Annotated in this window: 54 protein-coding genes, 2 tRNA genes and 1 pseudogene; 13 read left to right on the top strand and 44 right to left on the bottom strand. The window is 62.7% G+C overall.

Annotated features, from left to right (window positions below; all coding sequences use genetic code 11):
• From ASR47_RS04315 to ASR47_RS04325, 3 genes and pseudogenes are all read left to right on the top strand, one after another.
• Nucleotides 1-198, top strand: a pseudogene (locus tag ASR47_RS04315) (IS1595-like element ISJsp4 family transposase); the annotation flags it as partial.
• A gap of 104 nt (nucleotides 199-302) precedes the next feature.
• Nucleotides 303-378, top strand: a tRNA-Val gene (locus ASR47_RS04320).
• 54 nt (nucleotides 379-432) lie between these two features.
• A tRNA-Asp gene (locus ASR47_RS04325) sits at nucleotides 433-509 on the top strand.
• Nucleotides 510-671: 162 nt separating this feature from the next.
• On the opposite strand, the gene ahpF is transcribed toward ASR47_RS04325, so the two are convergent.
• The 16 genes from ahpF to ASR47_RS04405 form a co-directional block, all read right to left on the bottom strand.
• Nucleotides 672-2267: an alkyl hydroperoxide reductase subunit F gene (ahpF, locus tag ASR47_RS04330; protein ID WP_065306532.1), complete on the bottom strand. Its 1596-nt coding sequence runs from the start codon at nucleotides 2265-2267 to the stop codon at nucleotides 672-674.
• Between the two features lie 98 nt (nucleotides 2268-2365).
• Nucleotides 2366-2929 (bottom strand): alkyl hydroperoxide reductase subunit C, encoded by a 564-nt coding sequence (gene ahpC, locus ASR47_RS04335; RefSeq protein WP_065306533.1) that lies wholly within the window; start codon nucleotides 2927-2929, stop codon nucleotides 2366-2368.
• A gap of 156 nt (nucleotides 2930-3085) precedes the next feature.
• Entirely contained in the window at nucleotides 3086-3493 is a 408-nt protein-coding gene (locus tag ASR47_RS04340; RefSeq protein WP_065306534.1) for a DUF3597 domain-containing protein, read from the bottom strand.
• 193 nt (nucleotides 3494-3686) lie between these two features.
• Nucleotides 3687-4079: a D-ribose pyranase gene (gene rbsD, locus ASR47_RS04345; protein WP_065306535.1), complete on the bottom strand. Its 393-nt coding sequence runs from the start codon at nucleotides 4077-4079 to the stop codon at nucleotides 3687-3689.
• An 8-nt stretch (nucleotides 4080-4087) separates the two neighbouring features.
• On the bottom strand, nucleotides 4088-4999 hold the full coding sequence (gene rbsK / locus ASR47_RS04350) for a ribokinase (RefSeq protein ID WP_065306536.1): 912 nt from the start codon (nucleotides 4997-4999) through the stop codon (nucleotides 4088-4090).
• The gene (locus tag ASR47_RS04355; protein WP_065306537.1) at nucleotides 4996-6033 is read right to left on the bottom strand and encodes a LacI family DNA-binding transcriptional regulator; all 1038 of its coding nucleotides are present in this window, start codon (nucleotides 6031-6033) and stop codon (nucleotides 4996-4998) included. Before ASR47_RS04355 ends, rbsK begins: the two co-directional genes overlap by 4 nt.
• Before the next feature lie 20 nt (nucleotides 6034-6053).
• Nucleotides 6054-7025 carry an ABC transporter permease gene (locus tag ASR47_RS04360; RefSeq protein WP_065306538.1) on the bottom strand — a complete coding sequence of 324 codons (972 nt, stop codon included), beginning with the start codon at nucleotides 7023-7025 and terminating at the stop codon, nucleotides 6054-6056.
• Between the two features lie 19 nt (nucleotides 7026-7044).
• Entirely contained in the window at nucleotides 7045-8598 is a 1554-nt protein-coding gene (locus ASR47_RS04365) for a sugar ABC transporter ATP-binding protein (RefSeq protein WP_065306539.1), read from the bottom strand.
• A gap of 77 nt (nucleotides 8599-8675) precedes the next feature.
• Nucleotides 8676-9635 (bottom strand): sugar ABC transporter substrate-binding protein, encoded by a 960-nt coding sequence (locus tag ASR47_RS04370; protein WP_065306540.1) that lies wholly within the window; start codon nucleotides 9633-9635, stop codon nucleotides 8676-8678.
• Nucleotides 9636-9783: 148 nt separating this feature from the next.
• Nucleotides 9784-10656, bottom strand: a complete 873-nt coding sequence (locus ASR47_RS04375; protein WP_065306541.1) for an EamA family transporter — start codon at nucleotides 10654-10656, stop codon at nucleotides 9784-9786.
• A 389-nt stretch (nucleotides 10657-11045) separates the two neighbouring features.
• Nucleotides 11046-13307 (bottom strand): YgiQ family radical SAM protein, encoded by a 2262-nt coding sequence (locus ASR47_RS04380; RefSeq protein WP_065306542.1) that lies wholly within the window; start codon nucleotides 13305-13307, stop codon nucleotides 11046-11048.
• Between the two features lie 223 nt (nucleotides 13308-13530).
• Nucleotides 13531-13830 (bottom strand): DUF4404 family protein, encoded by a 300-nt coding sequence (locus ASR47_RS04385; protein WP_065306543.1) that lies wholly within the window; start codon nucleotides 13828-13830, stop codon nucleotides 13531-13533.
• A gap of 11 nt (nucleotides 13831-13841) precedes the next feature.
• Nucleotides 13842-14051, bottom strand: coding sequence for a VF530 family protein (locus ASR47_RS04390; protein ID WP_065306544.1), 210 nt, complete (start codon nucleotides 14049-14051; stop codon nucleotides 13842-13844).
• A 99-nt stretch (nucleotides 14052-14150) separates the two neighbouring features.
• Entirely contained in the window at nucleotides 14151-16313 is a 2163-nt protein-coding gene (locus tag ASR47_RS04395; RefSeq protein WP_065306545.1) for a M3 family metallopeptidase, read from the bottom strand.
• Between the two features lie 181 nt (nucleotides 16314-16494).
• A complete protein-coding gene (locus tag ASR47_RS04400; RefSeq protein WP_065306599.1) occupies nucleotides 16495-18657 on the bottom strand; it encodes a M3 family metallopeptidase in 2163 nt (720 codons plus the stop codon).
• 128 nt (nucleotides 18658-18785) lie between these two features.
• The gene (locus ASR47_RS04405; RefSeq protein WP_094442476.1) at nucleotides 18786-19001 is read right to left on the bottom strand and encodes a SlyX family protein; all 216 of its coding nucleotides are present in this window, start codon (nucleotides 18999-19001) and stop codon (nucleotides 18786-18788) included.
• 185 nt (nucleotides 19002-19186) lie between these two features.
• Between ASR47_RS04405 and ASR47_RS04410 the strand changes: the two genes are divergently transcribed.
• Genes ASR47_RS04410 through ASR47_RS04420 form a run of 3 tightly spaced genes read left to right on the top strand, consistent with a single transcriptional unit; the run spans nucleotide 19187 to nucleotide 19888 of the window.
• Nucleotides 19187-19381, top strand: coding sequence for a hypothetical protein (locus ASR47_RS04410; protein WP_065306547.1), 195 nt, complete (start codon nucleotides 19187-19189; stop codon nucleotides 19379-19381).
• A 16-nt stretch (nucleotides 19382-19397) separates the two neighbouring features.
• Nucleotides 19398-19550 carry a type II toxin-antitoxin system RelE/ParE family toxin gene (locus ASR47_RS27355; protein WP_171898890.1) on the top strand — a complete coding sequence of 51 codons (153 nt, stop codon included), beginning with the start codon at nucleotides 19398-19400 and terminating at the stop codon, nucleotides 19548-19550.
• The gene (locus ASR47_RS04420; protein WP_065306549.1) at nucleotides 19547-19888 is read left to right on the top strand and encodes an addiction module antidote protein; all 342 of its coding nucleotides are present in this window, start codon (nucleotides 19547-19549) and stop codon (nucleotides 19886-19888) included. Before ASR47_RS27355 ends, ASR47_RS04420 begins: the two co-directional genes overlap by 4 nt.
• 18 nt (nucleotides 19889-19906) lie before the next feature.
• On the opposite strand, the gene ASR47_RS04425 is transcribed toward ASR47_RS04420, so the two are convergent.
• Entirely contained in the window at nucleotides 19907-21967 is a 2061-nt protein-coding gene (locus ASR47_RS04425; RefSeq protein WP_065306550.1) for a UvrD-helicase domain-containing protein, read from the bottom strand.
• A 203-nt stretch (nucleotides 21968-22170) separates the two neighbouring features.
• Here ASR47_RS04425 and ASR47_RS04430 point away from each other — a divergent pair, with 203 nt between their 5' ends.
• Nucleotides 22171-22656: an SRPBCC family protein gene (locus ASR47_RS04430; RefSeq protein WP_065306551.1), complete on the top strand. Its 486-nt coding sequence runs from the start codon at nucleotides 22171-22173 to the stop codon at nucleotides 22654-22656.
• A gap of 1 nt (nucleotide 22657) precedes the next feature.
• Here the strand turns inward: ASR47_RS04430 and ASR47_RS04435 are convergent, their stop codons facing one another.
• Entirely contained in the window at nucleotides 22658-24118 is a 1461-nt protein-coding gene (locus ASR47_RS04435) for a dihydrolipoyl dehydrogenase (RefSeq protein ID WP_082988742.1), read from the bottom strand.
• Between the two features lie 125 nt (nucleotides 24119-24243).
• Between ASR47_RS04435 and ASR47_RS04440 the strand changes: the two genes are divergently transcribed.
• Nucleotides 24244-25125, top strand: a complete 882-nt coding sequence (locus tag ASR47_RS04440; protein WP_065306552.1) for an ArgP/LysG family DNA-binding transcriptional regulator — start codon at nucleotides 24244-24246, stop codon at nucleotides 25123-25125.
• On the opposite strand, the gene ASR47_RS04445 is transcribed toward ASR47_RS04440, so the two are convergent.
• Nucleotides 25126-27147 carry a primosomal protein N' gene (locus tag ASR47_RS04445; protein ID WP_065306553.1) on the bottom strand — a complete coding sequence of 674 codons (2022 nt, stop codon included), beginning with the start codon at nucleotides 27145-27147 and terminating at the stop codon, nucleotides 25126-25128.
• A 790-nt stretch (nucleotides 27148-27937) separates the two neighbouring features.
• The gene (gene hemE / locus ASR47_RS04450) at nucleotides 27938-29023 is read right to left on the bottom strand and encodes a uroporphyrinogen decarboxylase (protein ID WP_065306554.1); all 1086 of its coding nucleotides are present in this window, start codon (nucleotides 29021-29023) and stop codon (nucleotides 27938-27940) included.
• A 160-nt stretch (nucleotides 29024-29183) separates the two neighbouring features.
• Between hemE and ASR47_RS04455 the strand changes: the two genes are divergently transcribed.
• From ASR47_RS04455 to ASR47_RS04475, 5 genes are all read left to right on the top strand, one after another.
• On the top strand, nucleotides 29184-31133 hold the full coding sequence (locus tag ASR47_RS04455; RefSeq protein ID WP_065306555.1) for a dipeptidyl-peptidase 5: 1950 nt from the start codon (nucleotides 29184-29186) through the stop codon (nucleotides 31131-31133).
• 30 nt (nucleotides 31134-31163) lie between these two features.
• On the top strand, nucleotides 31164-35342 hold the full coding sequence (locus ASR47_RS04460) for a DEAD/DEAH box helicase (protein WP_065306556.1): 4179 nt from the start codon (nucleotides 31164-31166) through the stop codon (nucleotides 35340-35342).
• Nucleotides 35343-35408: 66 nt separating this feature from the next.
• On the top strand, nucleotides 35409-35903 hold the full coding sequence (locus tag ASR47_RS04465) for a hypothetical protein (protein WP_065306557.1): 495 nt from the start codon (nucleotides 35409-35411) through the stop codon (nucleotides 35901-35903).
• Nucleotides 35904-36070: 167 nt separating this feature from the next.
• Nucleotides 36071-37912 carry a DUF885 domain-containing protein gene (locus ASR47_RS04470; protein ID WP_065306601.1) on the top strand — a complete coding sequence of 614 codons (1842 nt, stop codon included), beginning with the start codon at nucleotides 36071-36073 and terminating at the stop codon, nucleotides 37910-37912.
• A 441-nt stretch (nucleotides 37913-38353) separates the two neighbouring features.
• Nucleotides 38354-38857: a hypothetical protein gene (locus ASR47_RS04475; RefSeq protein ID WP_065306558.1), complete on the top strand. Its 504-nt coding sequence runs from the start codon at nucleotides 38354-38356 to the stop codon at nucleotides 38855-38857.
• Nucleotides 38858-38933: 76 nt separating this feature from the next.
• Here ASR47_RS04475 and tatC read toward each other — a convergent pair whose 3' ends face one another.
• From tatC to ASR47_RS04595, 24 genes are all read right to left on the bottom strand, one after another.
• Nucleotides 38934-39689, bottom strand: coding sequence for a twin-arginine translocase subunit TatC (gene tatC, locus ASR47_RS04480; RefSeq protein ID WP_065306559.1), 756 nt, complete (start codon nucleotides 39687-39689; stop codon nucleotides 38934-38936).
• Nucleotides 39686-40237, bottom strand: coding sequence for a Sec-independent protein translocase protein TatB (gene tatB, locus ASR47_RS04485; protein WP_065306560.1), 552 nt, complete (start codon nucleotides 40235-40237; stop codon nucleotides 39686-39688). Before tatB ends, tatC begins: the two co-directional genes overlap by 4 nt.
• Nucleotides 40238-40285: 48 nt before the next feature.
• Nucleotides 40286-40522, bottom strand: coding sequence for a Sec-independent protein translocase subunit TatA (gene tatA / locus ASR47_RS04490; protein WP_065306561.1), 237 nt, complete (start codon nucleotides 40520-40522; stop codon nucleotides 40286-40288).
• An 82-nt stretch (nucleotides 40523-40604) separates the two neighbouring features.
• Nucleotides 40605-40976: a histidine triad nucleotide-binding protein gene (locus tag ASR47_RS04495; RefSeq protein WP_065306562.1), complete on the bottom strand. Its 372-nt coding sequence runs from the start codon at nucleotides 40974-40976 to the stop codon at nucleotides 40605-40607.
• Nucleotides 40977-40993: 17 nt separating this feature from the next.
• A complete protein-coding gene (locus ASR47_RS04500) occupies nucleotides 40994-41365 on the bottom strand; it encodes a phosphoribosyl-ATP diphosphatase (RefSeq protein WP_065306563.1) in 372 nt (123 codons plus the stop codon).
• Entirely contained in the window at nucleotides 41362-41784 is a 423-nt protein-coding gene (hisI, locus tag ASR47_RS04505) for a phosphoribosyl-AMP cyclohydrolase (protein WP_065306564.1), read from the bottom strand. Before hisI ends, ASR47_RS04500 begins: the two co-directional genes overlap by 4 nt.
• Before the next feature lie 30 nt (nucleotides 41785-41814).
• The gene (gene hisF / locus ASR47_RS04510; protein WP_065306565.1) at nucleotides 41815-42576 is read right to left on the bottom strand and encodes an imidazole glycerol phosphate synthase subunit HisF; all 762 of its coding nucleotides are present in this window, start codon (nucleotides 42574-42576) and stop codon (nucleotides 41815-41817) included.
• Nucleotides 42577-42635: 59 nt separating this feature from the next.
• Nucleotides 42636-43436 carry a 1-(5-phosphoribosyl)-5-[(5-phosphoribosylamino)methylideneamino]imidazole-4-carboxamide isomerase gene (gene hisA, locus ASR47_RS04515; RefSeq protein ID WP_065306566.1) on the bottom strand — a complete coding sequence of 267 codons (801 nt, stop codon included), beginning with the start codon at nucleotides 43434-43436 and terminating at the stop codon, nucleotides 42636-42638.
• A gap of 59 nt (nucleotides 43437-43495) precedes the next feature.
• Complete coding sequence (gene hisH / locus ASR47_RS04520; protein ID WP_082988743.1) at nucleotides 43496-44134, bottom strand: imidazole glycerol phosphate synthase subunit HisH; 639 nt, start codon at nucleotides 44132-44134, stop codon at nucleotides 43496-43498.
• Between the two features lie 44 nt (nucleotides 44135-44178).
• Nucleotides 44179-44769, bottom strand: coding sequence for an imidazoleglycerol-phosphate dehydratase HisB (gene hisB / locus ASR47_RS04525; RefSeq protein WP_065306567.1), 591 nt, complete (start codon nucleotides 44767-44769; stop codon nucleotides 44179-44181).
• 20 nt (nucleotides 44770-44789) lie between these two features.
• Nucleotides 44790-45884: a histidinol-phosphate transaminase gene (gene hisC / locus ASR47_RS04530; RefSeq protein WP_065306568.1), complete on the bottom strand. Its 1095-nt coding sequence runs from the start codon at nucleotides 45882-45884 to the stop codon at nucleotides 44790-44792.
• A gap of 28 nt (nucleotides 45885-45912) precedes the next feature.
• A complete protein-coding gene (locus ASR47_RS04535; RefSeq protein ID WP_065306569.1) occupies nucleotides 45913-46812 on the bottom strand; it encodes a DNA methyltransferase in 900 nt (299 codons plus the stop codon).
• Nucleotides 46809-48131, bottom strand: coding sequence for a histidinol dehydrogenase (gene hisD, locus ASR47_RS04540; RefSeq protein WP_065306570.1), 1323 nt, complete (start codon nucleotides 48129-48131; stop codon nucleotides 46809-46811). Before hisD ends, ASR47_RS04535 begins: the two co-directional genes overlap by 4 nt.
• 17 nt (nucleotides 48132-48148) lie before the next feature.
• Nucleotides 48149-48814: an ATP phosphoribosyltransferase gene (gene hisG, locus ASR47_RS04545; RefSeq protein WP_065306571.1), complete on the bottom strand. Its 666-nt coding sequence runs from the start codon at nucleotides 48812-48814 to the stop codon at nucleotides 48149-48151.
• 13 nt (nucleotides 48815-48827) lie between these two features.
• Complete coding sequence (murA, locus tag ASR47_RS04550; RefSeq protein WP_065306572.1) at nucleotides 48828-50078, bottom strand: UDP-N-acetylglucosamine 1-carboxyvinyltransferase; 1251 nt, start codon at nucleotides 50076-50078, stop codon at nucleotides 48828-48830.
• A gap of 3 nt (nucleotides 50079-50081) precedes the next feature.
• On the bottom strand, nucleotides 50082-50318 hold the full coding sequence (locus tag ASR47_RS04555) for a BolA family protein (RefSeq protein ID WP_065306603.1): 237 nt from the start codon (nucleotides 50316-50318) through the stop codon (nucleotides 50082-50084).
• A 56-nt stretch (nucleotides 50319-50374) separates the two neighbouring features.
• Nucleotides 50375-51136, bottom strand: coding sequence for an ABC transporter permease (locus tag ASR47_RS04560; protein WP_065306573.1), 762 nt, complete (start codon nucleotides 51134-51136; stop codon nucleotides 50375-50377).
• A complete protein-coding gene (locus tag ASR47_RS04565) occupies nucleotides 51133-52050 on the bottom strand; it encodes an ABC transporter ATP-binding protein (protein WP_065306574.1) in 918 nt (305 codons plus the stop codon). The genes ASR47_RS04560 and ASR47_RS04565 overlap by 4 nt, the downstream gene beginning before the upstream one ends.
• Nucleotides 52051-52242: 192 nt before the next feature.
• Complete coding sequence (locus ASR47_RS04570; RefSeq protein ID WP_065306575.1) at nucleotides 52243-52590, bottom strand: STAS domain-containing protein; 348 nt, start codon at nucleotides 52588-52590, stop codon at nucleotides 52243-52245.
• 47 nt (nucleotides 52591-52637) lie between these two features.
• Nucleotides 52638-53276 carry an MlaC/ttg2D family ABC transporter substrate-binding protein gene (locus tag ASR47_RS04575; protein WP_065306576.1) on the bottom strand — a complete coding sequence of 213 codons (639 nt, stop codon included), beginning with the start codon at nucleotides 53274-53276 and terminating at the stop codon, nucleotides 52638-52640.
• Nucleotides 53277-53376: 100 nt separating this feature from the next.
• Nucleotides 53377-54219: an MlaA family lipoprotein gene (locus ASR47_RS04580; RefSeq protein ID WP_245714255.1), complete on the bottom strand. Its 843-nt coding sequence runs from the start codon at nucleotides 54217-54219 to the stop codon at nucleotides 53377-53379.
• An 11-nt stretch (nucleotides 54220-54230) separates the two neighbouring features.
• The gene (gene mlaD, locus ASR47_RS04585; protein ID WP_065306578.1) at nucleotides 54231-54701 is read right to left on the bottom strand and encodes an outer membrane lipid asymmetry maintenance protein MlaD; all 471 of its coding nucleotides are present in this window, start codon (nucleotides 54699-54701) and stop codon (nucleotides 54231-54233) included.
• A gap of 79 nt (nucleotides 54702-54780) precedes the next feature.
• The gene (gene mlaE, locus ASR47_RS04590) at nucleotides 54781-55566 is read right to left on the bottom strand and encodes a lipid asymmetry maintenance ABC transporter permease subunit MlaE (protein WP_065306579.1); all 786 of its coding nucleotides are present in this window, start codon (nucleotides 55564-55566) and stop codon (nucleotides 54781-54783) included.
• Nucleotides 55563-56372 (bottom strand): ABC transporter ATP-binding protein, encoded by an 810-nt coding sequence (locus ASR47_RS04595; RefSeq protein ID WP_065306604.1) that lies wholly within the window; start codon nucleotides 56370-56372, stop codon nucleotides 55563-55565. The genes mlaE and ASR47_RS04595 overlap by 4 nt, the downstream gene beginning before the upstream one ends.
• Between the last annotated feature and the right edge of the window lies 1 nt (nucleotide 56373).

Genomic DNA, 56373 nt, shown 5'->3' on the forward strand with positions numbered 1-56373 from the left:
GGCACGGTGCATGTGCAGAACGTCAACGCCTATCACAGCCGGCTGCGTGGCTGGCTGCGCGCGTTTCATGGCGTGGCCACGCGCTACCTGCCCAACTACCTGGGCTGGCGCTGGATACTCGACGCCAAAAGAATATTGTCGCCCGAAAGCTTGCTCAGGGCCACTTTGGGGACGTTCCCACATTTGATGGTGACATAGCCAAAAAATTTTGCATTTTTAGTTGCACAAGCGGGAAACTGCCCTCTATAATAGTGCCTCTTCCAGACGTGGTGACAAACGTCGGGATAGTTTTCTGGGTATGCGGGTGCTTAGCTCAGTTGGTAGAGCGGCGCCCTTACAAGGCGTAGGTCGGGAGTTCGAGCCTCTCAGCACCCACCAAATCGGAAAACTGTCCAGTGCTTCATGGATCAGCAACACAGATCATACGAGCTTGGAGTGGTAGTTCAGTTGGTTAGAATACCGGCCTGTCACGTCGGGGGTCGCGGGTTCGAGTCCCGTCCGCTCCGCCAATAAAAGAAAAGCCCTTTGGTTCTCTGAACCGAAGGGCTTTTCCCATTTCAGATCGGCAAATGCACTGCTCCAGCGCTGGCCCTGATTCCCTCGCCGCGAGCGGACATGAAAAAACCGGAACCGCCTGGCGGCGGTTCCGGTTTTTTTGATGCCGCGAACGCTTATGCGGTCATCGCTTCTTTCGAGGCAGACTCTTCCACCACTTCCTCGTCGCCCGAACGGATCAGGTGGTCAAAGGCGGACAGTGCTGCCTTGGCGCCTTCGCCGGTGGCGATGATGATCTGCTTGTACGGCACGGTGGTGACGTCGCCGGCTGCGAACACACCCGGAATCGAGGTCTGGCCACGGGCGTCGACTTCGATCTCGCCGTGGCGCGACAAGGCCAGGGTACCTTTCAGCCATTCGGTGTTCGGCACCAGGCCGATCTGCACGAACACGCCTTCCAGGTCGATTTTTTTCGCTACACCTGACACGCGGTCGTTGTACGACAGACCGTTGACGATCTGGCCGTCGCCGTGCACTTCGGTGGTTTGGGCCGAGACGATCACCGTCACGTTAGGCAGGCTGTGCAGCTTGCGTTGCAGCACCGCATCGGCGCGCAGTTCCGCGCCGAACTCGATCAGGGTCACGTGCTTGACCAGGCCGGCCAGGTCGATCGCCGCCTCCACGCCCGAGTTGCCGCCGCCAATCACGGCCACGCGCTTGCCCTTGAACAGCGGGCCATCGCAGTGCGGGCAGTAAGCCACGCCCTTGTTGCGGTATTCCTTCTCGCCCGGCACGTTGATTTCCCTCCAGCGGGCGCCGGTCGCCAAAATGACGGTCTTGGCTTTCAGCACGGCGCCACCGGCCGTTTCGATCTCGATCAATTTGCCTGGCGTCAGTTTGGCGGCGCGCTGGGTATTCATGATGTCGACGTCATAGGTCTTGACGTGCTGTTCCAGCGCCGTGGCAAATTTCGGGCCGTCGGTTTCCTTGACCGAGATAAAGTTCTCGATGGCCATGGTGTCGAGGGTCTGGCCGCCGAAACGCTCGGCCAGCACACCGGTATTGATGCCTTTGCGGGCGGCGTAGATGGCCGCTGCCGCGCCGGCAGGACCGCCGCCGACGATCAGCACGTCAAACACGTCTTTCTTGCTCAAGGCCGCTGCCTGGCGTACGCCGGCGTTGGTGTCGAGCTTGGCGAGGATTTCCTCGACATTGGTGCGGCCCTGGCCGAAATGCTGGCCATTGAGGAACATCATCGGCACGGCCATGATCTGGCGCGCTTCGACTTCTTTCGGGAACACGCCGCCATCGATGGTGGTGACCTTGATGCGCGGGTTGATCACCGACATGGCGTTCAGTGCCTGCACCACTTCCGGGCAGTTATGGCAGGACAGCGAAATAAAGGTTTCAAATTCGAAATCGCCGTCGAGGTTGCGGATCTGCTCGATCACGGCCTCGTCGAACTTGATGGTGTGGCCGCCCACTTGCAGCAAGGCCAGCACCAGCGAGGTGAATTCATGGCCCATCGGCACACCGGCGAAACGCACGCCGATATCGGTGCCGGCACGGTTGATGCTGAACGACGGCGCGCGTACGCCAGCGTCAATGCGCTCGACCAGCGTGATCTTGTCGCTCAACAGGACTATTTCCTGGAGCAATTCTTTCATCTCGCGGGCCTTGGCGCTGTCATCGAGAGATGCGACCAGCTCAAGCGGATACACCACTTTTTCCAGGTAGGATTTCAGTTGGGTTTTGAGGGTAGCGTCTAACATGATTCTTTTTCCTTTTACAAATATTTAGGCGTATGCCGGGCCGGACGCCCGGTCCGGCATCGCGGTAACTACTTGTTTGCTGCGTCGTGCATTGAAGCTTAGATCTTGCCGACCAGGTCCAGCGACGGGGTCAGCGTCGATGCGCCTTCGGTCCATTTGGCTGGGCACACTTCGCCTGGGTGAGCGGCGACGTATTGTGCAGCCTTCACTTTGCGCAGCAGTTCCGATGCGTCACGGCCGATGCCGTTGTCATGCACTTCCAGCACTTTGATGAAGCCGTCAGGATTGATGACGAAAGTACCGCGCAGTGCCATGCCTTCTTCTTCGATCATGACTTCGAAATTGCGCGACAGGGTGCCGGTCGGGTCGCCGATCAGTGCGTATTGCACTTTCTTGATCGCGTCCGAGGTGTCGTGCCATGCCTTGTGCGCAAAGTGCGAATCGGTCGAAACGCCATACACTTCGACGCCCATTTGCTGGAACGTGGCGTGGTGATCGGCCAGGTCTTCCAGTTCGGTTGGGCAAACAAAGGTGAAATCGGCCGGGTAGAACATGAAGATCGACCACTTGCCTTTCAGGGACTCTTCCGTCAGGTCGACGAATTTGCCGTTGTGGTATGCGGTTGCCTTGAATGGTTTAACTTGGGTATTGATGAGCGACATGGTCATTTCCTCTCGTGTGGTGAATCAGTAAGACCCTAGTGTAAAGGGTTTTGTCTCATACTCAAAATTGATTGTCACAATATATTCAATTAGTTTTGACTATCGTGACGTGATGCAAGCCCCATCATGGGGGCTTGCAGGTAGATTGAACAGCGATCAGTTCTTCAGCGCGTCCGGCACTTTGCCGCCGTTTTCGGCCAGTTTGACCATCACCTGGCGGTGCAGCCAGATGTTCATGCTGGCCGAATCATTGGTGTCGCCCGTGAAATGCAGTTCCTGCGCCAGTTCCTTGCGCGAAGCCAGGCTGCTGTCGAGTTGCAACAGTTTCAGCAGGTCGACGATGGAGGTGCGCCAGTTGAGTTTTTCCGGATTTTTTTCAGCCAGGCTGGTCAGCACGGCTTCGACGTCGACGGCTGGTGCCGGGGCTGCCGGCGCGGCCGCGGGAGCAGGCGCTGCCGCAGATGGCGCCGGTGCGGCCGGAGCCGCCGGGGCTGCAGGCGCAGCCGCTTTGGCGTCCTCGCCATGATGAAAAATCTTGTTGTAGATGTTGGTAAAAATGCCCATGTATGCACCTCTTTAGGTCAGTGGATGGAAGTATCGATGGAGATCGTGCCAGACGAGTATAAGCCGGGAACGGCAACGCACGGCGTCCCGCTGGCCAGGCATCAGCTGGCGGCGGGAGGCGCGTGTTTCAAGGGGAGCGGCGCCGCCAGGAGCTGGCGGCGGGCACTTCAGGAAGGCAGGACGGTGATGATGGTCAGAACACCACGCCGGCGACCAGGATCACATTGGCGTAGGGGCTGCATTCGCCGGTGCGCACGATGGCGCGCGCGCGCTTGCTCAGCTGCTTGAACTCTTCATGCGACAGCCGGCGCGCGTCCGGCAGGCCCAGCGCCGCCACTTGCGCGGCGATCGCCGGGTTGTGATGCGGCAGTTCGGTGGCCAGGAAATGGTGCTCGACCTGCATTTCGCTCAGCACCGTGGTGACGGTGTCGATAAAGCCGGGGATGCCATGCGTGAGCGCCAGGTCGATCAGCGGCACGCCGGGCTGCGACGGCAGGCCGGCGTCGCCGATGACGACCATGTCGCCATGGCCCAGCGAGGCGACCAGTTGCGACAGGGCGATATTGAGCAGCGGTGATTTTTTCATGGGGTCAATTAATACAGTTCGTGCAGATGGGGAATCGAGGTTTGCGCACCGGGCTTGGTGACGCTCCAGGCGGCCGCGCGCTGGCCTTGCGCGATCGCTTCGGCTTCGTCCAGGCCCGACGCCAGGCCGGCCACGAAACCGCCGATAAAGGTGTCGCCGGCGGCCGTGGTGTCGACCGCCTGCACAGCCTGCGCCGGGAAGTCGTGATCACCGCCGTACAGGGCCGCATGCACGCCCTTGGCACCGAGCGTGATGATGATGTTGTCGCTGCCCTGCGCCCGCAGCGCGCTGGCCAGCGCTTTCACATCGTTCGCGTCGACCTCGGCGCCGGCCAGCATGGCCGCCTCGATTTCGTTCGGGATCAGATAGTCGACCAGCGCCAGCACGTCGGCCGGCACACGGGCGGCCGGGGCCGGGTTCAGCACCACGGTCTTGCCCAGCGAGCGCGCCAGCCTGATGGCGTGCACCACAGTGTCCATCGGCACTTCCAGCTGCAGCACGACGATGTCGGACTGTTCAATGAGTTCTTTGGCGGCATCGATATGCGCCGGGCTCAGGCAGTCGTTGGCGCCGCCGGCCAGCACGATGCTATTCTGGCCCTTGTCGTCGACCAGGATCGAGGCGATGCCCGAGGCCACGCCCGGCACGGTGGTCAGATGGCTGTCGATGATGCCGTCGGCCACCAGCGCGGCGCGCAAGGTGGCGCCGAACTCGTCGTCACCGACGCAGCCCAGCATGGCCACCTGCTGGCCACCGGCGGCGACCTTGCCGCTCATGCGCGCGCAGGCGACGGCCTGGTTGGCGCCCTTGCCGCCAGGAATGGTACGGAAGGCGCCGCCCGTCAGGGTTTCGCCGGGAAGCGGCATGCGCGGCACGCGCAAGACCAGGTCCATATTAATGCTGCCGATAACCACGATCATGGTGTCATTCCCATCAGTTCAGTAAAAGGTGAAGTCAAAGTATGGCCGGACGAGCCGCGCACATGCAGCACCGGCGCCACGCTGCGCTGCTGGCGCGGCAAGGCGGGGTCGGCGATGCGCGCCAGCAGGCAGGCGGCCGTGATATGGCCCAGTTCGCGCGTATTTTGCGCCACGCTGGTGAGCGGCGGGTGGACGAAGCTGGCCAGGTCGATATCGTCAAAGCCGACCACGGCCAGCTGCTCCGGCACGGCAATGCTCAGCTCGGCGGCGGCGCGCAGGGCGCCAAAGGCCATCAAATCATTGCAGCAAAACAGGGCGTCGGGGCGTAGCTCGGCGGGCAAGCCCAGCAGGGCCAAGGCGGCCGCATAGCCGCCGGCGCTGGAAAAATCGCTGTGGCGGCACAGATCGGCGTCGAAGGCCACGCCGGCCTCGTGCAGGGCGCCGCGCACGCCGTCGATGCGTTCGTTGGAAATGCCGACTTCCTGCGGCCCGGCGATGCAGGCGATGCGGCGGCGGCCCAGTCCCAGCAGGTGCCGGGCCGCCAACAGGCCGCCGGCGCGGTTGTCGACCGCCACCGCATCGAGCGACAGGTCGCACGGCGCGCGGTCGAGCAGCACGGCCGGCACCTTCATTTTATGCAGCAGTTCGCCGTCGCGGTCGGCCAGCGCGGACAGAATCAGCCCGTCGCAGCGCTTGGTCAGCAGCACGTTCAGGTACTCGCGCTGCTTGACCGGATCGTCGTCGGAATTACACAGGATCACGCTGTAGCCGGCCGCATAGCAGCTGTCTTCGATGCCGCGCGCCACTTCCGAAAAATACGGGTTGGTATTGTTGGGGATGATCAGACCGATGGTGCCGGTGCTGCGGCACTTGAGCGCGCGCGCCAGCGCGCTGGGCACGTAGTGCAGCTGCTCGACCGCCGCCAGCACGGCCGCGCGCGCCTCGTCGCTGACGGGGCGCGTGTTGTTGAGCACATGGGAGACGGTGGTAAACGACACCCCCGCCACCTGTGCCACCTGTTTGATGGTCGCCATGAAAGGCCCGGTGCCGGCGCTTAGGCGCGTTCGCCGCGGCGGCGATAGGTGTCGAGCACCACGGCGGCGACGATCACCAGGCCGGTGACGATGCGTTTCACGGGTTCGGACACGCCAACCTGCGCCAGGCCCGCTTCCAGCACGGAAATGATCAACACGCCGATAAAGGTGCTGATGACGGAACCACGGCCACCCATCAGGCTGGTGCCGCCAATCACCACGGCGGCGATCACCTGCAGTTCCATGCCGACGCCGCCGTTCGGGTCGGCCGCTTCCAGGCGCGAGACCTGGAACAGCGCACCCACGCCGGCCAGCAGGCCCATCAGCGCGAAGACCAGCACTTTCGACGGCTTCGGATTGATGCCGGACAGCCGCACCGCTTCTTCATTGGTGCCGATGCCGATCCAGTGACGGCCCAGCACGGTGCGCGTGAGCACCAGGTGGCCGATAACGACGATGGCGATCGAGGCGATAAAGGCGGGCGACAGGCCGAACACGATCGGCGAGCTGATGCCTTCAACGGCGCTGCCGATATATTCGGTGCGCGAATTGGTCACCTGGTAGGCCAGGCCGCGCGCCATTTCCAGCACGCCCAGGGAAACGATGAACGACGGGATGCGCCAGCCGACGGAAATCAGGCCGGTGATCGCGCCGCAGGCGCCGGCCACCAGCATGCCCAGCATGGCCGCGCTCCAGACCGGCCAGCCCCAGTGCACCACCGCCAGCGACAGCACCGAGGCGGCCAGCGCCATCACCGAGCCGACCGACAGGTCGATGCCGCCGATAATCAGGATAAACGTCATGCCGACCGCCATCACCACCAGGGTCGGGATATTGTTCGACAGGGTGCTGAGCGTGGCCAGGGTAAAGAAGTTTTCGCTGGCAAACGAAAACAGCACGCACATGGCCACCAGCGCGCCGATCAGGCCCGCATAGTTTTTCAGGTCGGCCAGGCTGCGCTGCAGGTAGGAAGGGGAAGAAGGTGTGGTCATGGATAGCTTTCCGGCGGCATCAAGCCGCGGCGGGGGTGGAAGGAGTGTTCATGTAGCCGGAGAAGGCGGCCGACAGCAGCGCGTCCTGGCTCCAGGCGCCGCGCGCGAAGGTGTCGACGATCTTGCCGGCGCTCATCACGGCGATGCGGTCGCAGATCAGCATCAGTTCGCGCAGGTCGCTCGACACGATGACCAGGCCCTTGCCCTGGCGCGCCTGTTCGGCCAGCACCTGGTAGATGTCGAATTTGGCGCCGATATCGATGCCGCGCGTCGGCTCGTCGAACAGCATCACGGGGCAGTCGCGGTACAGCCAGCGCGCGATCACCACCTTTTGCTGGTTGCCGCCCGACAGTTCGCCGACGGCCTGCTCGCAGTTGCGCGAACGCACGCCGAGCTGGCCGATATAGTCGTTGGCGACCGTGGCTTCGGCCGCATGGTCCATCCAGCCGCCACGGTTGACGGTGTCTAACGAGGCCAGCGTGGTATTGATGGCGATCGACTGGCGCAGCAGCAGGCCCTGGCCCTTGCGGTCTTCGGTGATCATGGCGATGCCGGCTTTCACGGCGGCCTGGGGCGAACCGAGCACGGCCGGCGTTTCGCTGTCGCCGAGGAACACCTGGCCCGTATCGGCGCGGTCGGCGCCAAAGATCAGGCGCAGCAATTCCGTGCGGCCCGAGCCGATCAGGCCGGCGATGCCGAGGATTTCGCCGGCGCGCAGGTCGAACGAGGTAGGGTGCACGACGTCGCCGCGCGCCAGGCCGCGTACGCGCAGCAGCGGCGCGCCGATGGTGCGCCCGCTCAGGTCGATCTCGTCGTCGGCCGACCGGCCCACCATCAGGCTGACCAGGTCGGCCGCCGTATGGCCGGCGATATCGTCGTCGCACACCAGCTGGCCGTCGCGCAGCACGGCGATGCGGTCGGCCACGCGCTTGAGTTCTTCCAGGCGGTGCGAAATATAGATGATGGCCACGCCTTCGGCCTTCAGGCGTTCAATCTGCAGGAACAGCAGCTCGACTTCGCGGTGCGTCAGCATGGCGGTCGGCTCATCGAGCACCAGCAAGCGGCAGGTGCCGATCAGGTTGCGCGCGATTTCAATCATCTGCTGGTGGCCGATGCCCAGTTCGCCCACCAGGGTCCACGGATCGAGCGCGCCCAGGCCGACTTTTTCCATCTGTTCACGCGCGTCGCGTTCGAGGCGGGCGCGGTCGATCCAGCCGAAACGTTGCGGCAAATTCTTCAGGTACAGGTTTTCGGCGATCGACAGGGTCGGAATCAGGTTCAGTTCCTGCATCACCATGCGGATGCCGAGCGCCTCGGCGGCGCCGCGCGAGGCCGGCTGATACGGTTTGCCATCGAGCAGCATGGTGCCCGTGGTGGCTTGCTCCAGGCCGCAGACGATCTTCGACAGGGTGCTCTTGCCTGCGCCGTTTTCGCCCGTCAGCGCCAGCACCTGGCCGGGAATGAAACGCAGGGCCACGCCACCGAGCACGGGGCCCACATAGGACTTGCCGATATTATCGAGCGTGAGCAAAGGGGTGGCGGCAGAGGACGCCGCAGGGATGTCGGTAGGCATGAAAGCTCCGCGTAAAAGGACAAACGGGGCTGGCGCCTGCCATTGCGGCACACGCCAGCCCCGGCGGGATCAGACGATCAGGACTTGGCGCCCTTGGCGACCAGTTCCACTTTGGTTTCGATGGTGCCACCCAATTCGGCCTGCTTTTTCTTCTCAGCAATGGCCTTCAACACGGCTTCGATACCGAACACGGCTTGCTGCGAACCGAACTGGTCGGCGGTCGCCAGCACGCGGCCGTCGGCCAGCATCGGCTTGATGGCGTTGATGTTATCGTAGCCGACGACTTTTACCTTGCCGGTCTTGCCGGCGGCCTTGATGGCCGACACGGCGCCGATGGCCATGTTGTCATTGCCGGCCAGGATGGCGGTGATGTTCGGGTTGGCGTTCAGCATGGCGGCGGCCACCGTGTTGGCCGGTGCGATTTCCCACTGGCCCGACTGGACGCTGACGACTTTCGCGCCGGCGCTGGCCATCGCGTCCTGGAAGCCCAGGGTACGCTGCTGCGCGTTGTAGGTGGTCGACACGCCTTCGATAATGGCGACCTGGTCGCCCTTCTTGATCTGCTTGGCCAGGTAGTCGCCGACCAGCTTGGCGCCCTTGCGGTTGTCCGGGCCGACGAATGGCACCGAGATGCCTTTTTCTTTCAGGGCGGCGTCGTCGAGCTTGTTGTCGATATTGACCACCAGGATGCCGGCGTCGACGGCTTTCTTCAGTACCGGCACCAGCGCTTTCGAGTCGGCCGGCGCGATCACCAGGGCGTTCACGCGCGAGACGATCATCTGCTCGACCAGCTTGATCTGGCTCGAGGTATCGGTTTCATCCTTGATGCCGTTCGACAGCAGGTCGTACTTGGCGGCGTTGGCTTTCTGGTGCGCCTTGGCGCCGTTTTCCATGGTCAGGAAAAATTCGTTGGCAAGCGACTTCATCACCAGTGCGACCTTCGGTTTGGCCGTCGTCTGCGCCATCGCAGGCAAGGCTGGCAGGGTGCACACGAGAGCGGCGGCGGCGATCATTTTGAGGCGAATACGGGATGTCATGTCAGTCTCCAGGGTATGGTTGGGCAAGCACGTCTGAGCAATGCTTTTTTGTAAAACGCTGCGCGCAAACGTTTGCGCGTAGCGAAGTGTGCCTCAATGCCACATAACAGTGCAAGCAATTCTGTGTGTGCAGTGCAGCAAAGTGGTGTCAGGACTGCCGCACACTGGCCCACTGCACCGCCAGCACGCTGGCCAGCACCATCAGCAGGCCGAGCATGGACCAGCCCGTCATGGCCTGCCCCAGGATCGCCCAGCCCAGTACCACCGCCATCAGCGGGCTCAACAGCCCCAGCGACGATACGGCCACCGACGACAAGCGCGCGATACCGCGAAACCACAACCCATAAGCCAGCAAGGCGCCCGCCAGGCACAGATAGGCATAGCCCATGAGCTGAGGCAGCGACAGCGCGGGCAGCGGCGCGTCGGCCAGCCAGGCTACGGGCGCCAGCATCAGTCCACCCAGCAACAGTTGCCAGCCCGTCAGCGCCAGCACGGGCAGTGACGGCTGCCAGCGCCGCGTCAGGTAGGTGCCAGTGGCCATGCAGGCCGTGCCCGCCAGCGCAGCGGCGATGCCAACCGGCTCCCAGACGGTGCGCGGCGACAACAGCAGCACGCCCATGCCTGCCACGCCCAGCACGCTGGCCGGCAGCGCCAGGCGGGCCGGACGGCGCCCTTCCACGCTCCAGGCCAGGCCCATCACCAGCAGCGGCCCGATGGCGCCCACCACCGCCGCCAGGCCACCGGGCAAGCGATAGGCGGCGACAAACAGCAGCGCCTGGAAAACACCGATATTGAGTGCGGACAGGATCAGCACGCGCAGCCATTCGCTACGCGCCGGCAGGCGCCGCATCAGCAGCACCAGCAGCAGGCCCGCCGGCAGGACGCGGATCAGCGCCGCCGTAAACGGACGGTCCGGCGGCAGCAGTTCGGAGGTGACGATATAGGTCGAACCCCAGATCAGGGGCGCGAGCGCGGTGAGCACGATATCGCCCCAGGCGGGGCGGGTGGCAGTAGAAATCATGGCAACTATCTTGGCATTAAGATAGATGGAGTGTGCCCACCAACTATCTTGATGTCAAGATAAACCCGGCGCCAGGCCTAACGCCGTTCAGTTAGCGTCCCCAAGCTCCCGGCAAACCTGTAACCCGGATTAAAACCCCAGTCGCCCGCACAGGCCCACCGGGCCAAGCGAGGCTGAAAAATGTCGAGGGCAAGGCGCAGCGACGAAGACAGTACGCATGGTCGGCGAGGAGCTGCAACGCCGCCATCGGCATTTTCTCGGGCGCGCGCCTCCGGCCCGCCATTTTTACCTTTGTACGCCTTACGCATTGGCATGCGTTGGAAGCTTAACTGAACGGCATTACGGCGCCAGGCCGGGTTTGGGAGGAACCACCGCAGGCTGGCGAGCGCCTAGCGACGACCACCGCGCGCCGGCGCGCCCCCCTTGGCCGGCGCCTTGCCACGGCTCATCGGCGCAGACGCAGCCGCGGCCGGCTTGGCCCTGGTCTTGATGGTCGACAGAATCGACGGCCGCACTTTCGACTCGGCCGCCGAGGCTTTCGGCGCGGCCGCCGTGCCGCCCAGGGCGATCCGGTTCTTGCCCGGCGTGACCTTGAACTTGTCGGGCGTGCCGGCGCCATGCGTCTGGCGGCTGCGCTCGCCTGCGGCCAGGCCGCCCGATTCGGACGAGGTCCAGGCCGGGATCAGATGCTTGTCGCCATTGCCGATCAGGTCGCCACGGCCCATGTTGACCAGCGCTTCGCGCAGGATCGGCCAGTTGGCCGGGTCCTGGTAGCGCAGGAAGGCCTTGTGGGTGCGGCGGATCTTGCCGCTGCGCGCCGTTTCCACCGTTTCCGAGTCGGCGGTCACCTTGCGCAAAGGATTCTTGCGCGTGTGATACATGGTGGTGGCCATCGCCATCGGCGTGGGCATGAAGGTCTGCACCTGGTCCAGTTTGAAGTTGTTTTTCTTCAGCCACAGCGCCAGGTTCAGCATGTCCAGGTCGGTGGTGCCGGGGTGGGCCGCGATAAAGTACGGGATCAGGTACTGCTTCTTGCCCGCTTCGAGCGAGAAACGGTCGAACATTTCCTTGAATTCATCGTAAGCACCGATGCCGGGCTTCATCATTTTCGACAAAGTGCCCTCTTCCGTGTGCTCGGGCGCGATTTTGAGCAGGCCGCCGACGTGGTGGGTCACCAGTTCCTTCACGTATTCGGGCGAACGCACGGCCAGGTCGTAGCGCAGGCCCGAGCTGATCAGGACCTTCTTGATGCCCGGAATCGCGCGTGCCTTGCGGTACAGGGAAATGAGCTTGCTGTGGTCGGTACCGAGGTTGACACAGATCGATGGGTACACGCACGACAGGCGGCGGCACGACACTTCGATCTCTTTTTCCTTGCAGGCCAGCCGGTACATATTGGCGGTCGGGCCGCCCATATCGGAAATGGTGCCCGTAAAACCTTTGGTTTTATCGCGGATATGCTCGATTTCGCGCAGGATCGACGGCTCCGAACGGCTCTGGATGATGCGCCCTTCGTGCTCGGTGATCGAGCAGAAGGTGCAGCCGCCAAAGCAGCCGCGCATGATGTTGACGGAAAAGCGGATCATTTCCCAGGCCGGGATATGCGCCTTGCCATAGCTCGGGTGCGGCGCGCGCGCATAGTTCATGTCGTACACGCCGTCCATCTCGTCCATCGCCAGCGGCAGCGGCGGCGGATTGAGCCACACGTCGCGTTCGCCATGCGCCTGCACCATGGCGCGCGCATTGCCCGGGTTCGATTCCAGGTGGAACACACGCGAGGCGTGCGCATACATCACCGGGTCGTCCTTGACCACATCGTAGGCCGGCAGGCGCACCACGGTCTTGTCGTGCTTTTCCTTGGCCATCGCCAGCCGCTCTTCGCGGCTCATGATGCGGATCGGCTTGATCACTTCGGCCGACTTCGAGGCGTTCTCGGTGGCGCAGGCGGTTTTGTCTTCCTGCACCATCTCGTACGGGCTGTAGTGCGGATCGATCTTGCCGGGCACGTCGACGCGGGTGGAATTGTGCACGCCCCAGTCGTCGCCGGGCAGCCAGCCGGCCGGCACCATGAAGGCGGTGCCGCGCAGGTCGCGGATATCCTTGATCGCTTCGCCGGCGGCCAGGCGGTGCGTCAGGTCCACCAGCGCGCGCTCGGCATTGCCGAAAATCAGCAAATCGGCCTTGGAATCGGGCAGCACGGAACGGCGGACCTTGTCCGACCAGTAATCGTAGTGGGCGATGCGGCGCAACGATGCTTCAATGCTGCCGATCACCACCGGCACATCCGGATACGCTTCGCGCGCGCGCTGGGCGTAGACGGTGACGGCGCGGTCCGGACGCTTGTTCGGTTCGGCGTTGGCCGTGTAGGCGTCGTCGGAACGGATCTTGCGGTCGGCCGTGTACTGGTTGACCATGGAATCCATATTGCCGGCGGTCACGCCGTAATACAGGCGCGGCTTGCCGAGGATGCGGAAGGCGTCGGCCGACAGCCAGTCGGGCTGGCTGATGATGCCGACGCGGTAACCTTGCGCTTCGAGCAGGCGGCCGACCAGGGCCATGCCGAAACTCGGGTGGTCGATATAGGCGTCGCCAGTGACGAGAATGACGTCGCACTGGTCCCAGCCCAGCGCATCCATCTCGGCGCGCGACATCGGCAGGAAAGGCGCTACGGCAGCGCGGGCAGACCGCTTGGGAACGGTCGCAAATAAATTGACAGGGGAGTTCATTGGCCCGATTGTACCGGAATTGGCCATTTCAAACCTGACAGCCTGAATTTGACTGTTGGATTCTGGTGCAAAAAACGTTTATGTTTCAATCACTTGGGGGCAATGCGTCCCAGCGGGGCGCATTGCGATCGCGTAGCGACAGATCCCCTCAAATCCCCATATTGGCCAGAATCTCACCGAGTTCGCGCAGCGCCGGCTCCAGTTTCGGATGCTTGACCGCAAACTTGGCCGACAATTCCTGGCTGCGCTCGGCCAGCCCATAGGTGGTCGATTCTGCTTCCTGCGATTCCTGGGCTTCCTGGGCTTCGAGCGCGGCGCGCTTTTCCAGCAACAGGCGGATATCGCCATCGAGCTTGTGCAGCAAACCCTGCAACTCTTCATCGACGGGGCCGCTGGATTCCAGGTTGGACCGCAGCTGGTGTAATGATTCCTTGAGTTTGCTTTCCATGTTTTTTCCTGTCAGTCAGTAAATTGCGTGTCCAGGTACAGCTGCTCCACCTTGCTCCTGGCCCACGGGGTCTTGCGTAAAAACTTCAGGCTCGACTTGATGCTCGGCTCGCTGATAAAGCAATTGATATCGATGCGCTTGCCCAAACCATCCCAGCCGTAATGGGCTTGCAGTCGCGTCACGATCACTTCCAGGGTGACGCCATTCAAATCTTGACTCATTATTCTCTCTCGACTACACATTTTCCATATTACTCAATTCTACGCCGAGCGCACGTTACGCTTGCATCGTTCGCTCAGGAACCATGCAAGCGTCTATGTTTATTGCGTCTTCAGGCCACGGCGTTCCAGCAGCGGCTCGACGGTGGCGTCGCGGCCGCGGAAATCACGGAACAGCTGCAGCGCGTCGACGCTGCCGCCACGCGACAGCAGCTTGCTGCGGAACCAGTCGCCGTTCTTGCGCGTCAGGCCGCCGTTTTCCTTGAACCAGTTGACCGACTCGGCATCGAGTTTTTCCGACCACAGGTAGGCGTAATAGGCCGCCGAATAGCCGCCCGAAAAACTGTGCGAGAAGTAGCTGGTGCGGTAGCGCGGCGGCACCGGCGCGTAGTCGACGCCAGCGTCTTTCAGGGACGCCGCTTCAAACGCCAGCACGTCGGTCGGTATCTGGCCCGGCGCCAGCTGGTGCCAGCGCTGGTCGAGCAGGGCGGCGGCCAGGTATTCGGTGGTCATGAAACCCTGGTTGAATTTTTTCGCCGCCATCACCTTGTCGAGCAGTTCCTGCGGCATCGCCGCGCCGCTCTGGTAGTGCTTGGCGTAGTTCTGCAGCACTTCCGGCCAGACGGCCCACATTTCATTGACCTGCGACGGGTATTCGACAAAGTCGCTCGGCACGCTGGTGCCCGAGAAGCGCGGGTATTTCACGTTCGAGAACATGCCGTGCAGCGCATGGCCGAATTCGTGGAACATGGTGGTCACTTCATCGAACGTCAGCAAGGTCGGCTGGCCGGCCGGCGGCTTCGGAATGTTGAGCTGATTGGCGATCACGGGATGCGTGCCCATCAAGCTGGACTGCGACACATATTCATTCATCCAGGCGCCGCCGTGCTTGTTGCCGCGCGCATAGAAGTCGGCGATGAACAGCGCCAGCGGCTTGCCGTTGGCGTCGATCACGTCATATACGCGCACGTCCGGGTGATACACCGGCAAATCGGTACGCTGCTTGAAGCTGATGCCGTACAGTTTATTGGCGGCAAAGAACACACCGTTGTTCAGCACGCTGTCGAGTTCCAGGTAAGGCTTCAACTGGTTTTCATCGAAATTGAAGCGCTGCTTGCGCAGCTTGTCGGTATAGATGGCCCAGTCGGCGGCCGCCACGGCAAAACCGCCTTTTTCCGCGTCGACCAGGCCCTGCAGGTCGGCCGCTTCGCGGCGCGCATTGGCCACCGCCGGTTTCGCCAGTTCCGACAGCAAGGTGTTGACGGCCGTGGTGGTTTTCGCCGTCTGGTCTTCCAGCGCGTAGGCCGCGTAGTTCGGGTAGCCGAGCAGGGTGGCGCGTTCGGCGCGCAGCTTGGCCAGTTTCAGCACGATGGCGCGGTTGTCGAATTCACCGCCCTGGCTGCCGCGATTCAGGGAGGCGTCCATCAGGCGCTGGCGTGTGGCGCGGTTGGTCAGGACGGCCAATGGCGGCTGGCCGCTGGTGTTGACCAGGGCGATCACGAACTTGCCGTCCAGGCCGCGCTCCTTGGCGGCGGCGGCGGCCGTGTCGATATCGCTGTCGGTCATGCCGGCCAGCTCTTCGCGGGTGCCCACCACCAGGCCCCTGGCATTGGTTTCCTTGAGCACGTTTTGCGCAAACGCCGTTTCCAGCCCGGCCTGCTCGACGTTGTAGGCTTTGAGCTTGTTCTTGTCGTCGTCCGACAGCTTGGCGCCGGCGCGCACGAAATCGGTGTGGTAGCGGTCGAGCAGGCGCAGCGATTCGGCGTCCAGGCCCAGCTTGTCGCGCTTGACGTACAGGGTGTCGATGCGGGTAAACAGTTTCGGATTGAGGCTGATGGCGTCGGCATGCGCGGCCAGCAGCGGCGAGACCGTCGTTTCCACCGCTTCGAGCGCGGCATTGGTGTTGGTCGAGGTCATGTTGCTGAAAATGCTCTGCACGCGGTGCAGCAGCTGGCCCGAGCGTTCCAGCGCGACGATGGTGTTTTCAAACGTCGGCGCCTGGCGGTTATTGGCGATCGCATTGACTTCGGCCAGGTGGCGCTTCATGCCTTCGTTAAACGCCGGCGCGTAGTGTTCATCCTTGATCAGGCCGAACTGCGGCATCTGGAACGGCAGCGGGCTCGCTTTCAACAGCGGGTTCTGTGCGCTGACGGCGGCGGCGGGCGCGCTCTTCGGCGCACCAGTAGCGGCGGCGGCCATGGCTTGCGGGGCGGCGTGGGCCAGCATGACGCTGGCGGCGATGACGAGCAGTGGTGGACGGATCATGACATCTTTCAGAAGTGCGGGAAGAACCGCGACCGTGCCGCGGACCAGTGGCAGATGATAGCAGGGCAGTTCGCCAAGGTGGCGCCTCGGGGCGAATGCACGATTTACCACGGCACGCTGTCCGGTTGGCCAAATAAAAATGGCCGCCTGTACGTGGCGGCCATTTTTAGCTCAGCAGCACTTATTTGCCGGCAAGGCCACGGCGCTCCAGCAGCGGCTCGATCTTCGCATCGCGGCCGCGGAAATCGCGGTAGATCTGCAGCGCATCGGCGCTGCCGCCGCGCGACAGCAGTTTGGCACGGAACCAGTCGCCGTTCTTGCGCGTCAATCCGCCGTTTTCCTTGAACCATTCGACCGTGTCGGCGTCCAGCTTTTCCGACCACAGGTAGGCGTAGTAGCCGGCCGAATAGCCGCCCGCGAACACGTGCGAGAAATACGTGGTGCGGTAGCGCGGCGGCGCCGGCGCAAAATCGATGCCGGCCTGCGTCAGGGCGGTTTTTTCAAACGCCAGCACGTCGCTCGGGATCTGCTGGGGCGTCAGCTGGTGCCAGCGCTGGTCGAGCAGGGCCGAGGCCAGGTATTCGGTGGTTTTGTAGCCCTGGTTGAAGTTGTCGGCCGCCGTCACCTTGGCCAGCAGTTCGGCCGGAATCGCCACGCCCGTCTGATAATGTTTGGCGTAATTCTGCAGCACTTCCGGCCACAGCGCCCACATTTCATTGACTTGCGACGGGTATTCGACGAAGTCGCGCGGCACGCTGGTGCCCGAGAAGCGCGGATATTTCACGTTAGAAAACATGCCGTGCAGCGCATGGCCAAATTCGTGGAACATGGTCGTCACTTCGTCAAACGTCATCAAGGTCGGCTGGCCCGCTTCCGGCTTCGGAATATTCAGGTTGTTGGCGATCACCGGCTGGTTGCCCAGCAGGGCCGACTGGCTGACATAGGCATTGGCCCAGGCGCCGCCGCGCTTGTTGCTGCGCGCGTAAGGGTCGAGCGTGAAGATGGCCAGCTGCTTGCCGTCTTCGTTGAAGACGTCGAACACCAGCATGTCGGCGTTATACACCGGCAAGTCGGTGCGCTGCTTGAAGCTCAGGCCGTACAACTTGCCGGCGGCAAAGAACACGCCCTTCGTCAGCACGCTGTTCATTTCAAAATAGGGCTTCAACTGGTTCTGGTCGAAGCTGTAGCGTTCGGCGCGTACCTTGTCGCTGTAGTAGGCCCAGTCGCTGGCGGCAACCTTGAAGCCGCCTTTTTCCGCGTCGATCACCTTCTGGATATCGTCCGCTTCATGGCGCGCGTTGGTGACGGCCGGCTTGGCCAGTTCGCCCAGCAGCGCATTGACGGCGGTGGTGGTTTTGGCGGTCTGGTCTTCCAGCGAATAGGCGGCGTAGTTCGGGTAGCCCATCAGCGCGGCGCGTTCGGCGCGCAGCCTGGCCAGGTCCAGCACCACCTGGCGGTTGTCGAACTCGCCGCCATGGCTGCCGCGTGCCTGGGAGGCGGCCATGATGCGTTCGCGCACGGCGCGGTTGCTCAGTTGCGACAGCGGCGCCTGGCCGGTGGTGTTGACCAGCGCAATCACATATTTACCGTCCAGGCCGCGTTTTTTGGCCAGGCCGGCGGCCACTTCGATGGCGGCCGGCGACAGGCCGTCGAGCTCTTCGCGCGTGTCGACGACCACCGCCGACGCATTGAGTTCTTTCAGCACATTCTGTGCAAAGGTGGTCGACAGGGCGGCCAGCTGGCCGTTGTAGGTTTTCAGCTTGTCCTTGTCGGCAGCCGACAGCCTGGCGCCGGCGCGCACGAAATCGGTGTGGTAGCGCTCCAGCAGGCGTTTGGATTCGGCATCGAGGCCCAGCTTGTCGCGCTTGGCGTACAAGGTGCTGATGCGCTGGTACAGCTTGCCGTTGAGCATGATCGCGTCGCTATGGGCCGCCATTGTTGGCGCCAGCTCGCGTTCCAGTGCCTGGATGGTGTCGTTCGTGTTCGAGCCCGACATCACCGAAAACACGGTGCGCACGCGGCCGAGCAGCTGGCCGGCGCGTTCCATGGCGACGATGGTGTTGTCAAACGTGGCCGCTTTCGGATTGTTGGCAATGGCATTGATTTCCGCCAGGTGCTGGGCCATGCCGGCCGTAAAGGCAGGCGCGTAGTCGGCGTCCTGCACCTTGTCGAAGGCGGGATAATGGAACGGCAGGCTGCTGGGCTGGGCAAATGGATTGCTGGCAGGCAGCGCCGCGGCCACGGTAGTGGCAGCGGTAGCGTTGGCAGGCGCCTTGGTCGCGGCAAAAGCGGCTGGCGCCAGCATCAGGCTGGCGGCGATGACGAGCAGTGTTGGACGGGTCATGACATCTTTCAAAGAACGCAAGAGAACCGCGATTGTGTCGCGGGCCAGCCTGAAATAATAACAGCCTGACATACTTGCGTCACCCGCAACAACCGCAGGTATCAGACGGCCCTTGATGCTTGGTCAGCTTAATAGTGCGGCGGGCGCTCGTTGACCTGGCCGCCATTGGCCTGCTGCGCGCCATCGCGCACATGTTCGCCCAGCTTGTGCAGCATCGCTTCGAGCTGGTCGATGCGGCGGCCCTGCTGGTACACCATCTGGTTCAGCGACTCGACCAGGTCTTCCTGCTGCGCCAATTTGATCTCGATATCGACAAAGCGGCTTTCCATCTGTTCATTATCCATCGTGCTCATGCTAACTCCTGGCATCAAACGCGCATTTTACCCTCCAGCCTCGCGATCCACCGCAAGCCCGCTGCCATCTCAGCCATCGAAGGCGATATTGTTGACTATGCTGGTCATGCGGCAAACTCCTTGACGAATGAGAACAAGCGATTACAATGCATACGTCAGCCGAGATTGAACCGTGTTTGATCGCTACCTGCAAGACGGCGCAATATCGCCGCCGGGAAGGCAAGCTACATGATGTCGCGGCGGCCGCCATCGACGCGTGCATCAAGAACCTGCAGCATGGAAAAAAGGGCGACTGGCGCGCGGTGGGCGACGGCGTGTGCGAACTGCGCTTCTTGCAGACGGGGTCCCGGATGGCGCGTGTATTTTCATGAGACCAATCTGGGCGCCTTGATCCTGCTGCTGCTCGGCGGTGACAAGGCCAGCCAACAACGCGATATCGCGCAAGCAAAACAGATATGGGCCGAATTGAAGGCAAAGCAGGCGGCGCTGCGCAAGCAGAAACAGGCCGCCGTCAACGATCGGAAAGGACGAAAACAATGAACCATGACCACGACAGCTTCGACCTCGACGACCTGGCCGCGCTGGGCCTGCCCCGTTTCGACCCGACCCAGCACCTGACCAGCCCCGACGCCATCGCCGCCTACATGAGCGAAATCATCGCCACCGGCAACGCCGAACTGTTCCAGGCGGCGATGAACGACGTGGTACGCGCACATGGCATGGGCAAGGTGGCGGCCAGGGCCGACATCACGCGCGAGGGCGCGTATAAAGCCTTGCGCGAAGGCAGCAAGCCGCGCTTTGACACCATCCTGAAAATGCTCGATGCGCTGGGCATGCAGTTTGCCATCGTGCCCAAGGCCACGCCGGACGCCGGCTAGGGTCCTGCCAGCCCGGGCTCAGCTTTTTGGTGTGGCCAGCAGCGCCTTCATGCGCGCCAGGCGTTCCTTCGGTGATATCACTTCCGACTCGGTCGGCACGGCGTCGCCCACGTCGAGTTCCATTTCCTTGATAAAGCGCGACACGTCGCAATGGACCTGCTCGCCGGCGCGCTTGCGCTTCTTGCACCAGGTAATCTGCAAGGTGCGCTGGGCGCGCGTGATGCCCACGTACATCAAACGGCGTTCCTCCTGGATGCGCGCGGCCATGGTTTCGGGCGGCGCATCGGCGTCACCCTTGTGCGGCAAGATGCCCTCTTCCACGCCGACCAGGAACACATGTGGAAACTCCAGTCCTTTCGACGCGTGCAAAGTGGACATGCGCACGGCGTCCTGCTCTTCGTCCTTGCCTTCCAGCATGGTCATCAGCGCCACCATCTGCGTCAGTTCCAGCACGTTTTTTTCTTCGCCATCGCGGTCCTTGCCACCGCGGCCCCGCTCCTTCAACCAGTTGACGAATTCAAGCACGTTCTGCCACTTGCTTTGCGCCTGCCGCTCTTCGAAAGCGTCGTACAGGTAGGACTCGTAATGGATTTCCTTCATCATGTCGTCGAGCACTTCGGCCGCCGCGTCGCCGCTGCCGGCCGCGCCGGGCCGGCTGGCGCGCGATTCGAGGTCGTTGATGAAGTTGCAGAAGTCCCTTAGCGGCCCCAGCTGGCGGTCGGTCAGCTTGGCTTCGATGCCGCCCTTGAACACGGCCTGGAACAGCGAACACTGCCACTGGCCCGAGAACGCGCCCAGCACTTCCAGGGTCGACTGGCCCACGCCACGGCGCGGCGTGGTGACGGCGCGGATAAAGGCCGGATCGTCGTCTTCGTTGGCCAGCAGGCGCAAATAACTGATGATGTCCTTGATCTCGGCCTTGTCGAAAAAACTCTGGCCACCGGAAATCGTGTACGGAATGCGCTCCTTGCGCAGGCACTGCTCGATGATGCGCGCCTGGTGGTTGCCGCGGTACAAAATCGCGTAATCGGAAAACTTGTTCTTGCGCTCGAAATGGTCGGCCGAGATCATGATGGCGACCTGCTCGGCTTCCTGCTCGTCGGACTGCATGCCCAGCACCTTGATCGGCTCGCCCAGGCCGTGTTCGGACCACAGCGACTTGTCAAACAGCTTGGGGTTGTTGCCGATCACGGCGTTGGCCGCGTTCAGGATGCGCATGGTGGAGCGGTAGTTCTGCTCGAGCTTGATCACGCGCAGGTCGGGAAAATCGGTTTCCAGCGTTTTCAGGTTTTCCACGGTGGCGCCGCGCCAGGCGTAGATCGCCTGGTCGTCGTCGCCCACGGCGGTAAACATGGGCTTCTTGCCGATGCCCGTCACCATCAGCTTCACCAGTTCGTACTGGCAGGTATTGGTGTCCTGGTATTCGTCGACCAGCAGATAGCGCAGGCGGCGCTGCCATTTGTCGCGCACGGCGTCGTTGTTGCGGAACAATTCCACAGGCAAACGGATCAGGTCGTCGAAGTCGACCGCCTGGTAGGCCGACAGGGTCGCCACATAGCTGCGGTAGATGCGCGCCGCGTTGGCTTCGTCTTCGTCCTTGGCTTGCGCCAGCGCCGTGTCCGGGTCGATCAGGCCGTTTTTCCACAGCGACATGGCGGTCTGGATCTGGCGGATGATCTGCTTGTCGGTGGTAATGGCCAGGTCTTGCACCAGCGAAAAACAATCGTCGCTGTCCATGATCGAAAAGCGGTCCTTCAGCCCCACGCCGTTGGCTTCCTGGCGCAGAATCTTGACGCCCAGCGAATGGAAGGTCGACACCGTCAGCTGCTTGGCCTGGCGCGGCTGTTTCAGCAACTTGGCGATGCGCTCCTGCATTTCCAGCGCGGCCTTGTTGGTGAACGTCAGGGCGGCGATGGTGCGCGGGTCGTAGCCGCGGTCCTCGATCAGGTGGGCGATCTTTTGCGTGATCACGCGCGTCTTGCCCGAGCCGGCGCCGGCCAGCACCAGGCAGGGGCCGTCGAGGTAGGTGACGGCTTCGCTTTGGGGAGCGTTCAGGCCGAATTGTGGTGCTTTGGACATCAGGGTATTTCCGCAGGGAACAGCAGCCCATTGTAACAGCGTCGTGCGCGCTGTTTGCACGGCCGGGGCCTTGATAAATGGCGCATGGGCGCCATCTTGACCGATTCAATCCATGCGGCGCAGCCCGGGCTGGAGTACCATTCCGGCTATGATTCCAGCGATAACGCCCGCCCTTGCGCCCCAACCTCTCGAATGGCCGTCCCATGAAATTTGAACATCTGATTGAAATCAACGATCCCCTCAACCCGCTGATCGATACCTTGTCGGTCGAGCAGGTCTGGCGCGGCCTGGTGCTGCGCGCCGAGTCGCCCAAGCTGTTCGTGCCGCACCTGGACGAGTGCCAGATCAGCGAACGCAGCGACAGCGGTTTTTCACGCCGCCTGCGCTATGGCGAGCTGGTGATCGAAGACAAGGTCGTGCTGCTGCCGCAACTGCAGGTGCGCTATGCAGTGGCGGCGCAAAAGGATATCAGCGCCTCCTCGCTGGTGATGACCATCGAAATGCCGGACGAACACAGCCTGTGGGTGCGCTTCCAGTACGACGACGGCCATGACGCGGCCACCGATGCGGCCAACGCCATGTACGACGACTTCCGCCGCTCGGCCTACCAGGAGTCCGATATCGACACCATCCGCGTGCTGCGCGAGCTGGCGGCCGAGGGACGCCTGGACGCCGGCCTTCTGAATTAAGTTACGCGCCGGGCGTGCAGTCGGCGCAGTCCGGCACATCGACCGGGCCTTTTTGCAGGTGCAGCGCCAGTTCGCGCAAGGCCGTGCGCACGCCCTCTTCGATGACGGGATGGTAGAACGGCATGTCGAGCATGGCGTGCACGGTCAGTTGCGCCTGGCAAGCCCAGGCCAGCAAATGGCCCAGGTGTTCGGCGCGCGGAGCGATCATTTCGGCACCGAGGAAACGCTGGCTGCCGAACTCGGCATAGACGCGCAGCATCCCCTTGTTTTGCAGCATTACCCGGCTGCGGCCCTGGTTGCCGAATGACACGGCGCCGACCGCGAAGCGGCCCGCATGGCTGATGCACAGTTGCTGGTAGGTGGCGCCGACGGTGGCGATCTGCGGCTCCGTAAACGCCACGCCCAGCGGCGTGCGGCGCAGGCCCGGCAGCACCTCGGGAAAGCGCGCCGCGTTGTCGCCGGCGATACGGCCCTGGTCGGCGGCCTCCGGCAGCAGCGGCAGTTCGTCGCTGGCGTCGCCGGCGATAAAGATCGCGCTCTTGCCGCATTGCATGGTGTGCTTGTCATACAGCGGCACGCCGTGGCGGTCGAGTTCGATCTGCGCCGTTTCCAGGCCAATGCCCTTCACATTCGGGCTGCGGCCGATGGCCGCCAGCACGTACTCGAACTGCTCGGTTTTTTCCTGGCCTTCGCCGTCGCGGCTGGTCAGCAATACGCCGGTGCCATCGTCCGTTTTCGCCAGGTGCGCCACGCTGGTCTGGAAGCGGATATCGAATTCGCCGGCCAATACCTTGCCCGCTTCGGCCAGCACCAGCGGATCGGTCAGCTGCGCCACCTTGGCGCCGCGCGCAAACAGGGTCACGCGCACACCGAGGCGCGCCAGTGCCTGGCCCAGTTCCAGGCCAATCACGCCGGCGCCCACCACCGCGAGCGAGCGCGGCAGGTCGGTCCAGGCAAACACGGCATCGCTGGTGATCACGCGCTCGCCGGCGGCTTGCCATTCGGGCGGCACGATGGGCGAAGAGCCGGTGGCGATCACCACGCTGGCCGCTTCGACGATGGTGTGTTCATCGACCTGCAGCTTGCCGGGCGCGATAAAACGCACGTGGCCGCGCAGTTTTTCTTCGGCAGGAATCGCATCGACGCCTTCAAGCACGAAACCGACAAAACGGTCGCGCTCGCTTCGAACGCGCGCCATGACCTGCTGGCCGTCGATGCGCAGCGGCCCCGCATGCACGCCGAACGCGGGCGCGGCCGTGACCGCATGCGCCGCCTCGGCGGCGGCAATCAGCAGTTTGCTGGGCATGCAGCCCACGCGCGCGCAGGTGGTGCCATAGGGGCCGCTTTCCATCATCAGCACGCGCTTGCCGTGCTGGCGCGCCGCCTTGTGCGCCGTCAGGCCGGCCGTGCCGCTGCCAATCACGGCCACGTCCACCTGGATCGTCTTGATATCGTTGTTCATTATTGCCGCCACAGAAGTCATTCGATGAAGATGCATACTACTCTGTTGGCATGGAAAAAGGTTTTACCGGGCGGCACTCGTGTATTAGTATGACTAATTCTTTTTCAAATATATAAGTACAGCTAATGGGATCACTCGATTATCGCGCGCTGGCCGTGCTTGACGCCGTCGTCAGCCATGGCAGCTTCGAAAAGGCCGCCATGGCGCTGGGCATCAGCCAGTCGGCCGTCTCGCAGCGCATCAAGGCGCTGGAAGACGCCAGCGGACGCTTGTTGATCATCCGTGGCCAGCCGGCCGTGCCCACCGGCCTGGGCCAGCGCCTGATCACGCACCACCGCCACGTCAAACTGATGGAAGCGTCGCTCGATATCGACCTGGGCAATACCGCCAGCATGCCCGAGCTGGCCATCGCCATCGACGGCGACAGCCTGGCCACCTGGTTTCCCGATGCCCTGGCGCCACTGTTGTCGCCGCCGCGCTGCCAGCTCGACGTGCGCCTGGCCGACAGCGATGCCGCCCTGCAGCTGGTGCGCGACGGCACGGTATTCGGCTGCGTGGCCAGTGATACGGGCAGCGATGCGCCCGCCGCCAGCGTGACGCCACTGGGCAGCCTGCATTACGTCTGCGTGGCCACGCCGGTGTTTGCCGGCCACTGGTTTGGCGACGGCTTCAGCGCGGCAGCGGCGCAGCTGGCGCCGGCCGTGGTGGGTCAGTACAGCCTGCTGGCGCGCTTCCTGGCGGAACAATTAAACATGCGCTCGCCGTTTCCGCACCACCGCCTGCCGGTGGAGGCGGCGCGCCGCGCCTGCGTTCTCGATGGCCTCGCTTATGGCCTGCTGCCGCAACGCCTGGCGGCGCAGTATCTGGCCACCGAGCGCCTGGTCGACCTGCTGCCGGGGCGCACCCTGGCGCTGCCGCTGCACTGGCATGCCTGGAGCCTCGATACGCCGTTTACCAAGCTGCTGTCGGAACAGGTGGTGCGCTCGGCGCGCGCCTGGCTGAGTTGATCAGATATCGAGCGGGTCGACTTCCAGCGACCATTTCACACGCGTCTTCATGGCGCGCAGCTGGGCCAGCCATTCCTTGAGGAAGGCCTGCAGCGCCGGGCGCGACGACGATTCGAGCAGCAGCTGGGCGCGGTCGACGTTGTAGACGCGTGTCATGCTCATCGGAATCGGATCGTTGATGGTAATGGCCGGATGCGCCATGCAATCCCTGGCCGCCTGCAGGAATTCGATGGCGGTTGCCAGTTCCGGCGCTTCGGCGCGCAGCAGCGCCTGGAACAGATACGGCGGCAGCGCCGCCTGGGCCCGCTCTTCGAGCAAGGTGGTGGCGAAATGGTCGTAATCATGGTTGACCACCGCGTCATACAGCGGATGGCGCGCGTAGCGGGTCTGGATCAGCACCTCGGAGACGCTGCCGCCCTCGGTCTGCGCGGCGCGCCCGGCCCGGCCCGCCACCTGCATCAGCTGCGCGAACAGGCGTTCGCTGGCGCGGTAGTCCTGCGAAAACAGGGCGGTATCGGGATTCAAAATGCCGACCAGGGTCAGCTTTTTGAAATCATGGCCCTTGGCCACCATCTGCGTGCCGATCAGGATGTCGACTTCACCGCGGTGCACGGTGTCGAACGCTTCCTGCGCACTGCCCTTCTTGCGGGTGGAGTCGGCGTCGATCCGCAAAATACGCGCCTCGGGAAACAACTGCTGCAGACCCTCTTCCACGCGCTGCGTGCCGCGTCCCAGCGGTTGCAGATCGACATTGCCGCAGGTGGGACAATGGCGCGGGATGCGCAATTCCAGGCTGCAATGGTGGCAGCGCAGCCGGTGCTCGGGCTTGTGCAGCACCATGAACGAGGTGCAGCGGGTGCAGTTGCTGATCCAGCCGCACGATTCGCAGCAGATCACCGGCGAATAGCCGCGCCGGTTCAAAAACAGCAGCGACTGCTCGCCGCGCTCCATGCGCAGCTTTAACGCCGCCACCAGATGCGAAGTCAGGCCGTCCTTCGGCTTGTCGCGCTCCATGTCGAGCAGTTTGACACGCGGCAGGACGGCGTTCCTGACGGCCCGCTCGCGCAGTTCCAGTTTGCGGTAGCGGCCTGTCTGCGCGTGGTGCCAGCTCTCCAGCGAGGGCGTGGCCGAACCAAGCACGATGGGGATCTGCAGCTGCCAGGCACGCCAGACGGCCAGGTCGCGCGCCGAATAGCGCAGGCCTTCCTGCTGCTTGTAGGAAGGATCGTGCTCCTCGTCGATCACGATCAGTTTTAACTGCGGCAAGGACGCCAGGATGGCCAGCCGCGTGCCCAGCACGATGCGCGCCTGGCCCTGGTGGGCCGCCAGCCAGTGCAGCATGCGCTCGCCTTCGGACAGGCTGCTGTGCAAGGTGGCCAGCATCACGCCGGGAAAGCGCGCGCGGATATTGCCTTCGAGCTGAGGGGTAAGGTTGATTTCCGGTACCAGGATCAGAATCTGCGCCGCCTCCTCGCGCGCCAGCACCTGGGCGCAGGCCTGCAGATAGACCTCGGTCTTGCCGCTGCCCGTCACGCCGTACAGCAGGGTCGGCTTGAAGCCCTGCGCGCCACCGATGGCATCGGCCGCCTCCTGCTGGGCTGGGTTAAGCGGCGGCATGTTCAGCGGCGAACCGTCATGCGCATCGTTCAGCTTGGCCAGCTTCTTGATGGCGCGGTCGAGCGCCACCGTGGTCAGCACACGCAGGTTTTTCGGCAGCCCCGGCAGCGCCACTTCACCGAGCGGACGCTGGTAGTAGTCGGCGGCAAACGCGGCCAGCGCCAGCCATTGCCCGGACAAGGGCGCCAGCTGGCTGCGCACGGCCAGCACATCTTTCATTTTCGCATCGGGCACGTCGGTACTGCCGGCCACGCCCACGATCAGGCCCATCACTTCGCGCCGGCCAAACGGCACCAGCGCCAGCTGGCCGATCTGCGGCAGCGGCGCGTCGTCGCTGCGCCAGCGATAGTCGAACAGGGCGTTGAGCGGGGTATCGAGCGCGATTTTCAGGATGCACTGCGCCATCGGTGTGGTCTATTCCAGGTTGATAACAATGCGGCGGGCGCACAGCCGGCCATGATACTTGGTCTGGCCTGCAAAACAGGGCAAGCCTGAAGATAATTCTGTGGATAACTTTGTGGACAAAGAAAAATTAACTTTCAAAATTCGCATTGCATAGAATGCCAATCACCGTCAAGAGCGCGCGTCAAATAAATTATCCGTTTAAAATCAGTGGTTTGCAAAACCTCGCTCAGGAGAGGCAAAACTGCAGGCTTAACTCGGCAGCTGTGCATAACTGAGCCATTGCAGGTCTTGTTTCTCGGCATTAAAAGCGGCAGCCATGATATGCATCAAAGCATTTTATGCAAACCCGGTGCACAGTATTTCACCGCCGGGCGCAACTGACTGGCGCACCCGATGGCAAGCTGAAACTGGGTACGGCATCCTGCACCGCAGCATGCATCTCAGGTAAAACCTGCACATCGCTGCTAAGTCCCGGTTAACAAAATGCTTTTCATTTTTATCCACAGAATCTGTTGATAACTTTGTGGACAATGAAGGAACAAGGGTCCGCCAAACAAGAACAAGCTTGGCAAATACGCCAGGACGGTGTTTAAAACTGAATATTTATTCGTTTTAAATCAAAGGCTTGCAATACATTCCCGGGCATGATTTTTTTACTGCCTGTTATTTCCGCAGCAAAAAAAAATGTGCATAAGTCGGTTTTTATGCTGCCGTAGCGTAAAAGAAAAGGCAGGCTTCCTGTGGAAAACCTGCCTCTGAAACGCTGGCGACGCACGCCGGCGGACGCTGTTTACTGGCCGGCGCGCAGCGCGCGGCTCTGACTGTGCACGGCGTCCACCATGGCCGCCACCGACTCGGGCGGCGTGAACTGGGAAATACCATGACCGAGGTTGAACACATGGCCCGTGCCCTCGGACGGCGCGCCAAAGGCGCCCAGCACCTTGGCCACTTCGGCGCGGATCTGGTCCGGGCTGGCGAACAGGATGGCCGGGTCCAGGTTGCCCTGCAGACCGACCTTATGGCCGACCAGCTGGCGCGCACGCTCAAGGTTGACGGTCCAGTCCAGGCCAACGGCGTCGGCGCCGATATCGGCGATCTGCTCGATCCACTGGCCACCGCCCTTGGTAAATACGATGGCGGGAATCTTGACGCCATCCTTGTCGCGTTTCAACTGCGCCACCACCTGCCGCATGTAGTCCAGCGAGAATTCCTGGTAGGCGCCGTCGGCCAGCGCACCGCCCCAGGAATCGAAAATCATCACCGCTTGCGCGCCGGCATCGATCTGCGCGTTCAGGTATTGCGCCACCGAGGTGGCGTTGATGGCCAGGATGTGGTGCATCAGCTCGGGACGGTTGTACAGCATCTTCTTGATGGTATGGAACTCTTTCGAGCCGCCGCCTTCCACCATATAGCAAGCCAGGGTCCACGGGCTGCCGGAAAAACCGATCAGCGGCACGCGGCCATGGAGTTCCGTGCGGATCTGCGTGACGGCCTTGAAGACGTAGTCGAGCGATTCCAGGTCCGGTACCTGCAAGGCCATCACGTCCTGCTCGGTGCGCAGCGGACGCTCGAATTTCGGTCCTTCGCCATCGGCGAAATACAGGCCCAGGCCCATCGCGTCGGGCACCGTCAAAATATCGGAAAACAGAATCGCCGCGTCCAGCGGGAAGCGCGCCAGGGGCTGCAAGGTCACTTCGGTGGCGTAATCGGGATTTTTCGCCAGGCCCAGGAAGGAGCCAGCCCGCTCGCGCGTGGCGCGATATTCGGGCAGGTAGCGGCCGGCCTGGCGCATCAGCCACACAGGTGTGTGCTCGGTCGGCTGGCGCAGCAGGGCGCGCAAAAAGGTGTCGTTCTGGAGCGGAGCAAATTGTGGCATGGCAGGCAATCTAGCTTGGGGGAAGCGGTATTATCGCATCCAATCGGCGCCAGCTCATTGATTCCGGTAACGGTTTGCAGCATTTGGCGCAGCTTGGCGCCTTCCTTTATGATGATGCACGCCTGGCGCCCGCCACCCTATCCACCGAACGGAGTTCCGCATGACATCGACCACCACCGCCCCTGTGATCCCCTACGGCGCCTGGCCTTCGCCGATCAGCGCCGCCATCGTCGCAGCCGGCGCCTCGCCGCTGACGCAGCTGGCCACCGGTGGCGCCGATGGCGGCGATCTCTACTGGCTGGCGGGAAGGGCCAGCGAAGCGGGCCGCAATACCCTGCTGCGCCAGCGCGGCGCGCGCACCGACGATGTCACGCCCGCCCCGTTCAATCTGCGCACCCGCGTGCATGAATATGGCGGCGGCGCGTATGCCGTCGATGGCAACGACGTGTATTTTTCGCATTTTTTAGATAACCGCCTGTATCGCGTCCAGGACGATGGCGTGGCCGAAGCGTTCAGTACCGGCAGCCATGCGCGTTATGCCGACTTCGTGGTCGACAAAGCCCGCGCGCGCCTGATCACGGTGCGCGAACAGCATCCGGCGCAAGGCCATGCCCATCCCGACAACACCCTGGCGGCGGTCGGTTTTGACGGTACCGAAACGGTGCTGGCGCAGGGCCACGATTTTTATGCCGCGCCGCGTTTGTCGCCGGACGGCCGGCAGCTGGCCTGGCTTACCTGGGACCATCCGCGCCTGCCGTGGCAGGGCACCGAACTGTGGCTGGCCGACGTACAAGCCGACGGCAGCCTGGGTACGCCGCGCCTGGTGGCCGGCAGCGCCAGCGAATCGATCTGCCAGCCGGAATGGTCGCCCGCCGGCGTCTTGCACTTCGTGTCGGACCGCAGCGGCTGGTGGAATCTGTACCGCTTGCACGGCGGCAAGGTCGACGCGCTGTGCCCGATGGAAGCCGAATTTGCCACGCCGCACTGGACCTTTGGCGGCAGCCTGTACGGTTTTGTGTCCGATAATGAACTGATCTGCTCGTATATCGTGCAGGGCGTGAGCCACCTGGGCCGGTTGACGGTGGGCGCGGCCAAACTGGAAGCCTTGCCGCATCCCTACCAGGAAATCCGCGAAATGCGCGTCGGCCCCGGCTATGTGGCCTTGCTGGGCGGCAGCCCCACCATCGCGCTGGAACTGGCGCGCATCGACCTGTCGAACAATGAGCTGGAAGTGCTGGCGCAATCGATCACCGACCTGCCCGCCCTCGATTATTTGTCGGTGCCGCACAGCATCCGCTACGCCTCGAGCGGCGGACGCACGGCGCACGCGTTTTTCTATCCACCGGTCAATGGCGACGCGCAGGCGCCGCAGGGTACGCTGCCGCCGGTGATCGTGATCAGCCATGGCGGTCCGACCAGCATGGCCAGCAATACCCTGAAACTGGCGACGCAGTACTGGACCAGCCGCGGCATCGGCGTGCTCGACGTCAACTATGGCGGCAGCAGCGGCTTTGGCCGTGCCTACCGCGACGCGCTGCGCGGCCAGTGGGGCATTGTCGACGTGGAAGACTGCATCGCCGGCGCGCGCTACCTGGTCGAACAGGGCCTGGCCGACGGCGAACGCCTGATCATTCGCGGCGGCAGCGCCGGCGGCCTGACCACCCTCTGCGCGCTGACGTTCCACGATGTGTTCAAGGCCGGCGCCAGCTACTATGGCGTATCCGACCTGAAAGGGCTGGACCTCGATTCGCACAAGTTCGAATCGCACTACAATGACTACCTGATCGCCTCGCAACCCAAGGCCGAAGCGCTGTACCGGGCCCGTTCGCCGATCCACCACACCGATAAACTGTCGCGGCCGATGATTTTCTTCCAGGGCCTCGACGACAAGGTGGTGCCGCCGCAGCAGTCGCAGCTGATGGTCGACGCCTTGAAGGCCAGTGGCGTGCCGGTGGCGTATGTGCCCCTGGAGGGCGAAGGCCATGGTTTCCGCAAGGCCGAAAACATTATCCGCACCCTGGACGCGGAACTGTACTTTTACCAGCGTGTCTTCCGGCTGGCCACGCAGCAAGGCGAGGCGCCGGTGCGGATCGACAATCTGCCCGCCTGATTTTTATTGATAACCAATCCGAAAACCCGCATGACCGATCCGCATTTGCTTGAGTTGCTTGAACAATTCGACGCCCTGTCGCTACCTGAAAAAATGATTCTGGCCTTGCTGGCCATCGTCGGCGAGCCGGTGGGCAAACAGGCCACCTATGAACATTTGCAGCGCGCCAACGTGGTCGATGCCGATGGCGCACCATTCAAGCAGATGGGCGTCACCAGCATGCTGCAGAAGTTGGCGCGCCAGGCACTGATCAGCGAGGTGGTCGGGCGCGGCTTTGCCTGCGAAGCGAAACTGCGCTGGCCGGCCATGCGCGAGGCGATCGAACACCTGCATTTTCGCGACCTGTGCCACGCCATCGAAACCATCAACCCGGTGCGCCGCAACTGGAACGGCTATGTGGAATTGCGCAGCTACCGGCAAGGCGTGGCGCGCCTGCGCATCGCGCTGCTGCGCAATGACGAGCGCGGCCAGGTAGCCTCCTTGCTGGCCGCCTGCATGGCCTGCTACGAGGCGCAGCAGCTGCATCCGCTGATCGAGATTTGCGGCCGGCCGTTCGAGCCGGCAATGCTGCCGTACATCGTGCCGCAGTTGCAGGACGAGATCCTGGCCGTGCTGCTGGCCAACGCGCCGCGCGAACCCGCCACGGCGCCGGCCATCCGCAGCTATGCGCGCGCGCACTTCGCGGCGCAGACGGCGGCCGGCGACTGGATCGCGCCCGCCCTGCCGCTGGCGCTGTCCGAAGACGCCATCCTGTGCGGCGAACTGGCGCAGGCGGCCGCGTACCTGGCTGGCCAGGAAGGCGCGCAAACGACGTATATCGACAGCACCATCGCCGTGCTGCGCGGCGAACACCCGCGGGCGCTGGCCGGTTTCGAAGCGGCCCTGAAAGCGCTGCGCAAGGAAACGGGCAAGCGCAAGCAGCTGTTTGCGGGCATCGGCGGCCATCTGTACATGCTGGCGCTGCTGAAAAGCGGCGACGCCAAACATCTCAAAACTGCCGAGACCTATCTCGATATCGCCGTGCATGTGCAACCCAACCATGACAGCGCCGTGTACCAGCAGCTGCATATGCTGCGCCTGGTGCGCGCCGGCGTGATGCAGGCCGAACTGGTACAAACGCGCCACTGGGAAACCGCCTTGCAGGCGCAGCTGTTCCAGGGCCTGCTGTACTACTGGCTGTCGCTGCCGCAACTGGCCGAGCGCAAGCCGCAGCTGGAGGCGCTCATCGGCCAGGCCGATGCGGCCGGCTACGAGCTGATCGCCGCGCAGGCGGCCGGCGTGCTGGGCTTGCTCGGCGATCCGGCCATGGAACGCCTCGCCACGGCGAAACGGGCGCAGCATGGCCTGACGGACATGGCGCCGTGGTTCGAGCGCCAGGAAGCGTGGCAGCGCCAGCTGAGCGCGCTGATCAACCTGCAGCAGGGCAGCGCCAGCGAGGCGCCGGGAAGTGCCTCGCGGCTGGTGTGGCTGGTGGCGTTCGACCCTCGTTACGGCCTGACGGCGGTGGAGGTGCGCGAGCAGAAGCGCGATGCGCGCGGCGGCTGGACCAAGGGCCGCGCCATGAGCCTGAAACGCCTGGCCGAAGACGCGCATGAGCTCGAATTCCTGTCGCCGCACGACGTGCGCGCGGCAGCCAGCATCCTGCCTTTCAAGCAATATTATTCGTCGGCGCCGCGGCATGAAATCGTGCCCGACAAGGCGGCCCTGCTGCTGGTGGGCCATCCGCTGGTGTTCTGGCTCGACGCGCCCGACACGCGCGTGGAGCTGCTGGCCGGCGCGCCGGAGCTGCTGATCAAGTCGCATGATGGCCAGCTATGGCTGGGCCTGCAGCCGCCCCTGCCCGAAGAGGCGGTCGAGGTGGTGGTGCTGAAGGAAACCCCGACCCGATTGCGCGTGGTGCATATCCAGGACGAGCACCGGCGCATCGCCGCCATCGTCGGCCTGGGGCTGTCGGTGCCGCTGCATGCGGAAAAACAGGTGCTGCAGGCGATAGCCGCCATCTCGTCGATCGTCACGGTGCAATCGGACATCGGCGGCGGCGTGGCGGACGCCGAAGTGATCACGGCCGACCCGCGCCTGCATATCCACCTGCTGCCCTACAGCCAGGGCCTCAAGATGCAGATCCTGGTGCGCCCGCTGCTCGACAGCGGCGCCTATTACGTCCCCGGCAGCGGCGCCGAAAGCGTGTTTGCCGATGTGTCCGGGCGCGCGGTGCAGGCGCGGCGCGACCTGAACGCCGAACGCGAAGCGCAGCGCCAGCTGGTCAAACAGTGCCTGGTGCTGGAACAGGCCGAGGAAGAGCATGGCGAATGGCTGCTGGGCCAGCCATCGCTGTCCCTGCAATTGCTGGTGGAACTGCAGCAACTCGATCCCGCAGGCATCGTGCTGGCCTGGCCCGAAGGCGAATCGATGCGCGTCTCGAAACGCATCGACAGCGGCCAGATGCGGCTCAAGATCAAAAGTGAAAAAGACTGGTTTGCCGCCAGCGGCGAAGTGCGGATCGACGAAGACAAGGTGATGGACCTGCGCGCGCTGCTCGACCTGATGCAGAACAACAAGAGCCGCTTCGTGGCGCTCGGCGACAACCAGTTTCTGGCGCTCAGCGACGAATTGCACCGCCGCCTGTCGGAACTGGCCGCCTACGGCCAGGTGCATGAAGATGGCGTGCACATCCATCCGCTGGCCGCGTTTGCGCTCGAAGAGCTGGCGCTCGACGCCGGTGGCGTGAACGCCGACAAACTGTGGCGCGAGCACCTGCTGCGCCTGCGCGCGCTCGACGACTACGCGCCGCAACTGCCGACCACCTTGCAGGCCGACCTGCGCGACTACCAGCTGGCCGGCTTCGAGTGGCTGGCGCGCCTGGCCAACTGGGGCGTGGGCGCCTGCCTGGCCGACGACATGGGTCTCGGCAAAACGTTACAGGCGCTGGCGCTGATCCTGTCGCGCGCGCCCAATGGCCCGACCCTGGTGGTGGCGCCCACCTCGGTATGCATGAACTGGCTGTCCGAAGCGCAGCGCTTCGCGCCGACCTTGAAGCTGAAACTGTTCGGCAGCGGCGACCGCATCGACATGCTCGACCAGCTGCAGCCATTCGACCTGGTGGTGGCCAGCTACGGCCTGCTGCAGCAGGAAGCGGCGCTGTTTGCCGGCGTGCACTGGCATACCATCGTGCTCGATGAAGCGCAGGCGATCAAGAACGGCGCCACCAAGCGCTCGCAGGCCGTGATGGCGCTGCAGGGAGATTTTCGCATGGTGGCCAGCGGCACGCCGCTGGAAAACCATCTCGGTGAATTGTGGAATCTGTTCCGCTTCATCAATCCCGGTTTGCTGGGCACGCTGGACCAGTTCAACCTGCGCTTTGCCGGTCCGATCGAGAAAGATCAGGACAAGCGTGCCGCCGCCGGCGCCCGCCTGCGGCTCAAGCGCCTGATCGCGCCGTTCATCTTGCGCCGCACCAAGACGCAGGTCCTGTCCGAATTGCCGCCGCGCACGGAGATCGTGCTGGAAGTGCAGCTGTCGCCGCAGGAAACCGCGCTGTACGAGTCCTTGCGCCGCGCAGCGCTGGAAAAACTGGCGATGGTGGAAGGGCCGGCCTCGAAAAAAGCCATCCAGATCCTGGCCGAGATCATGAAACTGCGCCGCGCCTGCTGCAATCCGCAGCTGGTGGCGCCCGAGCTGGGCCTGGCCAGCAGCAAGCTGGCGGCATTTGCCGAATTGCTGTCGGGCCTGCTGGAAAACCGCCACAAGGTGCTGGTGTTCAGCCAGTTCGTCGACCACCTGACCCTGATCCGCCAGCACCTGGAGCAGCATGGCGTGCAGTACCAGTATCTCGACGGCAGCACGCCCATGCAGGAACGCAAGCGCCGGGTCGACGCCTTCCAGGCTGGCGACGGCGAGGTGTTCCTGATCAGCCTGAAAGCGGGCGGCATGGGCATCAACCTGACGGCGGCCGACTACGTGATCCACATGGATCCGTGGTGGAATCCGGCCGTGGAAGACCAGGCCTCGGACCGCGCCCACCGCATGGGCCAGCTGCGCCCCGTGACGATTTACCGGCTGGTGGCGAAGCACACGATCGAGGAAGGCATCGTCGAATTGCACCAGCACAAGCGCGACCTGGCAGACAGTTTATTGGAAGGCAGCGATGCGGCCGCGCGCATGTCGGCCAATGACATGCTGGGCATGCTGCAGGAGGGCATGAAAAAATAGGACTGGTGCGAACGACGCGCCAGATTCCATGCGATGATGCTTTTTCCCTGTTTGACGACCGCGCCCATGACCGATCCTCTCGCCCTACCCGACAGCAACGGCCCGCGCGCCGTCTTTTTGTGCGGCAAATCCTGGACCGCCTACACGGGAACGTTTTTCATCGCCGTGCTGCTGTTCTTTGCCGCCCTGCCGCTGGCCTTCAAGTACAACACGCGCGCCGCCTTGATCGTGCTGGCCGGCTCGGCCCTGATCGTCGGCTACCGCCTGCTGACCATCCGCAGCTATCAGCTGTATTACGACGAGGCCGGCGTCTGGCTCGCTTCCGGTATCTTGCCATGGAAGAAGAAGCTGACGGGTGTGCCATGGCGCGACCTGGGCCAGGCCAGCCATGAAACCACTTTCTGGAGCTGGCTGTTCCGCTCGTACACGGTGCGCATCAGTATGCGCAGCACCGGGCAGACGGTGATCCATGCCAGCGGCATGGCGCGCGGCAAGCATGCCGTCGACACCATCCATATCCGCCTGCGGGAGCTGCTCGACAGCCGCGCCGTCGTCGTCTGAGCCCGGGATCGTCGCGTAAAGCTGGCGCAACGCCGCCGATTGATGCTAATCTTTGGGCCGCTACGGCAAGCACAGCAAGACTGTGCAATCGTTGTTTGGTACCGGCACTATCAGTTTAATATTTACTGATAGACACAAATAACCAAATAATCAAGAGAATATTTATGATGACAAGAAATAAAGTTGCGCTCGCAGCGTTGCTGATGGCCTTCACGCTGTCGCCGGCCAGCGCCGCCAAAAAGCCGCAGAAAAATGGCAAGGCCAGCAAGTCTGCGGTCGCCAAAAAAGCTGTCGTCGGCGCCACCGCCACGGCGGCCGCAGCGGCCGCGATTGCCGGTGAAAACAGCCGCGACCGCACCATGAACTACCTGAGCGGCCAGTTTTTGAACAAGCTGTGGCAGCTCGACCCGGAAAGCGCGATTTCCGCCGGCAAATACGATGGCGCCGCCAACCTGACCATTCCCGACGCGGCCAACCGCCAGCGCCAGCTGGCTTTTATCAACGAATGGCTGGACAAATTCGGCAAGCTCGACGGCAGCAAAATGTCGGACAAACAGCGCACCGACCTGGCCCTGCTGACCAACAAGCTGCAATCGGACCGCTGGTATTTGACCACCTTCCGCGAATTCGAGTGGAATCCCGCCATGTACAACGTGGCCAGCTCGATCGACTTCATCCTCAACACGGAATACGCCTCACAGCCGCAGCGCCTGCGCACCCTGCTCAAGCGCATCGCCACCGTGCCGCAGTACTATGTGGCCGCGCGCGCCAGCATCGTCAACCCGACGCGCGAACACACGCAGCTGGCGATCGCCCAGAGCGCCGGCGTGCTGACCGTGCTCGACGACCTGAACAAGGCGGCCCAGGCCTCGATCCTGACGCCGACCGAAAAGCAGCTGTACCACGCGCGCGTCACGGCGGCCCGCACGGCCGTGCAAGGCTATGCCGCCTGGCTGACGGAGCAGGATGCCGCGCTGGCGCAGAGCGGTGCGCGCTCCTTCCGCATCGGCAAGGAACTGTACGAGCAGAAGTTCAATTACGATATCCAGGCCAGCGTCAGTGCCGAACAGATGTACCAGAAGGCCCTGGCGGCGCGCGAAAAGCTGCTCGATCACATGAACAGCCTGTCCGACGAGCTGTGGAGCAAGACCATGGGCAACGCCGCCAAGCCGCAGGACCGCAACGAAAAGATCGGCATGGTGATCGACAAGCTGTCGAGCAACCATGTGGCGCCCGCCGATTTCGTGCCGGAAATCCGGCGCCAGATCCCGCAGCTGCAGGAATGGGTCACCAGCCACAACCTGCTGACGATGGACCCGCAAAAGCCGCTGGTGGTGCGTGAAACGCCGCCCTACCAGCGCGGCGTGGCCGGCGCCAGCATCGAAGCGCCCGGCCCCTACCGTCCGCAGGACCGCACGTATTACAACGTGACGCCGCTCGACGGCGAAACGCCGGAACAGGCGGAAAGCAGCTTGCGCGAATACAACCACTGGATTTTGCAGATCCTCAATATCCACGAAGCGATTCCCGGCCATTACACACAGCTGGTCTATGCCAACAAATCGCCGTCGCTGGTCAAGTCGATCTTCGGCAACGGCGCCATGATCGAAGGCTGGGCCGTGTATGGCGAGCGCATGATGCTCGAGTCCGGTTACGGCAACAATGAAGCGGAAATGTGGCTGATGTATTCGAAGTGGAACTTGCGCAGCGTCACCAACACCATCCTCGATTACAGCGTGCACGTGCTGGGCATGACCGAGGCGCAGGCGCTTGACCTGCTGACGCGCCAGGCCTTCCAGACCAGGCGCGAAGCGACGGAAAAATGGCGTCGCGTGCAGCTGAGCTCGGTGCAACTGACCAGCTATTTCAGCGGCTACAGCGAAATCATGGATCTGCGCGAAGAGCGCAAGCAGGCACTGGGCAGCCGCTTCGTGCTGAAGGATTTCCATGAGCAATTCCTCAGCTATGGCAGCGCGCCGGTGAAAGTGATCAGGGAACTGATGCAGTAAGGCAGTCCTTGGCGGCAGGCACGAAGGCGCACGTTGAGGGCTAATGCCGTTCAGTGAGTGTCCCTACGCTCCCGGCAAACCTGCAAAACGGATTAAAAACCCAGTCTCCCGCACAGGCCGACCGGGCCAAGCGAGCCTGAAAAATGTCGAGGGCAAGGCGCAGCGACGAAGACAGTACGCTAGTACGGCGAGGAGCTGCAACGCCGCCATCGGCATTTTCTCAGGCTCGCGTCTCCGGCCCGCCATTTACGTTGGTAAGCCTTACGCATTGACATGCGTCGGACAACTTAACTGAACGGCATTACCCTCTGAGGGCGCTTTTTTTGGCTTGCGCTGCCACAAACCAGCGCCCCGCCAAAAGCGTACGCTGACCGACAACTGCCACGGCGCTTCGTCCGCTGGCATTTGCCAATTTTTCTGCTAGGCTGGAATCAAGGAGCGATGATGCATATGCCGATCCAGTTCGATACCCTCGACTACGCCAGGCGTCTCGCCTCGTCCGGCGTCCCCACCGAGCAAGCCGAAGCCCATGCGGCGGCGCTTGGCGATGTGCTGGGCAGCGCTGTCGTCGTGCACGGCGAACTGGCGGCCGTCGAACGCAATGTGCTGGGCGAAATCAAGCTCGTGCGGCAGGAGCTGAAACAGCTTGAACAGAAAATCGATGCGCGTTTCGATGCATCCGAGCAAAAGATCAATGCCCGCTTCGATGCATCGGAGCAGAGAATCAATGCCCGTTTCGAAGCATGGGAACAGAAAAGCAACGCCCGCTTCGAGGCTTGGGAACAGCGGATCGATAGCCGGGCCAGCATCGCGCAGCAAGGCCTCGATGCCCGCCTCGAACGCATGGACTTGCGCCATGGCGCCGATATCAGGCATCTTTACTGGATGATGGGCACCTTGATCCTGCTGAGCGTGGGCATACTGAGCCGGCTGGTGCTGCAGTAGCGCCGGCTGCGGGGATCAAAAAAGCCGCTGCTTCCGAGGAAGACAGCGGCTTTTTGCATGGTGCGCAGCAAAACGTCTAGGACGCTTCTTCCGGCGCCTGGGTGGCCCGCACAAACATCGGCGCGACCAGCAGGCCCAGTTCGAACAGCAAGCACATCGGCACGGCCAATGCGAACTGGCTGACGATGTCGGGCGGCGTGACGATGGCGGCGATCACAAAAGCGCCAACGATGACGTAGGGGCGCACTTCCTTGAGCTTGGCGATGCTGACCAGGCCCATGCGCACCAGGATCACCACCACCACCGGCACTTCGAAGGTGGCGCCGAACGCCAGGCACATCGACATGACGAAATCGAGATAGTTTTCAATATCGGGCGTGACCGCGATCGACGACGGTGAAAAGTTGCTGATGAAGTGAAACACGCGGCCAAACACGAAGAAATAACAAAACGCCACGCCGGCCATGAACAGCAGCGACGACGAGATGACCAATGGCGCGATCAGCCGCTTTTCATGCGTATACAAACCGGGAGCGATAAATGCCCACATCTGGTACAGCACCCACGGCAGGGCCAGAATGATGGAGATCACCAGGGTGACCTTCATCGGCACCAGGAACGGCGAAATGACGCCGGTGGCGATCATTTTCGAACCGACCGGCAGCGAAGCGATCATCGGTGCGGCAATAAAATCGTAGATCTGGGCGGGGCCGGGCCAATAGAACAGCACGGCGCAGACCACGGCGATGCCGATCGAGGCCTTGACCAGGCGGTCGCGCAACTCGACCAGGTGCGAGATAAAAGTGTCTTCCACTGGCGATTTGCTACTCATGAGTAAAAAGACGAGGGGGAGGAAGCGCTGCGCGGCCTGAAGCGCGCCACGCGGGCCGCGGCCGACTGCACGTGCTGCTTGCCGCCATGGCGCTGCTTGTACCAGCCGGGAATGGCGGAATTGCGCACCAGTTTCTTGCGGCGGAACTCGCGCGCCTTGCGCGCCAGGTCGTCCTGGGTGGCGCGCAGCATCGCTTCGTGCGCGTCATGGCCGTCGTGGTCCTGCGCCGCGTACACCGAGGTATCGCCGCGCCAGGCGTTTTCCACCTCGGCCAGGTTGCCGGAAATCGAGTTTTCCACGCCATGCATGGATTGCTCCACGCTCTGCTTGACCGAATGGGCAGCCTCCTGCACTTCTTTCTGCAGGTTTTTCAGCTCTTCGAGCTCGATTTCGCGCGTGACCTCGGATTTCACCTGATTCAGATAGCGCTGCGCCCGGCCATACAGGGTACCGGCCATGCGCGCCACCTTGGGCAGCTTTTCGGGGCCGATGACGATCAGCGCCACCACGCCAATGATGGCGATTTTAGAGAGACCGAGATCGATCATAAGCGTCCAAGTGCGTCAAACGGGCAAGGCGTCAGCCCCGCCACGCCATCAGAACTTGCTTTTCTCTTTCGTGTCGACGTCGATCGTGCTCTTGTCGGCCACTTGCGATGGCGGCACGGGAGGGGTAGTTGCCGCCGGCTTGTCGTCGTCGCCCTTGACGCCATCCTTGAAGCCCTTGACGGCCTTGCCGATGTCGCCGCCCATATTGCCCAGTTTCTTGGTGCCAAAGACCAGCATCACGATCACCAGCACGATCAGCCAGTGCCAAATACTCAATGAACCCATCACATTCTCCTTGCGGGACAGCGCCCGAGTAGCGTCAACCAATGCGGATAGTATACACGCGAACCTTGCCGGTTGCGTAAAGTCAGTGCTGGCCGCGCCAGGGGCGCGGGCCGCCATAGACGTGCATATGCAGGTGGTAGACCTCCTGGCCGCCGTCCGGACCGCTGTTGACCAGGGTCTTGAAGCCGCCCGACGGTGCGCCGTCGGCGTCCATGCTGACGGCGCAGCCGAATTCGGCCGCCAGTGTCGGCGCCAGGCGCAACAGCTTGCCCAGGATTTCCGTGTGGCTGTCGTCGCAATCGGACAGGGTCGCCACATGGCGTTTCGGGATCAACAGCAGGTGCACCGGCGCGGCCGGGTTGATGTCCTTGAAAGCCAGCAAGTCATCATCTTCATAGACGATGGTGGCGGGAATTTGTTTTGCGGCGATCTTGCAGAAAATACAGTTATCCACGGATGCTCCAGGGTTGCTCAGGGTTGGCCTGCTTCGCTGGCGTCGCGCAATTCGTCCTTGCGCGCGGCTTTTTCCTCGAGGCCGGACAGGCCCTCGCGGCGCGCCAGTTCATCGAGCACCTGTTGCGGCGTCAGGTCGAACTGGGCCAGCATGACCAGCGAATGAAACCACAAATCGGCGCACTCGTACAAGACCTTCGACGGGTCGTTGTCGCGGCGCGCATCCTTGGCGGCCATCACGGTTTCGGTGGCTTCCTCGCCGATTTTTTTCAGGATCGCATCGTCGCCCTTGGCAAACAGGCGCGCCACGTAGGAGGTGGCAGGGTCGCCGCCATTGGCCAGCTTGCGCGATTCGATCACGGCGGCAAGGCGTTTCAGGGTGTCGCTCATTTGTTCTTCGCCTGGGGGTAAATGGTGACGGGATCCTGCAGCACCGGTTCGGTGATCTGCCATTCGCCGGTCTTCTCGTCGCCCTCGAACTTCTGGAAGAAGCAGGAGTGGCGGCCCGTATGACAGGCGATGCCGCCGGTTTGCTCGATTTTCAGCAAGACCACGTCTTCATCGCAGTCGAGGCGGATTTCCAGCACTTTTTGCGTGTGGCCCGATTCCTCGCCCTTGTGCCACAATTTCTTGCGCGACCGGCTCCAGTAGACGGCTTCGCCCAGTTCGACCGTGCGCGCCAGCGCGTCGCGGTTCATCCAGGCGAACATCAGCACATCGTTGCTGCCCGCTTCCTGGGCGATCACCGGCACCAGGCCGTGTTCGTCCCATTTGACCTTTTTCAGCCATTTTGCATTGCTTGCGACCATCGTTCCGTTCTGCATGTTATCTCTGTCCTCTTAAACCAGGCGCATCGGAATGCCCTGCTGCGCCATGAAACGCTTCGCTTCCTGTACCGTATGCTGGCCATAGTGGAAGATGCTGGCGGCCAGCACCGCATCGGCGCGGCCCAGCTTGATGCCGTCGGCCAGGTCCTGCAAGCCGCCCACGCCGCCCGAGGCGATCACGGGAATGCTGACGGCGTCGGAGACGCCGCGCGTCAGGCCCAGGTCGAAACCGATCTTGGTGCCGTCACGGTCCATGCTGGTGAGCAAGATTTCACCGGCGCCCAGGCTTTCCATTTTTCTGGCCCACGCGAACGCATCGAGGCCGGTGGCGTTGCGCCCGCCATGGGTAAACACCTCCCATTTGCCGGGCGACACCTGCTTGGCGTCGATCGCCACCACGATGCATTGCGAGCCATGTTTTTGCGACGCTTCATACACCAGTTGCGGATTGGTCACGGCCGAGGTGTTGATGCTGACCTTGTCGGCGCCCGCGTTGAGCAGCCGGCGCACATCGTCGACCACGCGCACGCCACCGCCGACGGTCAGCGGAATGAACACTTGCGAGGCGACCGCTTCGATGATGTCGAAGATCAGGCCGCGGTTGTCGCTCGATGCCGTGATGTCGAGAAAAGTGATTTCGTCGGCGCCCTGCTCGTCGTAGCGGCGCGCGATTTCCACCGGGTCGCCGGCGTCGCGCAGTTCGGTGAAATTGACGCCCTTGACGACGCGGCCATTGGTCACGTCCAGGCAGGGGATGATTCGTTTTGCAAGCATGATTAATCCAGATTGTCGCCACAAGAAAACCGGGGCTTGCGCACCCCGGCGGTGCTGCCCTATGCCTCGCTGCCGGCGTCCGTATCAGGCGCGATATCGCCGCTCAGTTCGTCGGCGCGCAATTGCGCCGAAGCCAGGTCGATCGTGCCTTCGTAGATCGAACGGCCGCAGATGACGCCTTCGATGCCTTCGTCCTGCACCGCGCACAGCGCTTCGACGTCGCCCAGGTTATGCAGGCCGCCCGAGGCGATCACGGGAATTTTCACCGCTTGCGCCAGCTTGACGGTAGCCTCGATATTGATGCCGCCCATCATGCCGTCGCGGCCGATGTCGGTATAAATGATGCTTTCGACGCCATAGGCTTCGAATTTTTTCGCCAGGTCGATCACCTCGTGGCCCGACATCTTGCTCCAGCCATCGGTGGCCACTTTACCGTCCTTGGCGTCGAGGCCGACGATGATGTGGCCAGGGAAAGCGCCGCAGGCATCGTGCAAAAAGCCCGGGCTTTTCACGGCCGCCGTGCCGATGATGATGTAGCTGATGCCGGCGTCGAGGTAGCGCTCGATGGTGTCGAGGTCGCGGATGCCGCCACCGAGTTGGACCGGGATTTCGTCGATATCATTTTCCACCGCGAAGTCCTGCACGGCTTTCAGGATCGCCTTGACGGCGCCTTCATTCTTCGGTTTGCCGGCAAACGCGCCGTTCAGGTCGACCAGATGCAGCCGCCGCGCGCCTTGCATCAGCCAATGGCGGGCCATTTCGGCCGGGTCTTCGGAAAATACGGTGGCAAGTTCCATATCGCCTTGTTTCAGGCGTACGCAGTGACCGTCTTTCAGGTCGATGGCGGGAATAAGCAGCATGGTCAGTGTGGTGTAAGTTGAGTGAGAAGCAAAAGGTTCCGGGAAAAGAACAGTCAGGGTCAGGGTTGCCAGTGAACGAAGTTCTGGTACAGCTGCAAACCGGCGGCAGCGCTTTTTTCAGGATGGAACTGGGTCGCGAAAATATTATCACGGGCGACGGCGCACGCGAACGGCTTGCCGTAGACAGTCTGGCCGACCGTGTGCGCCGCCTCTTGAGGCTGAGCAAAATAGCTGTGCACAAAGTAGAAATAGGCGTCGTCGGCGATGCCGTCCCACAAGGCATGTGACGCCGTTTGCCGCACTTGGTTCCAGCCCATCTGCGGTACCTTGAAGCGCGAGCCGTCTTCCTGCAGCTGGCCGTCGAGCTGGAAGCGCACGACTTTGCCTGGCAGCAAGCCCAGCCCGGCCGCGTCGCCCTCTTCGCTGCCGTCAAACAGCATCTGCTCGCCGATGCACACGCCCAGCACCGGCTTGCTGTCGGCCGCGCGCAGCAGCGCTTCCATCACGCCCGATTCGCGCAGGCTGCGCATGCAGTCGGGCATCGCGCCCTGGCCCGGCAGCACGATGCGGTCGGCGCTGTCGATGTCAGCGGCCACGCCGGAAATGCGCACGTCCGCTTCCGGCGCCACTGCACGCAGCGCCTGCGCCACCGAGCGCAGGTTGCCCATGCCGTAATCCACCACCACAATTTTATTCATGTGTTTTATTCATTCTGAAATCTACGAAGACGACGCAAGCGACCTTACAGGCTGCCCTTGGTCGACGGAATGATGCCGGCCGCGCGCTCGTCAAGCTCGGCTGCCATGCGCAGTGCGCGGCCAAAGGCCTTGAACACGGTTTCGCACTGGTGGTGGGCGTTGGTGCCGCGCAGATTGTCGATATGCAAGGTTACACCGGCGTGATTGACGAAGCCGCGGAAAAATTCCAGCGTCAGGTCGACATCGAAGCCGGCGATCATCGCGCGCGTAAACGGAATATGGTATTCGATGCCAGGGCGGCCCGAGAAATCGAGCACCACGCGCGACAGCGCCTCGTCGAGCGGCACATAGGCGTGGCCGTAGCGGCGGATGCCCTTCTTGTCGCCGATGGCCTTGGCCACCGCCATGCCCAGCGTGATGCCGACGTCTTCCACCGTGTGGTGGTTGTCGATATGCACGTCGCCGGTGGCCTTGATATCGAGATCGATCAGGCCGTGGCGGGCGATCTGGTCCAGCATATGGTCGAGGAAGGGCACGCCCGTATCGAGCCTCTGCTGGCCGGTGCCGTCAAGGTTGATGACGACGCGAACTTGCGTCTCATTGGTGTTGCGCGTGATGTCTGCGGTGCGGTTCATGAAGGGACTCTGGCGATTAGCTAAACGAGGGATGCCTGGAAGGCATCGTAAAAAAGGGTGTTTTCTTCGGGGGTACTGACGCTGACACGCAGGCAATTGGCCAGCACAGCATGCATTTTACTCATATTTTTGACTAAAACCCGGTGGGCAAGCAGTTTGGCGCAAACATCGTCGGCGTGCGCCACACGAATCAAGAGAAAATTTGCCTTCGATGGAAATACGGTCACGCCGGGCAGCGCCGCCAGCTTGGCCGACAGCGCATCGCGCGCGTGGTTCAGCAAGGCAGCCTGGGCGTTGAGTACATCGAGGTGGTCCAGCGCGAACTCGGCCGCCGCCTGCGTGAGGATATTGACGTTGTACGGCGGGCGCACTTTCTCGAACTGCTCCAGCAAGGCTGGCGCCGCCGACATATAGCCGAGGCGTATGCCGGCCAGGCCCAGCTTCGACACGGTGCGCATCACCACCAGATTAGGAAACTCGGGCAGGCGTCCCATGAAGCTGTGCTGGGCGAACGGCTCGTAGGCTTCGTCGACCACCGCGATGCCGGTGCTGCCCAAGGCGGCAATGATGCGCTCGATATCGGCGGCCGCAAACAAGTTGCCGGTCGGATTGTTAGGATAGGCCAGGAATACCAGCGCCGGCCGGTGCTGTTCGATGGCCGCCAGCATGGCGTTCAGGTCGAGCGTGAAATCGTCATTCAATGGCACGCCAACAAAATCCATACCGGCCAGCTGCGCCGAGCGCGCATACATGACAAAGGCCGGCACGGGCGCCAGCAGCACGGCGCGCCGGGCCTCGCCCTGTTTCGCACACGCCATCGCCAGCATCGAGATCAGTTCGTCGGAGCCATTGCCGAGGATAACATCGTAGCCGGCAGGCACGCCCAGCTTGCCGCAGATGGCGGCCTTCAGGCTGGCGTACGACGGCGGATACCGGTTCAGCACGGCGCCGGCCAGGCGCGCGCCCAGCTCGTCGCGCAGCTGCTGCGGCAGCAGATACGGATTTTCCATCGCATCGAGTTTGACATAGCCGCTGGCGTCGGGCACATGGTAGGTGCCGATGGCGCGCACGTCAGGACGTACCGTGTTGTTGATTAACTGATCGAGCAAAGACATGCTGCAAACACTCCTGACATGAATGAAATTAAACGGCGGCGTCTTCGGGCACGGCGGCGCGGCGGGTTTTCCTGGCGGCCGGCTTTTTGACGGCCGGCTTGCTGGCGGTTTTCTTTTTCGCCGGCGCTGGCACTGCCGCATCCTGTTCCTGTTCCTGTTCCTGCGCCGCCAGGCGCTGTTCGATAATGGCGCAGTAATCGGAGTTCAGCTCAAAACCGACGAAATCGCGTCCGCAGCGCTTGGCCGCCAGCGCCGTGGTGCCGCTGCCCATGAACAGGTCGAGCACCACGCCGCCGGGCGGACACGATGCTTTCACCATGCGCTCGATGATTTCGAGCGGTTTCTGGGTCGGGTGGTCGGCCCGTTCCGGATGCTCCTTGTGCAGGCGCGACACGCTCCACAAATCCTTCGGGTTGTAGCCCACTTCCAGCCATTTGGCGCCGACGAAGATCGAGCGCGAACGGGCCTTCTTGGTCGCCGCGTCATACGCGATGCGCACCGCGTCGAGGTCGAAGTAATAATCCTTGCGCTTGACGAAAAAGCCGATCGTGTCGTGCACCGATGAAAAGCTGCGCACGCTGCCGCCCATCGATGGCACGCGGCGGTCCCAGATGATTTCATTCATCATCGCCATGCGCTGCTTGAGCATGACGAAGATTTCGGGCGAAAAGCGCCAGGTGGTGAAAATATACAGGCTGCCGTTGGCCTTGAGCTTGGGCAGCGCCGCATCGATCCACTGCTCGGTCCAGCGCAGGTAATCGGCCACCGTCTGCTGGTCCGAGGCATTGCCGTAATCCTTGCCCAGGTTGTACGGCGGATCGGTCAGGATCAGGTCGACCGCGCCATCGGGAATGCGCGCCAGCCCGGCCAGCGCGTCTTCGCACCAGACCCGGTTGATCCAGTCCTGCGCCGGCGCCGGCGGCGTCATTGCGGCTTCAAACGCAGTTCGGCGCTGCGCGCGTGCGCCTGCAAGCCTTCGCCATAAGCCAGCGTGGCGGCGACCTTGCCCAGGGTTTGCGCACCGGCTTCGCTGACATGAATGATCGACGAGCGCTTCTGGAAGTCGTACACGCCCAGCGGCGAGGAAAAGCGCGCCGTGCGCGAGGTCGGCAGCACGTGGTTGGGACCGCAGCAATAGTCGCCCAGCGATTCGGACGAAAAGCGTCCGAGGAACATGGCGCCCGCATGGCGGATTTTATCGGCCCACTGCTGCGGATTGTCCGCCGAAATTTCCAGGTGTTCGGCGGCGATGCTGTTGGCAATCGCGCACGCTTCTTCCATGTCGCGCACCTTGATCAGGGCGCCACGGTCGGCCAGCGAGGTGCTGATGGTGGCCTGGCGCGGCATGGTCGGCAGCAGCCTGGCAATGCTTTCCTCGACGCGCGCGATGTACTGCGCATCGGGGCACAGCAGGATCGCCTGCGCCAGTTCGTCGTGCTCGGCCTGCGAAAACAGGTCCATCGCCACCCAGTCCGGATCGGTGCTGCCATCGCACAGCACCAGGATTTCCGACGGGCCGGCGATCATGTCGATGCCGACGATGCCGAACACGCGGCGCTTGGCGGCGGCCACATAGGCGTTGCCGGGACCGACGATCTTGTCGACGGCGGCGATCGTGCGCGTGCCATAGGCCAGCGCGCCGACGGCTTGCGCGCCGCCGATGGTGATCACCCGCGTCACGCCGGCAATCGCGGCGGCGGCCAGCACCATCTGGTTCTTGATGCCGTCAGGCGTGGGCACCACCATGATGATCTCGGCCACCCCCGCCACATGGGCGGGAATCGCGTTCATCAGCACCGACGACGGATACGCTGCCTTGCCGCCCGGCACGTAAATACCGACGCGGTCCAGCGGCGTGATCTTCTGGCCCAGCACCGTGCCATCAGGCTCGGTATACGTAAACCCCTGCAGTTCGTCGCGCTGGCGCTCATGGAACACGCGGATGCGCTGGGCGGCGACCTGCAGCGCTTCGCGCTGGGCCGACGGCAGGCCATTGAGCGCCGACCGCAGTTCGGCTTGCGAGATGTCAAAAGCCGCCATTTCGGCCGCGCCACCATGCGGGATGCGGTCAAAACGGTTGGTGTATTCCAGCACGGCGGCGTCGCCGCGCGCTTTCACGTCGGCCAGGATTTTGGCGACCGAGGTTTCTATCGCGTCGTCGGTGCCCGCTTCGAACGCCAGCAGCGTGTCGAGCGACTGTTGAAAGCCATCCTGGCTTGAATCGAGCTTGCGTATCTGTATCGGCATGATGATTTCCTGCTTGATTACTTTGACTGTGATGCGCGTTCAAACGCCTCGATGATCGGTTGCAGGCGCGCGCGCTTGAGTTTCAGGGCCGCCTGGTTGACCACCAGGCGCGACGAGATTTCCATGATGTGTTCGACTTCCACCAGGTTGTTCGCGCGCAGGGTGCTGCCGGTGCTGACCAGGTCGACGATGGCGTCGGACAGGCCGACCAGCGGCGCCAGTTCCATCGAGCCATACAGCTTGATCAGGTCGACGTGCACGCCCTTGGCGGCAAAGTGCTCGCGCGCCGTATGCACGAACTTGGTGGCCACGCGCAATCGCGCGCCCTGATGCACCGCCTTCTCGTAGTCAAACCCGGCCTGCACCGCGACCGACATGCGGCAGGCGGCGATGTTCAGGTCGATCGGCTGGTACAGGCCTTCGCCACCGTGTTCCAGCAGCACATCCTTGCCGGCCACGCCAAAATCGGCCGCCCCATACTGCACATACGTCGGCACGTCGCTGGCGCGCACGATAATGACGCGCACGTTCGGATCGTTGGTCGGCAAAATCAGCTTGCGCGAGGTTTCCGGGTTTTCCAGCACGCGGATGCCGGCCGCTTCCAGGAGCGGCATGGTGTCGTCGAAAATGCGGCCCTTCGACAGCGCCAGGATCAGCTGCGAGTCATTGTTCAAACCATTCATGTTCTTGTCTTCTTTATTTGATGCGCACGATGTTGGCGCCAACCGCCGACAGTTTGACTTCCATGCGGTCGTAGCCGCGGTCGAGGTGATAGATGCGGTCGATCAGGGTTTCGCCGTCGGCGGCCAGGGCCGCGATTACCAGCGAGGCCGAGGCGCGCAGATCGGTCGCCATCACGGGCGCGCCGCGCAGCTGCTTGACGCCGGCGATGCTGGCCGTATTGCCTTCGATGGTGATGTCGGCGCCCAGGCGGTTCATTTCCTGCACATGCATAAAGCGGTTTTCAAAGATGGTTTCGGTGACGCGGCTGGCGCCATTGGCGATCGTGTTGACCGCCATGAACTGCGCTTGCATGTCGGTCGGGAAACCCGGGTATTCGGTGGTGCGGAAACTCACCGGATTCGGACGGGCCGACATTTCAGCGCGGATCCAGTCGGCGCCAAAGGTCATCGTCAGGCCCATCGCGCGCAGCTTGTCGAGCGCCGAGTCGAGAATGTCGGTGCGCACATTGCGCAGCGTGATGTCGCCGCCGGTGGCCGCCACCGCGCACAGGAAGGTGCCGGTTTCGATACGGTCGGCAATTACCGCGTGGGCCGCGCCATGCAGCTCGGCCACGCCCTGTATCACCAGGCGGCTGGTGCCGATGCCGTCGATCTTCGCGCCCATCGCCACCAGCAGGTTGGCAAGGTCGGTTACTTCCGGCTCGCAGGCGGCGTTTTCCAGGATGGTTTCACCGTCGGCCAGGGTGGCGGCCATCAGCAGGTTTTCCGTGCCGGTAACGGTGATCATGTCGGTGACGATGCGCGCGCCCTTGAGCTTGGCGCACTTGGCGTAGATATAGCCCGCTTCGATGCGGATCTCGGCGCCCAGCGCTTCGAGGCCCTTGATATGCTGGTCGACCGGACGCGAGCCGATGGCGCAGCCGCCCGGCAGCGACACTTTCGCTTCGCCGAAGCGCGCCAGCAGCGGGCCCAGCACCAGGATCGAGGCGCGCATGGTTTTCACCAGGTCGTACGGCGCTTCGAGCGAGGTGATATTGCTGCCGTTGAGCACCACGCGGTCGCCGTCCTGCCGCACTTTCAGGCCGGTCTGGCCCAGCAATTTGAGCATGGTGGCGACATCGTGCAGATGCGGCACATTCGACAGTTCCAGGTCGCCGGCGGTCAGGAGACCCGCGCACAGGATGGGCAGCGCGGCATTTTTCGCGCCGGAGATGGCGATGTCGCCGTTCAGGCGGTTGCCGCCGTTGATCAGGAGCTTGTCCATTGCTTATCCTTGGTATTCTTCAGGTGTCAGGGTCTTCATCGACAGCGCGTGGATTTCTTCGCGCATGCGGTCGCCCAGCGCCGCGTAGACGATCTGGTGGCGCTGTATCAAACGCTTGCCGGCGAATTGCGGCGAGACGATGATGGCCTGGAAGTGCTGGCCGTCGCCCTCCACTTCGAGGTGGGTGCATTCGAGGCCGGCTTGCAGATAGCCGTGGATCAGTTCTGGCGTAGTGGTCACGATAAGTCCTTGGATATTGAATTGGGTAGAAGGTTGCAGTGGCGGCGTAGCGCCCATCAGTGCCGCAATCGGTAGCCGCTTTGCAGCAGGCGGATCGAGGCCAGCGACAGGATCACCAGGAAGCCGCCGACAATCGACAGGCTCAACCATGGGCTGACGTCGGAAGTGCCGAAAAAGCCGTAGCGGAAACCGTCGATCATGTAGAAGAAGGGGTTCAAATGCGATACCGTCTGCCAGAACGCCGGCAGCGAGTGGATCGAATAGAACACGCCCGACAAAAACGTGGCCGGCATGATCAGGAAGTTCTGGAAGGCGGCCAGCTGGTCGAATTTCTCGGCCCAGATGCCGGCGATCAGACCCATGGTGCCCAGCATGGCCGCGCCCAGGAAGGCGAACACGACGATCCACAAGGGCGCCACGAACGACAGGTCGGCGAACCAGTACGTGATGGCAAACACGCCGAAGCCCACCGCCAGGCCACGCGCGACCGAAGCGAGTACATACGCCGAAAAGATTTCCCAGTGCGACAAGGGGGTCAGCAGCACGAACACCAGGTTGCCGGTGATCTTGGACTGGATCAGCGAGGACGATGAATTGGCGAACGCGTTTTGCAGCACGCTCATCATCACCAGGCCCGGAATCAGGAAGGCGGTATAGCTGATGCCGGGGCTCGGCTCGACCCGGCCGTCGAGCACATGGCCGAACACCAGCAGGTACAGCATCGAGGTCAGCACGGGCGCGGCCACGGTTTGCGTCGCCACTTTCCAGAAGCGCAGGGTCTCTTTATAGACGAGGGTGCGAAAGCCTGACGACATCATACGGTACCTTTATCCATGATCTGCAAGAAGATATCTTCCAGGTCAGCTTGTTGCAACTGCATTTCATCGATCTCGGCGCCCGACTGGCGCAGGCGCGCCAGGATGCCTTCGACTTCGCTGTATTCGTTCACGCGCAGGCTGAACTTGTTGGGCGCATGCGGCTCTTCGGGGTGCAGCAGCAGATGCCGCAAATCGGCCGGCAAGGTGCCGTGCTTGAGGTGCAGCTGCAGCTGCGAGCCGGCGATGCGGCGGATCAGCGCCGACATGGTGTCGAGCGCCACCACCTTGCCGGTTTTCAGCATCGCCACGCGCTGGCACATCGCCTGTGCCTCTTCCAGATAGTGGGTGGTCAGCACGACCGTGTGGCCGCCTTCGCGGTTCAGGCGCGAGATGAATTTCCACAAGGTCTGGCGCAGTTCGACGTCGACGCCGGCGGTCGGCTCGTCGAGCACGATCACGGGCGGCTTGTGCACCAGCGCCTGGGCCACCAGCACGCGGCGCTTCATGCCGCCCGACAGCGCGCGCATATTGGTGTCGGCCTTGCCGGTGAGGTCGAGGTTTTCCATCACCTCGTCGATCCACTTGTCGTTGTTCGGCAGGCCGAAGTAGCCGGATTGCAGGCGCAAGGTCTCGCGCACCGTGAAGAAGGGATCGAACACCAGTTCCTGCGGCACCACGCCGACGCTGCGGCGGGCATTGCGGAAATCCCTGACCACGTCATGGCCCTGGATGGTGACGCTGCCGGCGTCCGGCCGGATCAGGCCGGCGATAATGGAAATCAGGGTGGTCTTGCCGGCGCCGTTGGGGCCGAGCAGGCCGAAAAACTCGCCCTCCTCGATCGCCAGCGAGACGCCGCCCAGCGCTTTGAGCGATTTATAGCTCTTTTCGACATTCGTGATTTGAATTGCGGTCATGTGCTTGTGTTCTGGTGTGATGCGCCGCTTGCCGGTGTAAGGTCAGGCCGACGCCGGGCGCCGTCTTTCTGTTGAAGATGGCGCAACAGTCAATTATAGTTGGAAAATTCGTGGAACACTTGGAGATCAGTCCGGCGGCGCGCTAGCACGGCCGGCTTGATAGCTACTGCTGATGCGGGGAGTGGGACAGGATCAATGATGATGCAGGTCGGACGGGCTGCGCGCGGCATGGGTGCCGGCGGTGCCGCAGTCCTCGGCCGACAGCGTGCTCGACACGAGCGAGCACACGCCATACAGCTTGGTCAGGTTTTTCAGGTTGGTCGGCAGGTTGTTCAGCTCCAGCACGGCGCCCGCTTCCTGCGCCGCGCGCTGCCACGTCAGCATCACCGAGACGGCCGCCGAATCGACGGCTTTCACGTTGCGCAAGTCAAACTTCGTCTGGCCCGAGCGGATGGCGTCCAGGCCCTGCTCCAACGCCGACGTGGCGTTGTGCACGGTCAGGGAAGTCAGGGACTGCAAGGTGTCGAGAGAGTCTGGCATGGCGTCGGGCTGCGCTGGTCGGGTGCGGGAGCTGGTATGATAGCCGATTATTTGGCTTTGGCCGAAGGACGAGCGGCCAGGGCCTTGTTTTTGTCGGCCAGCGCCTTGATCAGGCCATCGAAGCCGCCCTTGCTGATTTCGCTGTTGAAGCTGCTTTTGTAGGTTTCCACCAGCCAGGCGCCCAGCACGTTGATGTCATAGATCTTCCAGCCGGTCGGCGTCTTGGCCACGCGGTAGTTCAGCGGCACCGGTTCGCCTCGGGCCACGTTGACCTGCGAACGCACTTCGACCTCGGTGTCATCGGCAGCGGCGCGCAGCGGCTTGAATTCCACGGTTTCATTCTTGATCTGCGACAGGGCGCCCGAATAGGTGTAGACCAGCAGGGTGCGGAACTCGGCCAGCAAGCGCTGTTGCTGGTCCGGCGTGGCGGTGCGCCAGTGGCGGCCGGCGGCCAGCGCGGTCATGCGCTGAAAGTCCACATACGGCAGGATCTTGGTTTCGACCAGTTGGTTGACGCGGTTGATGTCGCCAGCCTGGATGCCCTTGTCGGCCTTGGCCGTGTCGATCACGTCCTGGCTGATGCGCTTGACCAGCGCGTCAGGCGCTTCGGTGGCGGGCGCGGCGGCCTGGGTGGCGGTGGCAAACGCGATGGTGGCCATCGCGAGCAGTTGTTTCATCAATTTCATGGTTGTACCTTTCTGGTGGTCTTGCCATGCGCAGGACGGCGTTGCATATCGAACGCCGCCTGTCGCGCAGGGTAAATGACGATGCGGTAACGCTAGTCTACTATTGCGTCCTGGCCTCGGCGGCAACAGTATTGCTACCAGATGTTACGAGACCGGCAGCCGGTGCCATAGTTGCGGCCACCGGTGCCGCTTTCAAGCTGCTGTCGTCATCGATCGCGCCGCTGTCGTTTTTTGGCGCTTTGTCGTCGCCGCGGCTGGTATCGCCGTCGAAGACCTTGCTTTCACGCGCCTGCAGGTAGCCGTCACGCACGAACTGGTAACGGTCGAGCGCCGCCGCTTCCATCAGGTTGGTCGCGTCGAGATAGGCCGCGCGCTTGTCGATAATGCGCGTGGCCGTGCCGATATTGCGCACCTTGCTCGGGTCCTTGTAGCGCCATGGATCGCCCACCACGTCGAGCGGCAGGGCGACGGTGTCGCGCATGGTCGACGGTCCCAGCAGCGGCAGCACCACGTAGGGGCCCGGATTGACGCCATACCAGCCCAGGGTCTGGCCGAAGTCTTCATTGTGCTTCGGCACGCCCGCCTGCGAGGCGATGTCGATCAGGCCGAAGATACCGAAAGTCGAGTTCATGCTCACGCGCACGATGTCCTGCAGGCCCGCTTCACCCTTGCCTTGCAGCAGGTTATTGGCCGCGCTCCAGACATCGGACAAGTTGCCGAAGAAATTGCCCACGCCGGTCTGCACGAACGACGGCAGCACATTCCTGTAGGCCGTCGCCACCGGTTTCAGGGCCACCTCATCGACCTTGTCGTTGAAGGTGAACATGGCGCGGTTGTAACCCTCCAACGGGTCGCGCGGGTTGCCGCTGCTGGCGCAGGCGCTCAGGGTGGCGGCCATGGCCAGAACCAGGGCGATACGGCCCGCATTTGCTACAGTATTCATGTTCGACTCGCTCATTTGCTGTCCTTGCCGTCCGCTGCCTTGCTGTAGATGAACTGATTGATCAGGTCTTCCAGCACTGTGGCCGATTGAGTGCGGGCAATCTTGTCGCCCTCCGCCAGGTTTGCCAGATCACCGCCCGCTTCCAGGCCGATATACTGCTCACCCAACAGACCGGCCGTCAAAATCTTGGCCGAGCTATCTTTCGGAAATTTGTAACCTTCTTCGATGTCCATCTTGACCTGCGCCTGATACGTCTTGTCGTCAAACACGATTTCCGACACCCGGCCAACCACCACGCCGGCGCCCTTGACAGGCGCCTGCGGTTTCAGGCCGCCGATATTGTCGAACCGCGCCGTAATAGTATACGTATCGGTGAAAGACAGCGAACTCATATTGCCAGCCTTGAACGCCAGAAACATCACTGCCGCCACGCCCAGCAAGACAAACAAGCCTACCCAGACATCCAGAGATTTACGTTGCATAAACAATCCTAAATAATTTTTACTTGCCGCCCCCTGCGCAAACCGTGTGCAGGCGGCTGATTTTCTTGCTTTTACGAAATTACTTGCTGAACATCACAGCGGTCATCATGAAATCCAGCCACCACACCATCAGCGACGAGATAACCACCGTGCGGGTGGTGGCGCCGGACACGTCTTCCGGCGTCGGCTGTGCCTGGTAGCCCTGGAACAGGGCGATAAACGTCACGGCAATGCCGAACACCATGCTCTTGATATAGGTGCCGTTGACGATATCTTTCCACAGATCGACGCCTGCCTGCATTTGCGACCAGAACGACCCTTCGTCAACGCCGATCAGCACCACGCCCACCAGATAGCTGCCGATAATGCCCACCGCCGTGAAAATGCCGCCCAGCACCGGCATGGCGATCACGCCGGCCCACAGGCGCGGCGCCAGCACGCGCTGGATCGGGTTGACGGCCATCATTTCCATGGCCGACAATTGCTCGCCCGCCTTCATCAGGCCGATTTCGGCCGTCAGCGACGTGCCGGCGCGGCCCGCAAACAGCAGGGCGGTCACGACCGGCCCCAGTTCGCGCATCAGCGACAGCGCCACCAGCTGGCCCAGCGACTGCGTCGCGCCATAGGTGGTCAAGGTGTAATAACCTTGCAGCCCCAGCACCATGCCGACAAACAGGCCGGACACGGTGGTGATCACCAGCGAGCGGCTGCCGACAAAAAACAACTGTTCCACGACCAGGCGCGGCCGGCGAAACAGGCCGCCCGAAGCGGCCACGATAATAAAGAAAGACCGTACCGCAAAGCCCAGGTCCTCGATGGAACGACGCAACCATGCTCCGATAGCCGCCAGAAAACGCACGATCATCGGCCGCCCCCCGCCTGCAGGCCCAGATCGTCGGCCAGGGTCTTGCCCGGATAGTGGAACGGCACCGGGCCGTCCGCTTCCGCATTGACGAACTGTTTCACGTACGGATGGGTCGACACGGCCATCTCGGCCGGCGTGCCGTGCGCCACGATTTTGCCCGATGACAGAAAATAGACGTAATCAGCGATGGCAAAACACTCCTTTACATCGTGCGATACCAGGATGGACGTGGAGCCGAGCGCATCGTTCAGATTGCGGATCAGGTTGGCGGTCACGCCCATGGAGATGGGGTCGAGGCCGGCAAACGGCTCGTCGTACATAATCAATTCGGGGTCGAGCGCAATCGCCCGCGCCAGCGCCACGCGCCGGCCCATGCCGCCTGAAATCTCGGCAGGTTTGAGTTGCGCCGCATTGCGCAGACCGACCGCGTGCAGCTTCATCAGCACCAGGGTGCGGATCAGCTCTTCGGTGAGGTCGGTATGTTCGCGCAGCGGAAAAGCAACGTTTTCAAACGCCGTCAGGTCGGTAAACAAGGCGCCGTGCTGGAACAGCATGCCCATCTTGCGGCGCATCAGATACAGCTGCTCGGTATCGAGCGTGTGCACAATCTGGCCGTCCACATTGACCGCGCCGGAACTGGGGCGCAACTGGCCGCCGATCAGGCGCAGTACGGTTGTCTTGCCACTGCCGGAGCCACCCATGACGGCCACAACTTTTCCACGTGGGAAATCCATTTGAAGGCCCGATAAAATCGAACGTTCTCCATAGGCAAAGTGTAAATCGCGGATTTCAACAAGATTTGGCACG

Source organism: Janthinobacterium psychrotolerans (assembly GCF_001677885.1).
GTDB lineage: Bacteria > Pseudomonadota > Gammaproteobacteria > Burkholderiales > Burkholderiaceae_D > Janthinobacterium > Janthinobacterium psychrotolerans.

Bases quoted from the DNA above. Each gene is read 5' to 3' on its own strand.
- ahpF (WP_065306532.1), bottom strand. From the start codon at position 2,267: ATGTTAGACGCTACCCTCAAAACCCAACTGAAATCCTACCTGGAAAAA.
- ahpC (WP_065306533.1), bottom strand. From the start codon at position 2,929: ATGTCGCTCATCAATACCCAAGTTAAACCATTCAAGGCAACCGCATAC.
- ASR47_RS04340 (WP_065306534.1), bottom strand. From the start codon at position 3,493: ATGGGCATTTTTACCAACATCTACAACAAGATTTTTCATCATGGCGAG.
- rbsD (WP_065306535.1), bottom strand. From the start codon at position 4,079: ATGAAAAAATCACCGCTGCTCAATATCGCCCTGTCGCAACTGGTCGCC.
- rbsK (WP_065306536.1), bottom strand. From the start codon at position 4,999: ATGATCGTGGTTATCGGCAGCATTAATATGGACCTGGTCTTGCGCGTG.
- ASR47_RS04355 (WP_065306537.1), bottom strand. From the start codon at position 6,033: ATGGCGACCATCAAACAGGTGGCACAGGTGGCGGGGGTGTCGTTTACC.
- ASR47_RS04360 (WP_065306538.1), bottom strand. From the start codon at position 7,025: ATGACCACACCTTCTTCCCCTTCCTACCTGCAGCGCAGCCTGGCCGAC.
- ASR47_RS04365 (WP_065306539.1), bottom strand. From the start codon at position 8,598: ATGCCTACCGACATCCCTGCGGCGTCCTCTGCCGCCACCCCTTTGCTC.
- ASR47_RS04370 (WP_065306540.1), bottom strand. From the start codon at position 9,635: ATGACATCCCGTATTCGCCTCAAAATGATCGCCGCCGCCGCTCTCGTG.
- ASR47_RS04375 (WP_065306541.1), bottom strand. From the start codon at position 10,656: ATGATTTCTACTGCCACCCGCCCCGCCTGGGGCGATATCGTGCTCACC.
- ASR47_RS04380 (WP_065306542.1), bottom strand. From the start codon at position 13,307: ATGTCGCGCGCCGAGATGGATGCGCTGGGCTGGGACCAGTGCGACGTC.
- ASR47_RS04385 (WP_065306543.1), bottom strand. From the start codon at position 13,830: ATGGAAAGCAAACTCAAGGAATCATTACACCAGCTGCGGTCCAACCTG.
- ASR47_RS04390 (WP_065306544.1), bottom strand. From the start codon at position 14,051: ATGAGTCAAGATTTGAATGGCGTCACCCTGGAAGTGATCGTGACGCGA.
- ASR47_RS04395 (WP_065306545.1), bottom strand. From the start codon at position 16,313: ATGATCCGTCCACCACTGCTCGTCATCGCCGCCAGCGTCATGCTGGCC.
- ASR47_RS04400 (WP_065306599.1), bottom strand. From the start codon at position 18,657: ATGACCCGTCCAACACTGCTCGTCATCGCCGCCAGCCTGATGCTGGCG.
- ASR47_RS04405 (WP_094442476.1), bottom strand. From the start codon at position 19,001: ATGGATAATGAACAGATGGAAAGCCGCTTTGTCGATATCGAGATCAAA.
- ASR47_RS04420 (WP_065306549.1), top strand. From the start codon at position 19,547: ATGAACCATGACCACGACAGCTTCGACCTCGACGACCTGGCCGCGCTG.
- ASR47_RS04425 (WP_065306550.1), bottom strand. From the start codon at position 21,967: ATGTCCAAAGCACCACAATTCGGCCTGAACGCTCCCCAAAGCGAAGCC.
- ASR47_RS04430 (WP_065306551.1), top strand. From the start codon at position 22,171: ATGAAATTTGAACATCTGATTGAAATCAACGATCCCCTCAACCCGCTG.
- ASR47_RS04435 (WP_082988742.1), bottom strand. From the start codon at position 24,118: ATGAACAACGATATCAAGACGATCCAGGTGGACGTGGCCGTGATTGGC.
- ASR47_RS04440 (WP_065306552.1), top strand. From the start codon at position 24,244: ATGGGATCACTCGATTATCGCGCGCTGGCCGTGCTTGACGCCGTCGTC.
- ASR47_RS04445 (WP_065306553.1), bottom strand. From the start codon at position 27,147: ATGGCGCAGTGCATCCTGAAAATCGCGCTCGATACCCCGCTCAACGCC.
- hemE (WP_065306554.1), bottom strand. From the start codon at position 29,023: ATGCCACAATTTGCTCCGCTCCAGAACGACACCTTTTTGCGCGCCCTG.
- ASR47_RS04455 (WP_065306555.1), top strand. From the start codon at position 29,184: ATGACATCGACCACCACCGCCCCTGTGATCCCCTACGGCGCCTGGCCT.
- ASR47_RS04460 (WP_065306556.1), top strand. From the start codon at position 31,164: ATGACCGATCCGCATTTGCTTGAGTTGCTTGAACAATTCGACGCCCTG.
- ASR47_RS04465 (WP_065306557.1), top strand. From the start codon at position 35,409: ATGACCGATCCTCTCGCCCTACCCGACAGCAACGGCCCGCGCGCCGTC.
- ASR47_RS04470 (WP_065306601.1), top strand. From the start codon at position 36,071: ATGACAAGAAATAAAGTTGCGCTCGCAGCGTTGCTGATGGCCTTCACG.
- ASR47_RS04475 (WP_065306558.1), top strand. From the start codon at position 38,354: ATGATGCATATGCCGATCCAGTTCGATACCCTCGACTACGCCAGGCGT.
- tatC (WP_065306559.1), bottom strand. From the start codon at position 39,689: ATGAGTAGCAAATCGCCAGTGGAAGACACTTTTATCTCGCACCTGGTC.
- tatB (WP_065306560.1), bottom strand. From the start codon at position 40,237: ATGATCGATCTCGGTCTCTCTAAAATCGCCATCATTGGCGTGGTGGCG.
- tatA (WP_065306561.1), bottom strand. From the start codon at position 40,522: ATGGGTTCATTGAGTATTTGGCACTGGCTGATCGTGCTGGTGATCGTG.
- ASR47_RS04500 (WP_065306563.1), bottom strand. From the start codon at position 41,365: ATGAGCGACACCCTGAAACGCCTTGCCGCCGTGATCGAATCGCGCAAG.
- hisI (WP_065306564.1), bottom strand. From the start codon at position 41,784: ATGGTCGCAAGCAATGCAAAATGGCTGAAAAAGGTCAAATGGGACGAA.
- hisF (WP_065306565.1), bottom strand. From the start codon at position 42,576: ATGCTTGCAAAACGAATCATCCCCTGCCTGGACGTGACCAATGGCCGC.
- hisA (WP_065306566.1), bottom strand. From the start codon at position 43,436: ATGCTGCTTATTCCCGCCATCGACCTGAAAGACGGTCACTGCGTACGC.
- hisH (WP_082988743.1), bottom strand. From the start codon at position 44,134: ATGAATAAAATTGTGGTGGTGGATTACGGCATGGGCAACCTGCGCTCG.
- hisB (WP_065306567.1), bottom strand. From the start codon at position 44,769: ATGAACCGCACCGCAGACATCACGCGCAACACCAATGAGACGCAAGTT.
- hisC (WP_065306568.1), bottom strand. From the start codon at position 45,884: ATGTCTTTGCTCGATCAGTTAATCAACAACACGGTACGTCCTGACGTG.
- ASR47_RS04535 (WP_065306569.1), bottom strand. From the start codon at position 46,812: ATGACGCCGCCGGCGCCGGCGCAGGACTGGATCAACCGGGTCTGGTGC.
- hisD (WP_065306570.1), bottom strand. From the start codon at position 48,131: ATGCCGATACAGATACGCAAGCTCGATTCAAGCCAGGATGGCTTTCAA.
- hisG (WP_065306571.1), bottom strand. From the start codon at position 48,814: ATGAATGGTTTGAACAATGACTCGCAGCTGATCCTGGCGCTGTCGAAG.
- murA (WP_065306572.1), bottom strand. From the start codon at position 50,078: ATGGACAAGCTCCTGATCAACGGCGGCAACCGCCTGAACGGCGACATC.
- ASR47_RS04560 (WP_065306573.1), bottom strand. From the start codon at position 51,136: ATGATGTCGTCAGGCTTTCGCACCCTCGTCTATAAAGAGACCCTGCGC.
- ASR47_RS04565 (WP_065306574.1), bottom strand. From the start codon at position 52,050: ATGACCGCAATTCAAATCACGAATGTCGAAAAGAGCTATAAATCGCTC.
- ASR47_RS04570 (WP_065306575.1), bottom strand. From the start codon at position 52,590: ATGCCAGACTCTCTCGACACCTTGCAGTCCCTGACTTCCCTGACCGTG.
- ASR47_RS04575 (WP_065306576.1), bottom strand. From the start codon at position 53,276: ATGAAATTGATGAAACAACTGCTCGCGATGGCCACCATCGCGTTTGCC.
- ASR47_RS04580 (WP_245714255.1), bottom strand. From the start codon at position 54,219: ATGAATACTGTAGCAAATGCGGGCCGTATCGCCCTGGTTCTGGCCATG.
- mlaD (WP_065306578.1), bottom strand. From the start codon at position 54,701: ATGCAACGTAAATCTCTGGATGTCTGGGTAGGCTTGTTTGTCTTGCTG.
- mlaE (WP_065306579.1), bottom strand. From the start codon at position 55,566: ATGATCGTGCGTTTTCTGGCGGCTATCGGAGCATGGTTGCGTCGTTCC.